This window comes from Mesorhizobium marinum (assembly GCF_040813675.1).
Classification (GTDB): Bacteria; Pseudomonadota; Alphaproteobacteria; order Rhizobiales; family Rhizobiaceae; genus Mesorhizobium_K; species Mesorhizobium_K marinum.
In genome coordinates this window covers 1-54203 of record NZ_JBFOCI010000005.1, presented here as the reverse complement: position 1 = coordinate 54203, position 54203 = coordinate 1, and the positions used below count along the sequence as shown (strand labels likewise).

Annotated in this window: 58 protein-coding genes and 1 pseudogene (1 of these 59 running past the window's edge); 37 read left to right on the top strand and 22 right to left on the bottom strand. The window is 65.4% G+C overall.

Annotation, left to right across the window (positions count from 1 at the left end; all coding sequences use genetic code 11):
* The 4 genes from ABUE31_RS16125 to ABUE31_RS16110 form a co-directional block, all read left to right on the top strand.
* Positions 1-476, top strand: the end of a protein-coding gene (locus ABUE31_RS16125) for a YncE family protein (protein ID WP_367724700.1). Its footprint begins 514 nt before the window's first position; 476 of the gene's 990 nt are visible here — the last part of the coding sequence; its start codon lies off the left edge, out of view; the stop codon is at positions 474-476.
* A gap of 260 nt (positions 477-736) precedes the next feature.
* Positions 737-994, top strand: a complete 258-nt coding sequence (locus ABUE31_RS16120) for a DUF2188 domain-containing protein (RefSeq protein ID WP_367724699.1) — start codon at positions 737-739, stop codon at positions 992-994.
* Between the two features lie 45 nt (positions 995-1039).
* Positions 1040-1228 carry a hypothetical protein gene (locus tag ABUE31_RS16115; RefSeq protein ID WP_367724698.1) on the top strand — a complete coding sequence of 63 codons (189 nt, stop codon included), beginning with the start codon at positions 1040-1042 and terminating at the stop codon, positions 1226-1228.
* Between the two features lie 227 nt (positions 1229-1455).
* Positions 1456-1701, top strand: a complete 246-nt coding sequence (locus tag ABUE31_RS16110; protein WP_367724697.1) for a hypothetical protein — start codon at positions 1456-1458, stop codon at positions 1699-1701.
* 15 nt (positions 1702-1716) lie between these two features.
* On the opposite strand, the gene ABUE31_RS16105 is transcribed toward ABUE31_RS16110, so the two are convergent.
* Positions 1717-2889, bottom strand: coding sequence for a cystathionine beta-lyase (locus ABUE31_RS16105; RefSeq protein WP_367724696.1), 1173 nt, complete (start codon positions 2887-2889; stop codon positions 1717-1719).
* 334 nt (positions 2890-3223) lie between these two features.
* Here ABUE31_RS16105 and ABUE31_RS16100 point away from each other — a divergent pair, with 334 nt between their 5' ends.
* From ABUE31_RS16100 to ABUE31_RS16080, 5 genes are all read left to right on the top strand, one after another.
* Positions 3224-4252 carry an amino acid ABC transporter substrate-binding protein gene (locus ABUE31_RS16100; RefSeq protein ID WP_367724695.1) on the top strand — a complete coding sequence of 343 codons (1029 nt, stop codon included), beginning with the start codon at positions 3224-3226 and terminating at the stop codon, positions 4250-4252.
* A gap of 62 nt (positions 4253-4314) precedes the next feature.
* Positions 4315-5502, top strand: coding sequence for an amino acid ABC transporter permease (locus tag ABUE31_RS16095; RefSeq protein WP_367724694.1), 1188 nt, complete (start codon positions 4315-4317; stop codon positions 5500-5502).
* Positions 5503-5505: 3 nt separating this feature from the next.
* Positions 5506-6663 carry an amino acid ABC transporter permease gene (locus tag ABUE31_RS16090; protein ID WP_367724693.1) on the top strand — a complete coding sequence of 386 codons (1158 nt, stop codon included), beginning with the start codon at positions 5506-5508 and terminating at the stop codon, positions 6661-6663.
* A 71-nt stretch (positions 6664-6734) separates the two neighbouring features.
* A complete protein-coding gene (locus ABUE31_RS16085; protein WP_437344143.1) occupies positions 6735-7484 on the top strand; it encodes an amino acid ABC transporter ATP-binding protein in 750 nt (249 codons plus the stop codon).
* Between the two features lie 23 nt (positions 7485-7507).
* Entirely contained in the window at positions 7508-8170 is a 663-nt protein-coding gene (locus ABUE31_RS16080) for a TIGR02117 family protein (protein WP_367724691.1), read from the top strand.
* A gap of 27 nt (positions 8171-8197) precedes the next feature.
* On the opposite strand, the gene ABUE31_RS16075 is transcribed toward ABUE31_RS16080, so the two are convergent.
* The 4 genes from ABUE31_RS16075 to lptF all read right to left on the bottom strand — a co-directional run bounded on the left by ABUE31_RS16075 (position 8198) and on the right by lptF (position 14125).
* A complete protein-coding gene (locus tag ABUE31_RS16075) occupies positions 8198-9421 on the bottom strand; it encodes an FAD-dependent monooxygenase (RefSeq protein ID WP_367724689.1) in 1224 nt (407 codons plus the stop codon).
* A 17-nt stretch (positions 9422-9438) separates the two neighbouring features.
* Positions 9439-11685, bottom strand: a complete 2247-nt coding sequence (locus ABUE31_RS16070; RefSeq protein ID WP_367725032.1) for an LPS-assembly protein LptD — start codon at positions 11683-11685, stop codon at positions 9439-9441.
* Between the two features lie 158 nt (positions 11686-11843).
* Entirely contained in the window at positions 11844-12932 is a 1089-nt protein-coding gene (gene lptG, locus ABUE31_RS16065; RefSeq protein WP_367725031.1) for an LPS export ABC transporter permease LptG, read from the bottom strand.
* Positions 12929-14125: an LPS export ABC transporter permease LptF gene (gene lptF, locus ABUE31_RS16060; RefSeq protein ID WP_367724688.1), complete on the bottom strand. Its 1197-nt coding sequence runs from the start codon at positions 14123-14125 to the stop codon at positions 12929-12931. Before lptF ends, lptG begins: the two co-directional genes overlap by 4 nt.
* Positions 14126-14439: 314 nt before the next feature.
* Here lptF and ABUE31_RS16055 point away from each other — a divergent pair, with 314 nt between their 5' ends.
* The 9 genes from ABUE31_RS16055 to ABUE31_RS16015 all read left to right on the top strand — a co-directional run bounded on the left by ABUE31_RS16055 (position 14440) and on the right by ABUE31_RS16015 (position 22391).
* Positions 14440-15939, top strand: a complete 1500-nt coding sequence (locus tag ABUE31_RS16055; RefSeq protein WP_367724687.1) for a leucyl aminopeptidase — start codon at positions 14440-14442, stop codon at positions 15937-15939.
* Positions 15940-16084: 145 nt separating this feature from the next.
* Positions 16085-16750 carry a tetratricopeptide repeat protein gene (locus ABUE31_RS16050; RefSeq protein ID WP_367724686.1) on the top strand — a complete coding sequence of 222 codons (666 nt, stop codon included), beginning with the start codon at positions 16085-16087 and terminating at the stop codon, positions 16748-16750.
* A gap of 4 nt (positions 16751-16754) precedes the next feature.
* Positions 16755-18188 (top strand): ribosome biogenesis GTPase Der, encoded by a 1434-nt coding sequence (gene der / locus ABUE31_RS16045; RefSeq protein WP_367724685.1) that lies wholly within the window; start codon positions 16755-16757, stop codon positions 18186-18188.
* A gap of 121 nt (positions 18189-18309) precedes the next feature.
* Positions 18310-19485 (top strand): cell wall hydrolase, encoded by a 1176-nt coding sequence (locus tag ABUE31_RS16040; RefSeq protein WP_367724684.1) that lies wholly within the window; start codon positions 18310-18312, stop codon positions 19483-19485.
* Positions 19486-19714: 229 nt separating this feature from the next.
* The gene (locus ABUE31_RS16035; RefSeq protein WP_367724683.1) at positions 19715-20101 is read left to right on the top strand and encodes an AtpZ/AtpI family protein; all 387 of its coding nucleotides are present in this window, start codon (positions 19715-19717) and stop codon (positions 20099-20101) included.
* A gap of 64 nt (positions 20102-20165) precedes the next feature.
* On the top strand, positions 20166-20927 hold the full coding sequence (locus ABUE31_RS16030) for a F0F1 ATP synthase subunit A (protein ID WP_367724682.1): 762 nt from the start codon (positions 20166-20168) through the stop codon (positions 20925-20927).
* A gap of 66 nt (positions 20928-20993) precedes the next feature.
* Positions 20994-21218, top strand: coding sequence for a F0F1 ATP synthase subunit C (locus ABUE31_RS16025; protein WP_121583194.1), 225 nt, complete (start codon positions 20994-20996; stop codon positions 21216-21218).
* Between the two features lie 62 nt (positions 21219-21280).
* On the top strand, positions 21281-21895 hold the full coding sequence (locus ABUE31_RS16020) for a F0F1 ATP synthase subunit B (RefSeq protein WP_367724681.1): 615 nt from the start codon (positions 21281-21283) through the stop codon (positions 21893-21895).
* A gap of 4 nt (positions 21896-21899) precedes the next feature.
* Positions 21900-22391, top strand: a complete 492-nt coding sequence (locus ABUE31_RS16015) for a F0F1 ATP synthase subunit B (RefSeq protein ID WP_367724680.1) — start codon at positions 21900-21902, stop codon at positions 22389-22391.
* A 33-nt stretch (positions 22392-22424) separates the two neighbouring features.
* Here ABUE31_RS16015 and rnhB read toward each other — a convergent pair whose 3' ends face one another.
* Positions 22425-23147 (bottom strand): ribonuclease HII, encoded by a 723-nt coding sequence (gene rnhB, locus ABUE31_RS16010; protein ID WP_367724679.1) that lies wholly within the window; start codon positions 23145-23147, stop codon positions 22425-22427.
* A gap of 141 nt (positions 23148-23288) precedes the next feature.
* Positions 23289-24443 (bottom strand): PA0069 family radical SAM protein, encoded by a 1155-nt coding sequence (locus tag ABUE31_RS16005; protein WP_367724678.1) that lies wholly within the window; start codon positions 24441-24443, stop codon positions 23289-23291.
* A 148-nt stretch (positions 24444-24591) separates the two neighbouring features.
* Between ABUE31_RS16005 and ABUE31_RS16000 the strand changes: the two genes are divergently transcribed.
* On the top strand, positions 24592-25101 hold the full coding sequence (locus ABUE31_RS16000) for a glycosyltransferase family 2 protein (RefSeq protein ID WP_367725030.1): 510 nt from the start codon (positions 24592-24594) through the stop codon (positions 25099-25101).
* A 25-nt stretch (positions 25102-25126) separates the two neighbouring features.
* On the opposite strand, the gene moaB is transcribed toward ABUE31_RS16000, so the two are convergent.
* The 6 genes from moaB to ABUE31_RS15970 all read right to left on the bottom strand — a co-directional run bounded on the left by moaB (position 25127) and on the right by ABUE31_RS15970 (position 28804).
* On the bottom strand, positions 25127-25678 hold the full coding sequence (moaB, locus tag ABUE31_RS15995) for a molybdenum cofactor biosynthesis protein B (RefSeq protein WP_367724677.1): 552 nt from the start codon (positions 25676-25678) through the stop codon (positions 25127-25129).
* The gene (locus tag ABUE31_RS15990) at positions 25665-26540 is read right to left on the bottom strand and encodes a 4-(cytidine 5'-diphospho)-2-C-methyl-D-erythritol kinase (protein WP_367724676.1); all 876 of its coding nucleotides are present in this window, start codon (positions 26538-26540) and stop codon (positions 25665-25667) included. The genes moaB and ABUE31_RS15990 overlap by 14 nt, the downstream gene beginning before the upstream one ends.
* A gap of 41 nt (positions 26541-26581) precedes the next feature.
* The gene (locus tag ABUE31_RS15985) at positions 26582-26767 is read right to left on the bottom strand and encodes a hypothetical protein (protein ID WP_367724675.1); all 186 of its coding nucleotides are present in this window, start codon (positions 26765-26767) and stop codon (positions 26582-26584) included.
* 87 nt (positions 26768-26854) lie between these two features.
* On the bottom strand, positions 26855-27715 hold the full coding sequence (locus tag ABUE31_RS15980) for a S49 family peptidase (RefSeq protein WP_367724674.1): 861 nt from the start codon (positions 27713-27715) through the stop codon (positions 26855-26857).
* A gap of 73 nt (positions 27716-27788) precedes the next feature.
* Positions 27789-28568, bottom strand: a complete 780-nt coding sequence (locus tag ABUE31_RS15975; protein WP_367724673.1) for a tRNA1(Val) (adenine(37)-N6)-methyltransferase — start codon at positions 28566-28568, stop codon at positions 27789-27791.
* An 11-nt stretch (positions 28569-28579) separates the two neighbouring features.
* Positions 28580-28804, bottom strand: a complete 225-nt coding sequence (locus ABUE31_RS15970) for a putative signal transducing protein (RefSeq protein WP_367724672.1) — start codon at positions 28802-28804, stop codon at positions 28580-28582.
* A gap of 142 nt (positions 28805-28946) precedes the next feature.
* Here ABUE31_RS15970 and ABUE31_RS15965 point away from each other — a divergent pair, with 142 nt between their 5' ends.
* From ABUE31_RS15965 to ABUE31_RS15950, 4 genes and pseudogenes are all read left to right on the top strand, one after another.
* The gene (locus ABUE31_RS15965; protein ID WP_367724671.1) at positions 28947-29963 is read left to right on the top strand and encodes a polyprenyl synthetase family protein; all 1017 of its coding nucleotides are present in this window, start codon (positions 28947-28949) and stop codon (positions 29961-29963) included.
* Positions 29964-30122: 159 nt separating this feature from the next.
* On the top strand, positions 30123-32156 hold the full coding sequence (locus ABUE31_RS15960) for a tetratricopeptide repeat protein (RefSeq protein ID WP_367724670.1): 2034 nt from the start codon (positions 30123-30125) through the stop codon (positions 32154-32156).
* 103 nt (positions 32157-32259) lie between these two features.
* Positions 32260-33180: a glycine--tRNA ligase subunit alpha gene (locus tag ABUE31_RS15955; RefSeq protein ID WP_437344142.1), complete on the top strand. Its 921-nt coding sequence runs from the start codon at positions 32260-32262 to the stop codon at positions 33178-33180.
* Positions 33181-33207: 27 nt separating this feature from the next.
* Positions 33208-33360, top strand: a pseudogene (locus tag ABUE31_RS15950) (IS5/IS1182 family transposase); the annotation flags it as partial.
* Here ABUE31_RS15950 and ABUE31_RS15945 read toward each other — a convergent pair.
* The 3 genes from ABUE31_RS15945 to ABUE31_RS15935 form a co-directional block, all read right to left on the bottom strand.
* Complete coding sequence (locus ABUE31_RS15945) at positions 33357-33542, bottom strand: hypothetical protein (RefSeq protein WP_367724668.1); 186 nt, start codon at positions 33540-33542, stop codon at positions 33357-33359. The pseudogene ABUE31_RS15950 and the gene ABUE31_RS15945 sit on opposite strands and share 4 nt — an antisense overlap.
* A gap of 134 nt (positions 33543-33676) precedes the next feature.
* Positions 33677-34042 carry a type II toxin-antitoxin system VapC family toxin gene (locus tag ABUE31_RS15940; protein ID WP_367724667.1) on the bottom strand — a complete coding sequence of 122 codons (366 nt, stop codon included), beginning with the start codon at positions 34040-34042 and terminating at the stop codon, positions 33677-33679.
* Positions 34036-34251, bottom strand: coding sequence for a ribbon-helix-helix protein, CopG family (locus ABUE31_RS15935; protein WP_367724666.1), 216 nt, complete (start codon positions 34249-34251; stop codon positions 34036-34038). The genes ABUE31_RS15940 and ABUE31_RS15935 overlap by 7 nt, the downstream gene beginning before the upstream one ends.
* 118 nt (positions 34252-34369) lie before the next feature.
* Here ABUE31_RS15935 and glyS point away from each other — a divergent pair, with 118 nt between their 5' ends.
* The gene (glyS, locus tag ABUE31_RS15930; protein WP_367724665.1) at positions 34370-36703 is read left to right on the top strand and encodes a glycine--tRNA ligase subunit beta; all 2334 of its coding nucleotides are present in this window, start codon (positions 34370-34372) and stop codon (positions 36701-36703) included.
* 53 nt (positions 36704-36756) lie between these two features.
* Here the strand turns inward: glyS and ABUE31_RS15925 are convergent, their stop codons facing one another.
* Entirely contained in the window at positions 36757-37284 is a 528-nt protein-coding gene (locus ABUE31_RS15925) for a hypothetical protein (protein ID WP_367724664.1), read from the bottom strand.
* A gap of 159 nt (positions 37285-37443) precedes the next feature.
* Between ABUE31_RS15925 and ABUE31_RS15920 the strand changes: the two genes are divergently transcribed.
* From ABUE31_RS15920 to ABUE31_RS15910, 3 genes are all read left to right on the top strand, one after another.
* Positions 37444-38379, top strand: a complete 936-nt coding sequence (locus ABUE31_RS15920; protein ID WP_437344141.1) for an L-threonylcarbamoyladenylate synthase — start codon at positions 37444-37446, stop codon at positions 38377-38379.
* An 8-nt stretch (positions 38380-38387) separates the two neighbouring features.
* Complete coding sequence (locus ABUE31_RS15915; protein WP_367724661.1) at positions 38388-39812, top strand: FAD-binding oxidoreductase; 1425 nt, start codon at positions 38388-38390, stop codon at positions 39810-39812.
* A 223-nt stretch (positions 39813-40035) separates the two neighbouring features.
* A complete protein-coding gene (locus ABUE31_RS15910; RefSeq protein ID WP_367724660.1) occupies positions 40036-40602 on the top strand; it encodes a DUF6101 family protein in 567 nt (188 codons plus the stop codon).
* Positions 40603-40615: 13 nt separating this feature from the next.
* On the opposite strand, the gene ubiA is transcribed toward ABUE31_RS15910, so the two are convergent.
* The gene (gene ubiA, locus ABUE31_RS15905; RefSeq protein ID WP_367724659.1) at positions 40616-41599 is read right to left on the bottom strand and encodes a 4-hydroxybenzoate octaprenyltransferase; all 984 of its coding nucleotides are present in this window, start codon (positions 41597-41599) and stop codon (positions 40616-40618) included.
* A 172-nt stretch (positions 41600-41771) separates the two neighbouring features.
* Between ubiA and purD the strand changes: the two genes are divergently transcribed.
* A complete protein-coding gene (gene purD, locus ABUE31_RS15900; protein WP_367724658.1) occupies positions 41772-43046 on the top strand; it encodes a phosphoribosylamine--glycine ligase in 1275 nt (424 codons plus the stop codon).
* Positions 43047-43050: 4 nt separating this feature from the next.
* On the opposite strand, the gene ABUE31_RS22825 is transcribed toward purD, so the two are convergent.
* Entirely contained in the window at positions 43051-44520 is a 1470-nt protein-coding gene (locus tag ABUE31_RS22825) for a glycoside hydrolase family 25 protein (RefSeq protein WP_437344136.1), read from the bottom strand.
* A 120-nt stretch (positions 44521-44640) separates the two neighbouring features.
* Entirely contained in the window at positions 44641-44883 is a 243-nt protein-coding gene (locus ABUE31_RS15890; protein ID WP_367724657.1) for a hypothetical protein, read from the bottom strand.
* Positions 44884-45150: 267 nt separating this feature from the next.
* Here ABUE31_RS15890 and ABUE31_RS15885 point away from each other — a divergent pair, with 267 nt between their 5' ends.
* Positions 45151-46392, top strand: coding sequence for a tyrosine-type recombinase/integrase (locus ABUE31_RS15885; protein ID WP_367724656.1), 1242 nt, complete (start codon positions 45151-45153; stop codon positions 46390-46392).
* A complete protein-coding gene (locus ABUE31_RS15880) occupies positions 46389-46757 on the top strand; it encodes a hypothetical protein (protein WP_367724655.1) in 369 nt (122 codons plus the stop codon). The genes ABUE31_RS15885 and ABUE31_RS15880 overlap by 4 nt, the downstream gene beginning before the upstream one ends.
* A 230-nt stretch (positions 46758-46987) precedes the next feature.
* Here the strand turns inward: ABUE31_RS15880 and ABUE31_RS15875 are convergent, their stop codons facing one another.
* Positions 46988-49579 carry a DUF3987 domain-containing protein gene (locus ABUE31_RS15875; protein WP_367724654.1) on the bottom strand — a complete coding sequence of 864 codons (2592 nt, stop codon included), beginning with the start codon at positions 49577-49579 and terminating at the stop codon, positions 46988-46990.
* A gap of 218 nt (positions 49580-49797) precedes the next feature.
* A complete protein-coding gene (locus tag ABUE31_RS15870; RefSeq protein WP_367724652.1) occupies positions 49798-50025 on the bottom strand; it encodes a hypothetical protein in 228 nt (75 codons plus the stop codon).
* A gap of 166 nt (positions 50026-50191) precedes the next feature.
* Here ABUE31_RS15870 and ABUE31_RS15865 point away from each other — a divergent pair, with 166 nt between their 5' ends.
* From ABUE31_RS15865 to ABUE31_RS15835, 7 genes are all read left to right on the top strand, one after another.
* Positions 50192-50503, top strand: a complete 312-nt coding sequence (locus ABUE31_RS15865; protein WP_367724651.1) for a helix-turn-helix domain-containing protein — start codon at positions 50192-50194, stop codon at positions 50501-50503.
* A 28-nt stretch (positions 50504-50531) separates the two neighbouring features.
* Positions 50532-51107 (top strand): hypothetical protein, encoded by a 576-nt coding sequence (locus ABUE31_RS15860; RefSeq protein WP_367724650.1) that lies wholly within the window; start codon positions 50532-50534, stop codon positions 51105-51107.
* A gap of 72 nt (positions 51108-51179) precedes the next feature.
* On the top strand, positions 51180-51845 hold the full coding sequence (locus ABUE31_RS15855) for a hypothetical protein (protein ID WP_367724649.1): 666 nt from the start codon (positions 51180-51182) through the stop codon (positions 51843-51845).
* Positions 51846-51847: 2 nt separating this feature from the next.
* On the top strand, positions 51848-52057 hold the full coding sequence (locus ABUE31_RS15850) for a hypothetical protein (protein WP_367724648.1): 210 nt from the start codon (positions 51848-51850) through the stop codon (positions 52055-52057).
* Positions 52058-52164: 107 nt separating this feature from the next.
* On the top strand, positions 52165-52440 hold the full coding sequence (locus ABUE31_RS15845) for a hypothetical protein (protein ID WP_367724647.1): 276 nt from the start codon (positions 52165-52167) through the stop codon (positions 52438-52440).
* Positions 52441-52609: 169 nt separating this feature from the next.
* Positions 52610-52840 (top strand): hypothetical protein, encoded by a 231-nt coding sequence (locus tag ABUE31_RS15840; RefSeq protein ID WP_367724646.1) that lies wholly within the window; start codon positions 52610-52612, stop codon positions 52838-52840.
* A 168-nt stretch (positions 52841-53008) separates the two neighbouring features.
* Positions 53009-53497: a hypothetical protein gene (locus tag ABUE31_RS15835; RefSeq protein WP_367724645.1), complete on the top strand. Its 489-nt coding sequence runs from the start codon at positions 53009-53011 to the stop codon at positions 53495-53497.
* Positions 53498-54203: the final 706 nt, after the last annotated feature.

The window sequence follows — 54203 nt, the reverse complement described above, 5'->3', positions numbered from 1 at the left end:
ACCTGAACTGGCGCAACGACGTCCTGCTGCGGCAGGGCCTCGACATTCCGGACGGTATCGCGCTGAGCGGGGACGGCCGCTGGATCGCGGTGAGCAGCCACGGCACGCGCGACATCAAGCTCTACGATGCGGCGGCTCGGCTCGGCCCGGACGCCGAACCGGCCGGCGTGCTGCGGCAGGCAAACTACCCGCACGGCCTGCGCTTTACCGCGGACGACCGCCATATCGTGGTGGCAGACGCGGCGAGCCCCAACCTCCACGTCTACGACCGCGGCGACGGCTGGGAAGGGGGGCGCGACCCGGTGCGGTCGGTGGGGGTGCTCGACGAGGCGACTTTCCTGCGCGGCCGGCACAATCCGGAGGAAGGCGGGCCGAAGGGCCTCGACATCGACCGGACGGGCAGGGTGGTGGCGGTCACCTGCGAGGAACAGCAACTTGCCTTCTTCACGCTGTCGTCGGTGCTCGGCAACGCCTGATCCGCGCAGGAGCCGGCCGGCCGCTTGAGTCGGCGAGACGCCGGATATTGTGAGCCGCACGGCGCAAAGACCGCAGACCGGCGAGGGCTGCGCGGCGAGGGAGGAACCCCGGCGATTTCCCCTATGTCGTTAATTTTTGTGCATATTTTTCCACAGGCGGCGCAGCGCGTCCAAAGGCTGCTAGGATGGCTGGCGTAACGGCAACTGGACGGCGGTCTTATCATGTGCAATCTGCGTCGCTGGGACATCGAGGGCGAATGATGCAGCGCATGGCATATGTCGTCATGCCGGACGGGCCGAACTGGAAGGTCAAGTGCAACGGCGTTGACTATCCGTATTATTCCACGCGGGACGAAGCGGTCGGGGCGGCGGTCCAGGCCGCCTATGAGGCCGGAAAGCTCGGCTACGATGCACTGGTTCTCATTCAGGATGCCGAAGGCAGGGTGCAGGTCGAATGGACCTACGGACAGGAACCCAAGGATCTCGCGGTCGACTGGCGCCGCCGGCAGGCCGTCTGAGCGCCACTGAGACGGACTGCGCCTGCGCTTAAGAGGGGATTTCCCGTGCGACGTTTTCTTTTCCTGTCGGTCCTGTTTGTGTTGCCGCAACTGGTGGGCTGCGGCTACGGCCCGGGCTACGGCAATTCCGAGCAGCCGATGATGGCGACCGGCGCGCCCTGCGGATTCCGCGCGGTCGATGCAGGCATCTGCCCCAAGGCGGGCTACAGGGTGCCGCCCGGAGCGCACTACTGATGACCGCGCCGCAGGTGGCTCTTCCCCTTGCCGGGGTAGAGAGTGTTTCAAGCAGACGTGAACTTTATTCCGCGATTCCGGCACCTATATACGTGCGGATTTTCCAACAGCCTCGGTCAACGCCGCGTCGAAACAGGGCGCAGCCGGCCGGGCTTAGACGAAAGCATCCTTTTCAAGCCCGCCCCGAAGGTGGCATTGAAAGGCATGGCTCGGAGCACGAGGCATAGATGACCGAGAAGGCAATCGAGTTTCTCCAGGAGTGGATCAGCGAAAAGGTCCACGCCCCGCAGGAGCCCGCCAAGCTGGAAGAGAAGGCCGAGGTGCTCGCCAAGGAATGCGCGCGCCAGGCCGCGCGCGCGGGCGTGCCGCTCGAGGATATCGAAGAAGAGGTCGGCGATCTCGAGGAACTGATCGCCAGCAAACTCGAGGACGCGGTCGAAGCGCGCAAGGACGCCTCCGACACGCCATCCTGACGCCGTCCGCCTCGGCTACGCGGACTTCCGCGCAGCCTCGAGCCCGGCGGCGATGTCTGCCTTGAGGTCCTCGACCTCCTCCAAACCGATCTGAAGGCGCACCAGGGGACCAGCATAGGTCCGCCGGGCGACGGTCCTGTCCTTGATCGACACCAGCGTCGCCAGGCTCTCGTAGCCGCCCCAGGAATAGCCGATGCCGATGATGCCGAGCGCGTCGAGGAAGGCGTGGGCGGCCTTCGGCGCGCCTTCGAGCACCACCGAGAACAGGCCGCTGGCGCCCGAGAAGTCGCGCTTCCAGATGGCATGGTCGGGATGGCTCTCGAGCCCCGGGTGCAGCACCTGGGCGACGCCGGGCTGCGTTTCCAGCCAGCGGGCGATCGCAAGCGCGCTCTGCTGGTGCCGCTCGAGACGCACGCCCATCGTCCTCAGGCCGCGCAGCACCTGGTAGACGTCGTCGGGGCCGGCGCAGGAGCCCATGGCAAAGAACGTATCGCGCAGCCGCTCCCAGCAGCCCGCGTTTGCCGAAACCGTGCCCGCGAGCACGTCGGAATGGCCGGCCGGGTACTTGGTCGCGGCATGGATGACGACATCGACGCCGAAGTCCAGGGCGCGGAAATAGAGCGGCGTCGCCCAGGTGTTGTCCAGCATGACGATGGCGCCGCCGGCATGCGCCGCCTGCACGATCGCCGGAATGTCCTGGACCTCGAACGTGTTGGAACCCGGCGATTCGGTCAGCACCACCCGGGTGTTCGGCTTCAGCAGCGCCGCGATGCCCGCGCCGACGCCGGGGTCGTAGTATTCGACCTCAATGCCCAGCCGCTTCAGCATGGTGTCGGCGAAGTGGCGGGTCGGGAAATAGACAGAATCGACGATCAGCACATGGTCGCCGGCCGACAGGAAGCCGAGCAGCGGCACGACGACCGCCATCAGGCCGGAAGGCACGACGATCGTGCCGGCCGAACCTTCCAGTTCGTCGATGGCGGCCGCGAGCGCGTCGCTCGTCGGCGTCCCGCGCGTTCCGTAGGTGTATTTCTGCGCGTGCGAGACCATGGTCGCGGCATTCGGGAACAGCACCGTCGAGGCGTGCACGACGGGCGGATTGATGAAACCGTAGTAGTCGTGCGGATCGTTGCCGCCATGCGTGAGTCGCGTGTTGATGCCGGCGTTTTCGGGTATGCGTTTTGCCATGGTGATCTGTCTCCAATGATCCTGCCTTAGGGCGCGGCCGACGCCAGCGCAACAGGATGCCGCCACCCGGGCCGCGCCGGCCCTGGCGTGGATTGGGCGTAGTGACCGCTGCAGCATGACGCAGCGGCACCGGCCGCGCCGCCGGAGCCGGGCCGGCAGCCGAGGTCATTCCGCTTGACCTCGATGGAATAATCGCCTTCGATGCAACCTCTGAGTGGGGCGCGGGCGAATTGCATCGCACGGCAACGACGATCCGGAAATGGGCCGGATTCGGCGTGCATTGCGCTCCGCCGACCGAACTCGGTACCAACGATAGAAAAAGGGTTAGAGGGTTATGAAACAGAACATCATCGGAATTCTTGGCGCGGCGGCACTCGGCATTGCGGCGACGGCCGCGTCGGCCGACACCCTCGATGACGTCAAGGCCAAGGGCTTCATCCAGTGCGGCGTCAACACCGGCCTCGCCGGCTTCTCGGCGCCCGACGACAAGGGCGAGTGGACCGGCCTCGATGTGGACTTCTGCCGCGCCGTGGCGGCCGCCGTCTTCGGCGACGGCTCCAAGGTCAAGTTCACGCCGCTCAGCGCCAAGGACCGCTTCACCGCGCTGCAGTCCGGCGAGATCGACATCCTGTCGCGCAACACGACCTGGACGATCAACCGCGACACCGCGCTCGGCCTGAACTTCGGCGGCGTGACGTATTACGACGGCCAGGGCTTCATGATCAACGCGGCCAAGCTGCCGGGCGTCAACTCGGCGCTGCAGCTGTCCGGCGCGTCGGTCTGCGTGCAGTCGGGCACCACCACCGAGCTGAACCTCGCCGACTACTTCAAGGCCAACAACCTCGAATACAACCCGGTCGTCTTCGAGAAGATCGAGGAGGTCAACGCGGCCTATGATTCGGGCCGTTGCGACGCCTACACGACCGACCAGTCGGGCCTCTACGCGATCCGCCTGACGCTGGCCGCGCCCGGCGACCATGTCGTGCTGCCGGAGATCATCTCCAAGGAGCCGCTCGGCCCGGCCGTGCGCCAGGGCGACGACAAGTGGTTCGACATCGTCAAGTGGACCTACTACGCGCTGCTGAACACCGAAGAGCTCGGCATCACCAAGGCCAATGTCGAGGAGATGAAGGCCTCGGCCAGCCCCGAGATCAAGCGCGTGCTCGGCGTCGAGGCCGAAACCAAGATCGGCACCGACCTCGGCCTGACCAACGACTGGGTCGTCAACATCGTCAAGGCGACCGGCAACTACGGAGAGATCTTCGAGAACAATGTGGGCGCCGGCAGCCCGCTGAAGATCTCGCGCGGCATCAACGCGCTGTGGACCAAGGGCGGCCTGCAATACGGCATGCCCATCCGCTGATCCAAGCTGGGGCCGGAGCGTGATGCGCTCCGGCCCCTTGGCCTTGGAGAAGGGGAACCTCTATGGCTGTCCAGGACGTTACTCGAGCGCAAGAGCCAAAGGCCTCGCTCCTCTATGATCCAACGGCGCGCAGCATCTTCTTCCAGGTGCTGCTCATCCTGCTGCTCGTGCTCGGCATCTGGTGGGTCGTCGACAACACGATCGAGAACCTCAGGCGTTCGAACATCTCGACCGGCTTCGACTTCCTGCGCGGCCGCGCCGGCTTCGACATCTCCAACACGCTGATCCAGTATTCGTCGGACTCGACCTACGGACGCGCGATCCTGGTCGGCTTCTGGAATACGGTCGTGGTGGCCGTCTCCGGCATCGTGACCGCCACAATCCTGGGCTTCCTCATCGGCGTGGCCAGGCTGTCGCGCAACTGGCTGCTGCGCAAGATCGCCATGATCTACGTCGAGGTGTTCCGCAACATCCCGCCGCTGCTGGTCATCTTCTTCTGGTACCTCGGCGTCCTGTCGATCCTGCCGGCGCCGCGCGACAGCATCGTCCTGCCGTTCGGCTCCTACCTCAACAGCCGCGGCTTCTATTTCCCTCGCTTCATCTGGGAGCAGGGCTCCTGGCTTGTTCTCGCCGGCCTTGCGGTCGCCGTGGCGCTGACCTGGTTCGTCGCGCGCCGCGCCAAGGCGCGGCAGATGGCGACCGGCCAGCGGTTCCCGGTCTTCTGGACCGCGCTTGCCCTCATCGTCGGCCTGCCGCTGCTCGGTTTCGTGCTGGCCGGCTTCCCGCTGACGCTGGAGTTTCCGCAGGCCGGAACCTTCAACCTGACCGGCGGCGTGAACATCAAGCCGGAGTTCCTCTCGCTCTATCTCGCGCTGTCGTTCTACACGGCAGCCTTCATCGCCGAGATCGTGCGCGCCGGCATCATGGGCGTCAGCAAGGGGCAGTCGGAAGCGGCGGCCGCGCTCGGCCTCAGACCGGGCACGGCGCTTCGCCTCGTCATCATCCCGCAGGCGCTGCGCATCATCATACCGCCGCTGACCAGCCAGTACCTGAACCTGACCAAGAACTCGTCGCTGGCGGTGGCGATCGGCTATCCCGACCTCTACGCGATCGGCGGCACGATCCTGAACCAGACCGGCCAGGCGATCGAGATCGTCGTCATCTTCATGGTCATCTACCTCAGCATCAGCCTTCTGACCTCGCTGTTCATGAACTGGTTCAACGCCAAGATGGCGTTGAAGGAGAGGTGATCCATGCAGGAACATGACGTTTCCTGGGTCCGCACGGAGATGGCGCTGGCGCAGCCGGCGCCGCGCACGGAGACCGGATTGGGCGCCTGGGTTCGCAAGAACCTCTTCGCCACGCCGGTCGATTCCGCGCTGACCATCCTGTGCCTGCTGGTGGTCGCCTGGGGGCTGCCGCAGATCCTGAGCTGGGCGATCTTCAATGCGCAGTGGACCGGCGTCGACCGCACGGCCTGCCTGACGGTCGACCAGGGCGGCGAACTGCCGGCCGGCTGGTCCGGCGCGTGCTGGGCCTTCGTCTATGCCAAGTTCGGCCAGTTCATGTTCGGCCGCTATCCGATCGACGAGCGCTGGCGCGTGATGCTGACGGCCGCCATCTTCGTGGCGCTGCTCGCACCGCTGCTGATCCCGAGCGCGCCCTTCAAGAAGCTGAACGCGATCCTGTTCTTCGCGGTCTTCCCGTTCGTCGCCTTCTACCTGCTGGTCGGCGGCTTCCTCGGCCTGCCTTATGTCGAGACGTCGCTGTGGGGCGGCCTGCTCGTCACGCTGGTGATCTCCTATGTCGGCATCGTCGTCTCGCTGCCGCTCGGCATCGTGCTGGCGCTCGGGCGCCGCTCCAGGATGCCGATCATCAAGCTGCTCTGCGTCGTCTTCATCGAGGCGGTGCGCGGCGTGCCGCTGGTGACGGTGCTGTTCATGGCGAGCTTCATGCTTCCGCTGTTCGTGCCGCCGGGCATGACCTTCGACAAGTTCCTGCGCGCGCTGATCGGCGTCGCGCTGTTCGCCTCCGCCTACATGGCCGAGGTCATCCGCGGTGGCCTGCAGGCGATTCCCAAGGGGCAGTACGAGGGCGCCGATTCGCTTGGCCTCGGCTACTGGCAGAAGATGGGCCTCATCATCATGCCGCAGGCCCTGAAGCTGGTCATTCCGGGCATCGTCAACACCTTTATCGGCATGTTCAAGGACACCACACTGGTGCTGATCATCTCGATGTTCGACCTGCTCGGCATCGTCAAGCAGCACCTGTCGGACGCCAACTGGGCGACGCCGCAGACGGCCAAGAGCGGGCTGGTCTTCGCGGCGCTCGTTTTCTGGCTTTTCTGCTTCGGGATGTCGCGGTATTCGATCTACATGGAACGCCGGCTCGACACCGGCCACAGACGATAGGACGAAGGGGTAGACTGATGTCCAGGGAAAACGCGGTCAGCGCGGAAGAGATCAAGGTCGACTCGCAGAAGATGCACATTTCCGACACCGACGTCGCGATCGAGATCGTCGGCATGTCGAAGTGGTACGGCGATTTCAACGTGCTGAAGGACATCAACCTGAAGGTTATGCAGGGCGAGCGCATCGTCATCTGCGGACCTTCCGGCTCCGGCAAGTCGACGATGATCCGCTGCATCAACCGGCTGGAGGAGCACCAGAAGGGCAAGATCGTCGTCGACGGCAAGGAACTGACCAACGACCTCAAGAAGATCGACGAGGTGCGCCGCGAGGTCGGCATGGTGTTCCAGCACTTCAACCTGTTCCCGCACCTGACCATCCTGGAGAACTGCACGCTGGCGCCGATCTGGGTGCGCAAGATGCCCAAGAAGGAGGCCGAGGAGGTGGCGATGCACTTCCTGAAGCGCGTGAAGATCCCGGAACAGGCCAACAAGTATCCGGGCCAGCTCTCCGGCGGCCAGCAGCAGCGCGTCGCGATCGCCCGTTCGCTGTGCATGAACCCGCGTATCATGCTCTTCGACGAGCCGACCTCGGCGCTCGACCCCGAGATGATCAAGGAAGTGCTGGAGACCATGGTCAACCTCGCCGAGGAAGGCATGACCATGCTGTGCGTGACGCACGAGATGGGCTTCGCCCGCAAGGTCGCCAACCGCGTGATCTTCATGGATGCCGGCCAGATCGTCGAGGAGAACACGCCCGCCGAGTTCTTCGACCATCCGCGCCACGAACGCACCAAGCTGTTCCTCAGCCAGATCCTTCACTGAGGCCGGTAACGGACTGATCGGCGGTGCCGCGTTGGGCGCGCCGACTGCTCGTGGTCGTGGCCGTCGGCGCGGGCCTTCCGCTGATCGGTGCGCTTGTCCCTCGGCCGTTCCAGGCTGTGCCTGAGACCGGCCCGGCGACGCGCCGGGTCCTGATGATCGCCAACGCCATCCACGCCGACATCGCCATCCCGCTCGACGCCGGGGTGCTCGCGCGCTTCGCGCCGCTGGTCGAGGCCGGGCTGCCGGCCGACCAGGCCGGCGTCCGCCACCTCGTCTTCGGTTGGGGCAGCCGCGCCTTCTATGTCGCGACGCCGACCTGGGCCGACCTGCGGCCCGGACCTTTGCTCGCCGCGCTGACGGTCGACGAGTCGGTCATGCGCGTCGCCGCGGCAGGCGCGATCGACCCCGACTTGCCGGGGATTCGCGAGTTCCTCCTGACGGAGGCAGAGTTCCAGCGCCTGCTCGGCTTCATCGCGGACAGCTTTCGCGACGGTCCGCAAGGCCCGGTTCTGGTGCCCGCGTCCTATGGCGTGTCGGACCGGTTCTTCGAGGGCAAGGGGCGTTTCAACGCGCTGGTCGGCTGCAACAGCTGGGCGGCGGCGGCGCTTCGGTCGGCCGGATTGCGGACCGGCTGGTGGACGCCGCTGCCGCAGACGCTCGACCTGTCGCTCTCATTGCACAACTGAACAGGCAGTTTCCGGCGCTCGGTCAGGTCAGAGCTTGAGCGGCGGCGGGGTCCAGCCATAGAGCCAGTCGAAGCGGGCCGCCAGCTTCTCGGGCCTGCGTGTCCGCAGGAACAGGTTGCGCGCCAGCGCAGCCGGGCCCGCCGCATGCCATGTGAAGCGGTTCAGCCGGCCCTGCCGCGCGACCCTCTCGATCCGCAGCCGTCGCTCCGTCTCCCAGGCCGCGAGCGCCGCCTTCAGGCTGTCCGGGTGGGCCTGGACCTCGCCGGCCAGCATCTCCGCGTCCTCGATGGCCATGGCCGCTCCCTGTGCCGCGTAAGGCGGCATCGCATGGGCAGCGTCGCCGATCAGCGCGATGCCCTGCTCGGTGGTCCAGGGGGCGTTTGCCCGCACCGTGTGGATCGGCCACACCGTCCATTCGGCGATGTCGTCGGCAAGCGACAGAAGGGCCGGCGCGGCCCGCCTCATGGAGCGCTTCAGAATGCCGATATCCAGATTGCCGGCCCAGGTCTCGCCGATCGCCTTGCCCGGCGTGAAGGCAACGATGTTGAGCGCCGCACCCGCCCGCACCGGATAGGTGATGAGATGGAAGCCCGGCGCGAGGAAGGCGGTGACCGAACCGCCCACGCCGGCCTGCGCCAGCGCGCGGCCCGCGGCGCTGTCGGCGCGCACCGTCCGGCGCCAGGCGACCTGTCCCGAGAATCGGCTGGCCGGCTCGGCGCAGGTCAGCCGCCTCAGGCTGGACCACACCCCATCGGCAGCGACGAGCATCATGCCGGAGGCCGTCGTGGTCCGACCTGTCGAGTCGACTACGACGGACACGCCGAGCGGATGCGGGGCGATGTCGCGAACGGTCGCTCCCGTCGTCAGCTCGATGCCCGGCTCTCGCTCGACATGCGCCAGCAGCGCGGCCTGAAGGTCGGCGCGGTGAGCGGTCAGGTAGGGCGCCTTCCAGCGCAGCTCCGCGTACGCGCCGAGCGGCACGCGGCCGAGTTCGGCCAGGCTCGACGCGTCGCGCAGCACCACCGCGTCGGGTCGCACCGCGGTCTGGCGGAGGCTCGACAGAACGCCCAGCCGGTCGAGGATGCGCGTCGCGTTAGGGGAGAGCTGGATGCCCGCGCCGACTTCCTCCAGCCGCGGGGCGCGCTCGAAGATGCGGACCGGATGTCCCCTGACGGCAAAGGACAACGCGGCGGTCAGCCCGGCCACGCCCGCGCCTGCGATGATGATCTGCCGGGCGCGCGCCTCAGCCATGGTTCTCCGGATCAGGTCTAAAGGTCGGAGATCTTGCTAGTGGCCGAGCCGAAGTCGCCGAGCGTCCGGAAGGAGATGTTGAAACCGACGGTCTGCGTCGTATCCCCGTCGTCGCGGTCGCGATTCTGGGAGTAGGTCATCAGGTAGGTGAAGCAGTCGTCGTCATAGGCGAAGCCGAGCGAACTCTTGACCATGATGTTGGTCTCGAAATCATAGGTGCCCGAGCCGAAGACGCGCCAGTATTCGTGGACCCTCGTCGAGGCGCCGAACGACAGTTCGCGGCGGTCCTCGTCGAAGCCGTAGAGTTCCTGCGCCTGGATGAACGAATACTTCGCCGAAACGGCGAAGACGTCGGTGGAGTAACCGGCCTTGAGCTCGCCGCGGCGCAGTTCCAGCGTTTCCTCGTCGAGGCGGGCGCTGGCTGACGCAAGGATGCCGCTCGGTGTGGCGAAGCCGATCAGGCCGACGAAGTCCGACGTATCCGTCTCGAGGCCGGAATTGGCGCCGACATTGGCCAGGTCGGGCGAAGCGAAGGAATTCTCGCCGGCGAGGTGATAGGATTGCCCGACGATCCCGTTCGCGGTCCAGCCGTCGCCGAAGGAGCCGGAATAGCGGAAGCCGACATTGGCGCGCGTGCCGCCTTCGACGCGGTCGTAGCCGGCGAACTTGTCGCGCTCGAACAGGCTGTTGGCGTCGAAGACGAAGCTCTGGGCGTCTTCGTTCGGCATGCCGAGCTTTTCGGCATAGGGCTCGTCGTTGCGCGCAAACACCTGCGCCATCGGCTCGATCACGTGGCTGGAGCCCGGCGAGGCGAACAGCAGAGGGAAACGAAACTCGAGGCCGGCCGTAGCCAGCAGGCGATGATAGGCGTTGCGGATGTCGGCCATCACGCCGATATCCGGGTTCGCAGCCATCGAGTTGATTGCGGCGATCGAGTCCGGCGAATAATCGACGCTCGTGGTGTCGGCCTGGAAGGCGAGCAGCGGCGTCATCACCAGGCCGCCATCCGATACGAAGGACCGCTTCCACTCGGCTTCGGCCGTCAGTCGGCTCGACGAGTTCTCGATGCCGTTGACGTCTTCGACGTTGGGCCAGGTCTCGGAGTAGGTCACGTCAAGCTTGTCACGGACGATGACGCGGGCGTTGAGATCAAGATTGAGCTCGCCGCCGAAAATCGACTCGTCCGGCGTGAACGAATAGTCGAAGCTCGGCAGCACCCAGGGCTGTTCCTGGTCGCGCGAGTCGGGGTCACTGTTCAGCGTCTTTTCCTGCACGTCGAAATGCATGCCGCGCAGGTCGAAATAGTTGCGGTCGTCGAGCCCGGTCAGGAACACCTCGGACCGGTAGACGAAATTTCCGTACTCGCCGATGTCGTAGGTGCGCGAAAAATTCTTGTCGGTCTGGGTCATTACGTCCCAGCCGAAGTCCCAGCGCGAATTGATGGCGAACCGGCCCGATGTTCCCATCATGGCGCGCAATTCGTTCGGATCGCCGTCGGGACCCGAATCGACCGTGTTATGGTCGAACTTGTCCGGATTGAGCTGATTGATCGCGGCGAGGGTGACCGAATACTCGCCGTTGTTGAAGCGCTGGCGCCATTCGGCCTGGCCGAGGAAGCCCTGCTCGGTATAGCCGGTGACGGTCGCCGTCAGGTCGTAGGTCGGCGACAGCGCGAAATAGTAGGGCACCGACACGCCGACGCCGAGGTCGCTGGTGAAGCTGAGGCCGGGGATCAGGAAGCCCGACTTGCGCTTCACGGTCGGGTCGGCCATCTCGAAGGAGGAGGGCAGGCGGAACGGCAGGCCGAAGAACTCGAACGCCGGCTCCTCGAAGCGGACGGTCTTGGCGTTGCTGTTCCAGATGATCTTCTTGGCCTTGATGCGCCACGGCGGCGCCTTGTCGGGCCGGTCCTCGCAGGGCTTGCAGGCCGTGTAGACGCCGTTGTTGAAGGTCGTCAGGAAGCCGCCGCGCCGTTCGCCGCTTTCGGCGGCGAAATAGGTCTCGTCGACCGTCTCTACGCGCAGCGCATTGACGAAGCCGTCGCCGAAGTCGTCGGTCACGTCGATCGTGTCGGAATAGATCTTGGTGCCGTCCGGATTGACCACCTCGACATTACCGCTGGCGACGAGGCGTCGGCTGTTGCGGTTGTAGGTGACCTGATTCGCGACCAGCTTGTGGCCGCCATAGTCGATGCGCACGCCGCCTGCGGCGGTCACGCTGTCATCGTTGTTGTCATAGATGAGCGTGTCGGCCTCGAGCAGCATCTGCGTGCCGTCCGGCAGGTCCGGGGCGATGTCGCTGATGGTCTGGGAGAAGGCGATCTGGGGCACAACGGCCGGGGCGAGCAGGCACGACAGCGCCGTCGCGCCCAGCAAGCGCGCCAGCCTAGCCGATCTGCGGTCCAACGATGCCGCGACCCCCACTAACCATCCTCCTTGTACAGCAGGAACGTTACCCCGAAAAACATCGCCACGACAACCGGAATCCATGCCACGACGAAAGGCGGCACGAATCCCGCATTTCCAAACGCTTTAACTAGAACCGACACGACATAAAGCAGAAAGCCGGCCAGGACGCCACCCAGAATCATCGTCGCCGACTGCCCCATTCTCTGGAAGCGCATCGAGACCGTCGCGGCGATCAGCGTCATCGCCACCAAAAGCAGCGGCAAAGCCATAAGTGTATGGAATTGCGTGGCGAAAGTGTTCGCCCTCACGCCGAACGACTGGGCCACCTCGATTTTCCTCGGCAGCTCGTAGAACGGTATGGTTTCGGGCCGCGCCAGCCGCTCCTGCACGAACTCCGGCTTGAGGTTGGACGGTACCCGGTCGGTCTCGGCCGGCGGCAGCTGGGCGCCGTCGCGAATGGTGCGCACATTGTGCAGTTCCCAGTAGCCGTCGCGCAGGTAGGCGCGGTCGGCATCGCGCCGCTCGACGATGGCGCCGTCCGCGTCGAGCGAGAAGAACGTGACGTCGGAAAGCTCGAGCCCCTTGTTGAGAACCGCCCGCGCGCCGATGATCGTGTCGCTGTCGGCGGTCTTCTGTCGCAGCCATGGCGCTGCGAAGGCGCTGACCTCGTTTGACTTGCCAGAGCGCAGCTTCGTCTCGATCACCTCGGAGCGCGAGACGGCGTAGGCTGCAAGCGGGTTGAGAATGCCGACGGTGAGCGCCCCGAACAGCAACGCGCCGAAACAGAAGGGCATCAGGAACTGCCAGGCCGAGATGCCGGCCGAGCGGGCGATCACCAGCTCGTATTTGCGGTTCAGAGATACCAGCGTGGTGATGGCGGCGATCAGCGCGACGAAGGGCACGGCCTGCTGCATGATCAGCGGTACGCGCAGCGCCGATACCGAGAGCGCAAGCTGCACCGTGAAGCCGGGCAGGCCGACGGTGCGGCTGGAAAGTTCGGTGAAATCGACCAGGGTGACCAGCGCGTAGACGCCGAGGAAATACCACGTGGTGATCGCGGCGTAGCGGAAGAAGAAGTAGCGGTTGAGGGTCCAGCCCATCAGGATGCCCCCCCGGGTTCGGTGTCGCGCCTGATTCGCATGAACATCATGCGGTCGCCGAGCCGTCGCATGCCGGCGATGAGCCTGTCGGCCATGGCGACGGGCAGTTCCATCGTCCGGTTGGTGGCGATGAACCAGATGCAGATCGCCGAGACGACGAGCGGGATTGCATAGACGACCGGCCAGAGCGCTGCGGCGACCTGGACCTGGTTTGCCGCGAAGTAGCCCATCCAGCGGACCACCAGAGCGATGATGATGGCCGTTACCATCGGGTTGATGCGGCTTTCCCGGTGCGACCTGGCGTTGCCGACGACGGCGAGCGCGATCAGCGCGAACACGATGGTGTAGGCCCATTCGGTGAAGCGGCGGTGCAGTTCGGCCCGGAACGACTGCGGATTCCTCTGGAAGATCGGGTCGTCGTGGTCGGGCTCGAACAGGTAGCCGAGCGTGCGGTCCTTCGGGCGCAGCGTCGGCTTGCCCGAGGAGGCGGTGAAGGCCGACAGGTCGAACGCGTAGGACTGGAAGCGGATCACCGAAATCTCGCCGTCCGCGAGCTTCCGGTGGATTTCACCATCCTGCATGACGAGGATGGTCTCGCCGTTCTCCTCCTCGCGCACCGTGCCGTGCCGGGCGTAGTAGACGAGGTCGGTTCCCTCGGTGCGCGAATCGGCGACGAAGATCCCGGCCAGACGCCCGTCGGACAGTCGTTCCCCGATCTGGATGAACAGCCCGTCCTCGATCTTGCGGAAGGTGCCTTCCTGGATGACCAGCGACAGGAAGTCGGCGCGCGCAGCGGCGACCAGTTCGCGTCCGCGCTGGCGCGCATAGGGGTCGGCGCCGTTGTCGATCGCGAAGGAGGCGACGCTGGCCAGCACCGCGAAGAGCATTACGGGACGGATCAGCGTCGACTGCGAGCCGCCGGCGGCGGCGATCACGACCAGTTCCGAATCGTTGTTCATCGCCGTCAGCGTCTGGGCGATCGCGATGATCGCGGCGAAGGGGATGACCACCGGCAGCACCGACGGCAGGATCAGCGCCGCGATCTCGAAGAAGGCAAGCGCCGACTGGCCGCTGTCGGTCACCAGGTTGATTCGCGTGAGGATCTGAGTCGTCCAGACAATCGCCAGCGTCCACGCGAGCGATGCGCCGAACAGCATCAGTACGCGCCGGAATATGTAGCGTTCGATGACTTTCATGGAGACGAGATGTCCTCGGGACGATCGGGCAAAAGTATGGCCCGCTACCTCCGGCGCGGGAAGAAACGCCAAAACTATCCGCCCGATGCTGTCAGCACAACCACGCCGGCGTTGTCGGCGGGAAGCGTCGCCTTTCGCGGACTGTGCGCGCGAACGGCTAACGAAGCGCGAACGAAGTCGGTTAACGACAGGTTGACGCGCCGTCCAACCCCGAAAGCCTTGCCAAAGGGCCGAAAACCGCCAAATGTCCCCAGCCGACGCCGTCTTCCGACATTTCCACCGACCGCTCCGGTCGACAATCCGCGCAGGACACCATGACCCCCAGGCCCACGATCAGCTTCGCAAGACACTCGGTTCCGAAGAAGGGCAGCGTCGTCCTGCTCTCGGCCGAAGGCGGGGACCTCGGCGAGGCGGCCCGCGCCTGCGACGCCGGAGGGGTGCTGAAGCGCGCCTTCGCCGCTGCCGATTTCGCGGGCAAGCCAGGCTCGGCGCTGGAGGTCATCGCGCCCGCCGGCTCGGCCCTCGACCGCCTCGTGGTGCTCGGCGCCGGCAAGCCGTCCGGGCTTGCCGACACCGACTGGGTGAAGCTTGGCGGCCAGGCCGCCGGACAGTTCCGCAAGGCAGCCGACGTCTCGGTCGTGCTCGACCTGCCGGGCGTGACGGTCGGGGCCGGCGACGCGGCGTCGGTGGCGCTGGGCATCATGCTGCGCGCCTACGCCTTCGACCGCTACAAGACCAGGAAGGACGACGGCGACGGCAAGGCCGCATCGGCAACGAAGCCGTCGAAATTCACGATACAATGCGACAATCCGGCAGCCGCCAAGAAGGCGTTCGTCGCGGCCCAGGCTGTCGGCGACGGCGTCATGCTGGCCCGCGACCTCGTCAACGAACCCGCCAACAAGCTCGGCCCCGTCGAGTTCGCCGCCACCGCCAGGGAACTCCACAAGCTCGGCGTCGAGGTCACCGTCCTGGCCGAGAAGGAAATGGAGAAGCTCGGCATGGGCGCGCTGCTCGGCGTCGCCCAGGGATCGCCGCGCGGCGCGCGCCTCGTCGTGATGCAGTGGAAGGGCGGCAAGGCGAAGGAAAAGCCGATCGCCTTCGTCGGCAAGGGCGTCACCTTCGACACCGGCGGCAATTCCATGAAGCCGGCCGCGGGCATGGAGGACATGAAGGGCGACATGGGCGGCGCGGCGGCCGTCACCGGCCTGATGCACGCGCTCGCCGCCCGCGGCGCGAAGGTCAACGCGGTCGGCATCGTCGGCCTCGTCGAAAACGCAGTCGACGGCAATGCGCAGCGTCCGGGCGACATCGTCACGTCGATGTCGGGACAGACGATCGAGGTGCTCAACACCGACGCCGAAGGCCGCCTCGTGCTGGCAGACGCGCTCTGGTACTGCGTCCAGCGCTTCGAGCCGAGGTTCATGGTGGACCTGGCGACGCTGACCGGCGCCATCATGGTCGCGCTCGGCCAGAGCCACGCGGGCCTGTTCTCCAACAACGACGAACTGGCGGCGCGCCTGACCGAGGCGGGGCTTGCCACGCAGGAGAAGCTGTGGCGCATGCCGCTCGGCGCCGAATACGACAAGCTGATCGATTCCAAGAACGCCGACATGAAGAACATCGGCGGCCGCTACGGCGGTTCGATCACCGCCGCGCAGTTCCTGCAGCGCTTCGTGAAGGATACGCCCTGGGCGCATCTCGACATTGCCGGCACGGCGATGGGGTCGCCGTCGAGCGAGATCAGCCAGTCCTGGGCTTCGGGTTTCGGCGTGCGCCTGCTCGACCGCCTGGTGAAGGATCACTACGAGGGATGAAGGGTGACCGCCCGACGGGGCGGAAGCGTCGCGCGGGCGGGGGCATGGGCCAAATGAGCACATCCCCCTTCCATGCCGGCAAAATTCCGCTAAAACGCACGCCACAAAGGGAGCCGGCCGAAATGGGCCGGCAGGTTCAGTAAAAATGTCCGACGACAGCTTCTTCCGCGAAGTCAACGAGGAAATCCGCCAGGATCAGGCGCGCCTGATGTGGGACCGCTATGGCCCGTTCGTGCTGGGGCTGGCGGTGCTCGTGGTGCTCGCCACCGGAGCCTACGTCGCCTGGAACTACTGGACCGAAACCCGCGCCAACCGGTCGGGCGACGCCTTCTCCCAGGCGCTGACGCTCGCCAACGACGGCAAGAACGACGAAGCGCTCGGCGCGCTCGAGCAACTCGAGAAGGACGGATACGGCGCCTATCCTCTGCTCGCCCGCATGCGCGCGGCCACCGTGCTGGCGGCGAAGGGCGATGCCGCCGGGGCGGTGGCGAGTTTCGACGCGGTCGCGGCCGACACCTCCATCCCCGGCGCGATCCGCGACATGGCCAACCTGCGCGCCGCGCTGATCCTGGTCGACACCGGCTCCTATGCCGACGTGTCGGCGCGCGCCGAGGCGCTCACCGCCGACACCAACCCGCTGCGCCATTCGGCGCGCGAGGCGCTCGGCCTCTCGGCATGGAAGGAGAGCCGCTTCGCCGACGCGCTGACGCTGTTCGAGCAGGTGGCGGCCGACAACGAGGCCCCGCGCAACGTGCGTGAGCGCGCCACCCTGCTCGCGGAGTTGATCCGCGGCCAGGGCGCGGCGTCGTGACGGGATGGGCTTCAAGGTCGCCATCATAGGCCGGCCCAACGTCGGCAAATCCACGCTGTTCAACCGTCTGGCCGGCCGCAGGCTGGCGCTCGTCGACGATACGCCGGGCGTGACCCGCGACCGCCGCGTGCATCCGGCAAAACTCTACGACCTCCAGTTCGACGTGATCGACACCGCCGGCTTCGAAGTCGCGGCCGCCGGCACGCTTCAGGCGCGCATGCGCGAGCAGACCGAGATCGCGATCACCGAAGCCGATCTCATCTTCTTCATGATCGACGCCAAGGCCGGACTGGTTCCCGACGACCGCACCTTTGCCGAGATCGTGCGCAAGTCGGGCAAGCCGGTCGTGCTGGTCGCCAACAAGGCGGAGGCGCGCGGCGCCCAGGGCGGCCTGCTCGAGGGATACGAACTCGGCCTCGGCGAACCGGTGCCGGTGTCGGCCGAACACGGTCAGGGGCTGCCGGACCTGCGCGACGCGGTGGTCGAACTGCTCGGCGAGGCGCGCGCCTTCGAGGACGACGAGGAGGAGGACGACGACGTTCCGGCGATCAGCGAGACGCTGATCGGCGAGGACGTGGCCGATCCCGACGCCGAGCCGGACTATGACGAGACGAAGCCGATGCGCATCGCCGTCATCGGCCGCCCCAACGCCGGCAAGTCGACGCTGATCAACGCGCTGATCGGCGAGGAGCGCCTGCTGACCGGGCCGGAAGCCGGCATCACCCGCGATTCCATCTCGGTCGACTGGGAATGGCGCGGACGGGCGATGAAGCTCTTCGACACCGCCGGCATGCGCCGCAAGGCCAAGGTGCAGGAGAAGCTCGAAAAGCTGTCCGTTGCCGACGGGCTGCGCGCCATCCGCTTCGCCGAGGTGGTGATCGTCGTGCTCGATTCGACGATCCCCTTCGAGAAGCAGGACCTGCAGCTTGCCGACCTGATCATCCGCGAGGGCAGGGCGCTCGTCATCGCCTTCAACAAATGGGACCTGATCGAGCATCCCCAGGAAGCGCTGGCCGACCTCAGGGAAAAGACGGCCAGGCTCTTGCCTCAGGTGCGCGGCGTGCTCGCCGTTCCGGTGTCGGCCGAAACGGGACGCGGCCTCGACAAACTGATGGACGCCGTCTTGAAGGCGCATCGCGTGTGGAACACGCGCGTCTCGACGGCGCGGCTGAACCGCTGGCTGGAGCGCACCGTCGCGCATCATCCGCCGCCGGCCGTCGCCGGCCGCCGCCTGAAAATCAAGTACATCACCCAGGTCAAGGCGCGCCCGCCCGGCTTCGTCCTGTCCTGCACGCGGCCCGACGAAGTGCCGCAGTCCTACGTCCGCTATCTGGTTAACGGATTGCGTGAAACTTTCGACATTCCCGGCGTGCCGATCCGCATGTCGATCCACGCGTCGGAGAATCCCTACGCGTCGAAGGCCAAGAAGCGCAGATAGTGCGGCGCGCTGTCGCGTCGGCGACCACATTGTGGCCGCAAGCCGGCCGTTAACCGTACATCAAGGTTAATGCCGCAGTCTGCCCTCCAGTGGGTAAGTCGCGTCCCTGGAGAGTGGTTCTGTGCATCGACGACTAGTGACGCGGCTTGTTGCCGCCACCAGCCGAGACAAGCGTTCCTTCCTGTCTCCCTTCATCATCGGCCTTGGCATCTGGATCGCCTTCCCGACGGTGGCGGCGTACCAGGACATGGCGAGCCTCGTTTCGGGCGTCGAGGGCGAGAGCGCCCGCTGGAACGCATTCGTCGAGAAGGCCGCGGCCGGTTCCGTGCACGCCGCCGAGATGCCGTTCGTCGATGCCGATTTCACCACAGCCTCGATCGCCGGCTCGGGCGTCAGCGCCCCCGGCATCGGAAAGGTGTCGCTGCGCGCCAAGGTCGCCAACCCGATTCCCGACGAGGACCGCGTCGCGCGGGCGAGCAAGAAGGGGCGTATCGTGCAGATCGCCCCGGTCGCGCCGCCGAAGACCTTCGATGCCGGCTCGATGTTCAAGCGCACCAGCCTGCTCGTCGGACCGAAGGCGGGCGAGGTGAAGATGGCGTTCCAGGTGCCGGACATCCGCGGCAAGGAGGTCGAGATCGCGACGGCCTTCTACATGAAGGACAAGAAGCAGCGCGATCCCGGCGTTCCGGCGATCCTGGCGAGCCTCGTCAACAACGACAAGCCGGACATCCTGGCGACCGCCTACGCGCCGGCGAAGCCGGACTACTACAAGGCGTCTCCCTTCGAGAGCCTGATGAAGGATCCCGACGACACCGGCCGCTTCATCCCGCCGGTGGCCAGCGGCGACCATCCGTGGATGCGCGAGCCTCTGCCTGCCGCCGTCTTCTCGGCCAAGGAACAGAAGTGCCTTGCCACCGCCATCTACTTCGAGGCGCGCGGCGAGAGCCTGCGCGGCCAGGCGGCGGTCGCCCAGGTGGTGCTCAACCGGGTCCGCAATCCGGCATACCCGAACACGGTCTGCGGCGTCGTCTACCAGAACGAGCATCTCAAGAACCGCTGCCAGTTCTCCTTCGCCTGCGACGGCAAGAAGGACCGCATCACGTCCCCGGCGAGCTACAAGATCGCCGGCGAGGTGGCGATGGCGGTGACGGCAGGCAAGATCTTCCTGCCAGAGGTCGCCTCCTCGACCCACTACTACGCCCAGTATGTGAGTCCGCGCTGGGCGCGCTCGATGGAGAAGATGAAGAAGATCGGCCTGCACATTTTCTACCGCACCTACGGCGGCGGCTGGAGCTGAGGGCCGTCCCGGGCGCGGTTTTGGCGGCGGACGGCCCGGATTCGCGGGCGCCGGCGCCGCCAAACCGCCGGGCACTATGTCGCACTTCGACAACCAACTGATTTTGCAGGGAAAATTAGTCCGGTTGGATGACCGCTGCCCGGCTTGACGGGTGAAGCCCCCCTAACTATGTTGCGCGCGACTTGGAGCGGACGGGAAGCAGCCCGCTGGCCGAGGCTAGGAGGTTGCGATGGCCGCATCGAAAAGGCCAGACGAAACCGGAAGATCCGGGCTTGGCAGGCAGGGCGGCGACCACCGCGACGACGACCTCGAACGCCGCCGTCGAAATCTCGAAGCATCCCTTGCCACGAGACAGTCGGACCGGCAGGAGAGGGCGGAAGGCGCCGTCGGCGCCACCGGCTACGGCCAGGCAATGAAGCTGTCCAGCGAGTTCATCGCGGGGGTGGCGGTCGGCGCCGGGCTGGGCTGGATGATCGACAGGTTCGCGGGCACGTCGCCGTGGGGTCTCGTCGTCTTCCTGTTGCTCGGTTTCGCCGCAGGCGTGCTCAACGTGCTGCGTTCGGTCGGGAAAGTCGCAGAATTCGGCCAGGGGTCAGACTCCGGGCGCAAGGATTGAACGTTCCGGCCGCGGCCGGGTGAATTGAAGCGAACGGGGCCAGCTCGGCCTTGGGGGATGGCAAGTGGCAGCACCGGACAAGGTCGATCCGATCCATCAGTTCCACATCAACAAGATCGTCGACTTCCATGTCGGCGGGCTTGATCTGTCCTTCACCAACTCGTCGCTGTTCATGGTCGTGACGGTGGTGGTGGCCAGCGCCTTCCTCTATTTCGCCACGTCGAGTCGTGCGGTGGTGCCGTCGCGCCTCCAGTCGATGGCGGAAATGTCCTACGAATTCGTGGCCAACATGCTGCGCGACGCCGCCGGCAAGCAGGGGCTGCAGTTCTTCCCGCTGGTGTTCTCCCTGTTCATGTTCGTGCTGGTCGCCAACCTGCTCGGCCTGTTCCCGTACTTCTTCACGGTCACCAGCCACATCATCGTGACCTTCTTCCTGGCGATGGTGGTGATCCTGACCGTCGTGCTCTACGGTTTCTACAAGCACGGCCTCCACTTCTTCAACCTGTTCGTCCCGAGCGGCGTTCCCGCGATCCTGCTGCCGCTGGTCGTCGGCATCGAGGTCATCTCGTTCCTGTCGCGCCCGATCAGCCTGTCGGTTCGTCTGTTCGCCAACATGCTCGCAGGCCACATCACGCTGAAGGTGTTCGCCGGCTTCGTGGTCTCGCTCTCGGCCATGGGCGGCGTCGGCATCGCCGGCGCGATCCTTCCCTTCGGCATGACCGTGGCGATCACGGCGCTGGAAGTGCTGGTCGCCCTGCTGCAGGCCTACGTCTTCGCGGTCCTGACCTGCATGTACCTCAACGACGCATTGCATCCGGGACACTGACGATCACTCGAATACCGGCATGGTGCCGGTTCAACGGAAATTCCAGATCCACCAAGGAGTAGTAAAATGGAAGCTGAAGCAGCACGGTACATCGGCGCTGGCATTGCGTGCCTGGGCATGGGCGGAGCCGGTATCGGCCTGGGCTCGATCTTCGGAAACTACCTGGCGGGCGCGCTGCGCAACCCGTCGGCAGCCGACGGCCAGTTCGGCCGCCTGATCTTCGGCTTCGCCGTGACGGAAGCTCTGGGCATCTTCTCGCTGCTCATCGCGCTGCTCGCGCTGTTCGGCTGATTGTTGCCTGTCCGCTTTGAGCCGCGCCACTCCGGTGGCGGGCTCCGCTACGAGGACGTGAGATGTTCGTGACGGATGCCTACGGGCAAGAAACCGCTCCCCAGCCGGACGGCGGACACGGCGCCGAGGCGCCGGCGGATGCCGGCCACCAGGCTGGCACCGAGGTGGCGCATGACGGCGGGCACGGGGAGGCGGGCTTCCCGCCCTTCGATTCCTCCACCTTCCCGTCTCAGATCCTCTGGGTCGCGATCACCTTCGGACTGTTCTACCTGTTCCTGAAGAAGGTCATCATGCCGCGCCTGAGCAGCATCCTCGAGGTGCGCGAGACGCGCATCGCCGAAGATCTCGCCCAGGCGAACACGATGAAGGCGGAGGCCGACGCCGCCGCTGCCGCCTATGAGCAGGAACTGGCGGAGGCGCGCGCCAACGCCAACGTCATCGGCCAGCAGGCGCGCGACGGCGCCAAGGTCGAGGCCGAGACCGCCCGCAAGTCGATCGAGCAGAGCCTCGAGGCAAAGCTCGCCGAAGCGGAAGACCGCGTCGCCAAGATCAAGGACGCGGCCATGCAGGATGTCGGCGCGATCGCCGAGGAGACTGCATCGGCCATCGTTTCGGCGCTTGGCGGCAAGGCGGCGAAGGCGGACGTGTCGGCCGCCGTGAAGTCGGTCAGGAGCTAGCACCATGGACGCAACCTCACAGGCGACAGTCTGGGCGACCCTGGCGCTGCTCGTCTTCGTCGGCATCGTCATCTACCTGAAGGTTCCGGGCATGATCGCGAAGGCGCTCGACGCGCGCGCGCTCAAGATCCGGGCCGACCTCGACGAGGCAAGCCGCCTGCGCGAGGAAGCCAAGGCGTTGCTCGCCGACTTCCAGAAGAAGCGCAAGGAAGCCGAGCAGGAAGCCGCCGACATCGTCAGCGCGGCCAAGCGCGAGGCCGAGTTGCTGCTCGGCGAGGCGCACAAGAAGACCGAGGACTACGTGACGCGGCGCACCGCGATGGCCGAGCAGAAGATCGCCCAGGCCGAGCGCGAGGCGGTCAACGAAGTGCGCTCGAATGCGGTGGACATCGCCGTCGAGGCCGCGCGCAAGCTGCTTGCCGACAATCCAGAGATCAAGGCCGGCGAAGACCTCTTCAAGTCGTCGCTTGCGGAACTCAAGTCCCGCCTGAACTGAGGACAGCCTGTTCCGATAGAATGAAGCCGCCGCTCAGGCGGCTTTTTCGTTTTCGGGGATCGCGGCGTCGAGGAGGTCCGCCTCGGCTTCTTCACCGGGGATCGCGCCGAGCCTGAAGGGCGAGAACGACATGCGGTGCAGGCGCTGCGCCGGCCCGTGCGCCTCGATCGCCGCCCGATGCCGTTCGGTGGCGTAACCCATGTGGATTTCCAGGCCGTAGCGCTGGTCGGCCTGCCCGCAGCCCAGCATCATGCGGTCGCGCGTCACCTTGGCCACGATGGAGGCCGCGGCGATCGACTGCGAGCGCTGGTCGCCCTTGATCAGCGCCTTGCAGTCGCAGCCGAGCCCGGGCGGCACGTCGCGGCCGTCTGCGAGCGCAAGCCGCGCCGTGACCGGCAGCGCGGCAAGCGCACGGCGCATCGCCTCGAGGCTCGCCTTGCGGATGTCGCTGCGATCGATGCCTTCAGCGCAGACGGACGACACGCCGACCCCGAGCGCGCTCTTCAGGATCGCCGCGAACAGCGCCTCGCGCTGCGTCATCGTCAGCCGTTTGGAATCGTCGAGCCCCTTGGGAATGCGCCGGGGATCGAGCACCACGGCGGCGGCCACGACCGGTCCGGCCAGCGGCCCGCGCCCGGCCTCGTCGAGCCCGGCGACAGGCCACAGCCCGTCCTTGATGGCCTTCTTCTCGAACGCGAAGTCCGGCTTCAGGCCGAGGTCGAAGAGGAGCGGAGAATCGGGACGCGCGCGAGCCATGGTGCGGCGATGCTCGCATCGGTCCCGATTCTCCGCAAGGCCTGCCCGGCCGTTGGGGTGGCGGCCGGGCGGCGCCGTCCTTGGCCGGGGCGGGCTCGGACGGATCACATGCGCCGCCCCAGGGGCGGCGGGCTGGTCAGGTCAGAGCAGGACCAGCTGCTCGTTCTTGCGTTCCGCGGGGACGAACAGGTCGGTCCTGAGCGGCGTGCGCTTGGCATTGAGGCCGAGCCGGCGCGCCGCGATCTCGAAGCGTCGGCCGATCTGCCAGGCATAGGGGCCGGCGCCGCGCATGCGCTTGCCCCATTCCGAATCATAGTCCTTGCCGTCGCGCATCGAGCGCACCAGCGACATCACGTGGCGGTAGCGGTCCGGATAGTGGCGCAACAGCCAGTCCTTGAAGATCGGGCTCACCTCCAGGGGCAGCCGCAGCAGGACGTAGCCGGCGTCGAGCGCACCCGCGGCACGCGCCGCGTCGAGGATTCTCTCGATCTCCTGGTCGGTCAGGCCGGGCACGATCGGCGCCACCATCACCGAGGTGGGGATGCCGGCGTCGCTGAGCTGCCGGATCGCCTCCAGCCGCCTGGTCGGCGTCGACGCGCGCGGCTCCATGGTCCGTGCCAGCATGCGGTCGAGCGTGGTCACCGACAGGGCGACCTTGGCCAGGCCGCGCTCGGCCATGCGCGACAGGATGTCGATGTCGCGCGTCACCAGCGACGATTTCGTGACGATGCCGACGGGATGGTTGCGCTGCTCCAGCACCTCGAGGATCTCGCGCATGATGCGCCAGCGCTTCTCGATGGGCTGGTAGGGGTCGGTGTTGGTGCCGATGGCGATGGTGCGCGGCTGGTAGCCTTCCCTGGACAACTCCCTGTCGAGCAGCTTCGCGGCATCGGGCTTGGCGAACAGCTTCGCCTCGAAATCAAGGCCGGGCGACAGGCCCATATAGGCATGAGTCGGACGGGCGAAGCAGTAGACGCAGCCATGCTCGCATCCCCGATAGGGATTGATCGACCTGTCGAAGGAAATGTCGGGCGACGTGTTGCGGGTGATGATGGTGCGCGGCTTCTCGACCTGAACTTCGGTCTTGAAGGGAGGCAGGTCCTCGAGCGTTTCCCAGCCGTCGTCGAAAACATGGCGCGTGACGGGCTCGAAACGGCCGGTCGGGTTGATGCCGGCCGAGCGGCCACGATTGCGATCGGGGCGAACCCGCATGCCGCTCTGCTCGATCATGGCATTGGCCATTTCCGCTCTCCCGGCTGTGAAAGCAGCAATGTCGGCACGCAGGATCGGTTCCATTCTGGCGCGTTCCCATGGTGTTTCGCGGGGGCGAATCGTTGTTCCCATGAAACTATTCCTATTTCGGAAGCGAGAACAAAGCAAGAACTTTTGCCGAAGCCGGGCACGGAACTGGCACGCGGGCGGGCTTTCCGCTATGCGGCTAACAATGCTGACGGTGGTGATCGAGACGAAAGACGACGAAGAGGGGCTGGCGCGCACGCTGGCGTCGCTGGTCCCGGGCGCCGTCGAAGGCGTGGTGCGCGAGGTGATCGTCTGCGATGTCGGCTCGACCGACCAGACCCATTATGTCGCGGAACATGCCGGCTGCAACTACGTCGCGGGCGGTGCGGCGGACGGGATCGCCAAGGCCAGGGGCGAATGGCTGCTGCTGCTCGAACCCGGTGCGCGGCTGCTGGAAGGCTGGGCCGATTCGGTGATCGCGCATGCGGCGCGCATGACCATGCCGGCGCGGTTTTCCCGCTCGCGCGCCAGCCGCCAGCCATTCCTGTCGCGCGCCTTTTCCAGGCCGACCGCGCTCGCCGAGGGCCTCGTCATTACCCGGCGCCAGGCCACGGCGCTCTGCAAGAGCGCGAAAACGGCGGAAGCCATCGCCCGCGGGCTCGCGACGAAAAGGCTCGACGGCGAGATCGTCGTCGCGCCGACGGGCAAGGCTTAGGCGCTCACCCCGGAGACGCGCCGGGTCAGCCCTTGGCGCCGCGCCTCAGGTGTTCGTCCAGCCGCGGCATGATCTCGACGAAGTTGCAGGGCATGTGCCGGTAGTCGAGCTGCGCTTTCAAGATGCCGTCCCAGGCGTCCTTGCAGGCGCCCGGCGAACCCGGCAACACGAAGACGAAGGTGGCGTTGACGACGCCGCCGGCGGCTCTCGACTGGATCGTGGAGACCCCGATCTTGTCGTAGGAGATGCGGTGAAAGACGGCCGAAAACCCGTCCATGCGCTTCTCGAAGATAGGCTCCAGCGCGTCGGGCGTCACGTCTCGCCCTGTGAAGCCGGTTCCGCCGGTTGTGATCACCACGTCGATCCCGTCGTCGCGCGACCAGCCGAGCACCTTCTCCCGGATCAGGTCGACATCGTCGGTGACGATGGCGCGGTCGACCAGCTGGTGGCCGGCCTCGGCGATGCGGTCGGCCAGCACCTGGCCGGACCTGTCGTCGGCGAGGCTTCGCGTATCGGAGACGGTGAGAACCGCGATGCCGACCGGGATGAACGGACGCGTCTCGTCAGGCTTGCCCATGCGCGTCCCCGGAAGGCGTGCTGCGCGTCGCCGCGACGAACCAGCCCGGATGGCGGCTGCGGATGGCAGCGGCGGCGCGCTTGGCGACGTTGCCGGTCTCGAACAGGCCGAAACAGGTGGCGCCGGAGCCGGACATGCGCGCAAAGCCGGCGCCAGCCCGTTCGAGCGCGGCGCGCGCCGCGCCGACGGACGGCTCGATCGACTGCGCCGGACCCTCTAGGTCGTTGCGTGTCGTCTCCAGCCAGTTGCGGATGGTGTGGAAATCGAAATGCCGGGGCAGCGGCGGCAAGCTGGCGTTCTCCCGCTGCGACAGCGCCGCAAAGACCGCGGGCGTGGCGATGCCGACGCCGGGGTTGACCAGCACCAGTCCGAGCGGCGGAAAGCCGTCGACGGTCGACAGGTCTTCGCCGGCGCCCCGGGCGACCAGCGGCCTGGCCGCGAGGCACATCGGCAGGTCGGCGCCGAGCGCAGCGCCGATGCGCAGGAGCGCGTCGTGCCCGATATCGAGGTTCCAGAACCTGACGAGGGCGCGCAGCGTCGCCGCAGCGTCGCTCGAGCCGCCGCCGATGCCCGAGGCCATCGGCAGGTTTTTCTCCAGCCGGATGGCGACAGGCGGCGTCGCCATGCCGGGCGCAGCGGCACGCAGCGCGTCGCGGGCTTTCAGGACGAGGTTGGTCTCGTCCGCCGGGACGCCGGGCGCATAGGGGCCGGAAACCGTCAGGGAATCCTGTTGGTCAGCCCGCAGTTCGATGCGGTCGCCGAACCGCGTGAAGACAGCCAGGCTTTCGAGCAGGTGATAGCCGTCGGCGCGCCGCCCCGTGATGTGGAGCGCGAGATTGATCTTGGCGGGCGCAAATTCCACGCACGCCGCGGTATCCTGCAGCACGTCCGAAAGGATAGGGGTCAGTCCTTCGCCAGGCGGTATTCGCCGGTGTTCGGATCCTTGACCAGCGTGCCGTTTGCCCCGGTCGCTGCCTGTTTTTCGGCGCGGCGGACCTTGGCGGTCACGCGCTCGGCCTCGCGCACGAAGTGCCGGTAACCGAAATAGGCGGTGAGGCCGACAAGGGCGAAAAAGATGATCTGCGGCATGTGCTCACTCCGTCCCCAGAAGGCGGCGCTTTTAAGGCGCTTGCCGGGCAGGGCAGGACCGCATGATAGCCGCCCCCGGCCGAAAACTCAAAGGCCGAAACGCGACCACAGCGCGCGTTCCTCGGCCGCGTCGAAGAGCCCGCCGGCGGCGTCTGCCGCGAGATCGGACGGCGCGCGGCCGCCGAGGAAGCCGAGGCGGCGGGCGAAGAAGCCGCGCGGCGGCGAAACCACCTGGAGCCGGGTCTTCGGGCCGAAGCGATCCTTGAGCACCTGGCGCATGTCGCCGAGCGCATCGACGAGCCCGAGTTCAAGCCCCTTCTTGCCGGTCCAGAACAGGCCGGTGAACAGGTCCGGATCGTCCTTGAGGCGGCTCCCGCGCCGGTCCTTGACGAGATCGATGAAGGTCTCGTGCACCTCGAGTTGCAGCGCCTTCAGCCGCTCCACGTCCTCCTTCTTCTCGGGGCGGAACGGGTCGAGCACGGCCTTGTTCTTGCCGGCGGTGTAGATGCGCCGCTCGACGCCCACTTTCTTCAAGAGGTCGGTGAAACCGAAGGAAGCCGAGACGACGCCGATCGAGCCGACGATCGACGAGGGGTCGGCGATGATCTCGTCGCCGGCCACCGCGATCATGTAGCCGCCGGAGGCGGCGACGTCCTCGACGAAGACCAGCACCGTCTTGTTCTTCTCGGCTGCCAGGTCTCGGATGCGCTTGTAGATAAGCCGCGACTGCACCGGCGAGCCGCCGGGCGAATTGATGGAGATGGCGACCGCCGGCGCGTCGGCATGGCTGAACGCCTTCTCGATGACGCCGGCCGTGGCGGCGAGCGACAGCGTGGGCCTGAACTGGGAGCCGCCTGCCATGATCGCGCCGTGCAGGCGGATGACCGGGATCGTGACCGCCTCCGAACGCATCGATTTCGGCAGCAGGCGGTTCAGGAATCGTCTCACTGAATGGATTCTCCCGGAGTGGTGTCGCAATCCATGTAGGCATTCGCGCACCGCGTGCAATGCCGTGCCCGCCTCAATCGCCGAAAAGCGACGCCCGGCCGTTGTTGATGGCGTCCGCGCGCGCCGAAAAGCCGTCGCCGGGGCCGTCGTGCAGCACGAGCGGCGGAACGAGAGACAGCGCGCCGCGCGAGGCGCGCCGCGCGCGCACCACGACGCGGATCGCCGCCGAGCCGGCGCGTGCGTGGACGGGCAGGATTTCCGCCGAGCCGAAGCGGCCTGCAAGCGCGGCGAGGATCGGCGGCAGCGAGGGCGGTCGCGCGATGACGGCCAGCCAGCCGCGCGGGCGCACCACCGCCGCGGCGCTCCTGATCCACTTTTCGAAGAGCCCGTCCTCCATGACATGCGCCATCTGCTTCAGCGCATCGGGGGAGGGGCGGTCGCGGGCGGCGTTGAAGGGCGGGTTCATGATGACGAAGTCAAAGGCGCCATCGGCGAGCCCGGCCTTCGCGCGGGCACGCCCGGCCAGCGTCACGTCGGCGACGAGCAGCGACGCGCGCCCCGCGAGATGGGCGTTGGTCGGGTGATCGAGGGTCAGCCTGGCGAAATGCGCCATCTGCGGCGCCGCTTCGACCAGCAGGACTTCCGCCCGCGGGCAGCGCGACGCCACCGCCAGGCCGGCCGCGCCCGCCCCGGCGCCGAAGTCGGCGAGCCGGCCGGCGAAGGCTGAGGGCACGGAAGCGGCCAGCATCATCGCGTCGACGCCGGCGCGGTGGCCGGCACCCTTCGGCTGGACCAGGTGAAAATCGCCGCGATGGAACGCGTCGAGCGTCTGGGCGGAGACAGCCTCGGCCATCGGGCGGACCGTCAGCCTTCGCGGATTTCGTTGGCGATGCCGGCGTCGGCGAGGATGCGGCGGGCCTCCTCGAGGTCTTCGTCGAGCACCAGCACGCGCCGCGGCAGGATGCCGATCGACCCGTCGAGCACGCTCATGTTCTGGTCGGCGACGAGCGACTCGATGCCGGCGTCCTTCAAGAGCGACTCGACGAACGAGATGACGACGGCGTCGTTGGTGCGGATCAGTTCTTTCATCGCGTGAAATTCGCAGCTTGCCGGGCGGATGTAAACGCGCGGCCGCCAGCCGCGCCAATTCGCCTCTTGCCGCTTATGGCCATGGCCCCCTAGATTCGCTAAAGCTTTCCGCACAATGGCGGAATTTCGGACGGAGAAACCGGTGGGCGTTGTTCTCAACCTCGAAGGCGGCAAGCGTGAGCAGGCGTCGATCGCCGAGCTGATCGCGTTGACCTCGGCCGATCTCGGCCGCGTCAACGAGCTGATCCTTTCGAAGGCCGGTTCCGACGTCGAGATGATCCCGGAAGTCGCCAACCACCTGATCTCGTCCGGCGGCAAGCGCCTGCGGCCGATGGTGACGCTCGCCGCGGCGCAGATGTTCGGCTATGCCGGCGACGGACACGTCAAGCTGGCGACCAGCGTCGAGTTCATGCACACGGCGACGCTGCTGCACGACGACGTGGTCGATGAGAGCGACATGCGCCGCGGACGCAAGACGGCGCGCATGATCTGGGGCAACCAGGCGAGCGTGCTGGTCGGCGACTTCCTGCTCGGCCAGGCGTTCCGGATGATGGTGGAAGTGGGCTCGCTCGACGCCCTCGACATCCTGTCGACCGCCGCCTCGATCATCGCCGAAGGCGAGGTGATGCAGCTTGCCGCGGCGAAGAACCTGGAGACCACCGAGGACGAGCACTTCGCCGTCATCAAGGCGAAGACGGCGGCGCTGTTCTCGGCGGCTGCCGAGGTCGGGCCGGTCATCGCCGGCGCGTCGCGCAACGACCGCGCGGCACTGCGCTCCTACGGCATGAATCTCGGCCTCGCCTTCCAGCTGATCGACGACGCGCTCGACTACGGCGGATCGAGCAAGGACCTCGGCAAGAACGTCGGCGACGACTTCCGCGAGGGCAAGGTGACGCTGCCCGTGATCCTCGCCTACCGGCGCGGCACCCAGGCCGAGCGCAAGTTCTGGAAGGCGGCCATCGAGGACAACCGCACCGACGACGAATCGCTGGAAAAGGCGATCGGCCTGATGGCCAGGCACGGCGCGATCTCCGACACGATCGGGCGCGCGGGCCATTTCGGCGGCATCGCCCGCGACGCGCTGGCCCCGCTGGACGAGACGCCGCAGAAGGCGGCGCTGCTCGACGTGATCGACTTCTGCATCAGCCGCGTGGTCTGACTGCAGGGCCCGTGCGGGTGACCGCAACGTGAAGGGCAGCGGATTGAACGCCGACCCGAAAAAGGCCATGCTTTGGGCGAAGATCGCCGGGATGCCGGTGCGAATCCAGACGCGGCCCTCTCGCCCATGCGCCGGGCCGCGACCGTGGAAAGGAAGACGATGCAGCTAAGAGCGGGACGCTGGCTTGTCGGGCTGGCCGCGACGACCGGACTAGTGCTTTCGATGTCCGGCGCGGCGGCGATCGCCTCGCAAAAGTCCGCTCCGGTGGAGGTCAATTCCTTCTCCGGCGCCTATCTGGCGGCGCGCATCGCGGAAATCGACAACAATCTCGAAGACGCCATCGTTTTCTACAAGCGGGCGCTGACCTTCGATCCCGACAACCAGCCGCTGCAGCAGAGCCTGATGCTGGCGCTGGTCGCGGAAGGGCGCTTCGCCGAATCGCTGCCCTACGCGCAGAAGCTGAAGTCGGTTCCGGATGTAGAGCGGCTCGCCCGGCTCGCGCTCGCCATCGACGCCTTCCGCAAGCGCGACTACCGCGCGGCCGAGAACCAGCTCACCTTCACCGAGGAATCCGATCTCGACGGGCTGATCGCCAAGGTGATGATCGCCTGGGCCAAGCTCGGCGAGGGCGACAAGGCCGGCGCCATGGCGACGCTCGACGACCTCTCCGGGCCGGACTGGTACGGGCTCTTCGTTTCCTACGCCAAGGGCCTGGTCGCGGAGCAGGCCGGCCGCCGGGAAGAGGCGGACGCCGCCTACCGGTCCGCTGTGGACGGCGTCGCCGCGGGCGGCGCGGCGCCCGACACCTGGCTTCGCGCCGCCGAGGCCTATGCCGGCTTCCTGGCGCGCGGAGGCAAGAAGGACGCCGCCCTCGCAGTGCTCGACAAGGCCGAAGAGTTTGCGTCCGGCCGGCTGCCGCTGATCGACCTTCGTGACCGCATCATGAAGGGACAAGCCGTGACGCCGATCGTGGCGACGCCGGCGCAGGGCGCCAGCGAGCACCTTCTTGCGCTCGCCAGCGCGCTCAACCGTGGCGGCGGCGAGGCGTTCGTGCGGCTTTACCTGCAGTTCGCGCTGGCGCTGCGGCCCGACAGCGACCAGGTGCTGGTCCAGCTCGCCGGCGTCGCCGAGCAGCAACAGGACGCCGCCCGCGCCATCGAACTCTACCGGAGCGTTCCCCCGAAGTCGCCGCTGCGGCGGATATCGCAGCTGCAGCTCGGCCTGAATCTCGCCGACATGGACCGCCGCGACGAGGCCATCCGCCAGCTGCAGGCGCTGGTCGACGAGAATCCCGACGACATGCGCGGCTACCTGGCGCTCGGCGGCGTCTACGCGTCCAAGGAAGACTTTGCCGGCGCGGCCAAGGTCTTCGACAGGGCGGTCAAGCGCATCGAATCGAAGGTGATCGCGATCCCCAACGATCCGCGCGCCGCCGCCAACTGGAACATCTACTACCAGCGCGGCATCGCCTATGAGCGGCTGAAGCAATGGCCCAAGGCGGAGCCGAACTTCCGCAAGGCGCTGGAACTCTTCCCCAACCAGCCCCAGGTGCTCAACTATCTCGGCTATTCGTGGATCGACATGAACATGAACCTCGAAGAGGGCATGGACATGATCCGCAAGGCGGTCGAGCTGCGCCCGAGCGACGGCTACATCGTCGATTCGCTCGGCTGGGCGCACTACCGGCTCGGCGAGTTCGAGGAGGCCGTGCGCGAACTCGAGCGCGCCGTTTCGCTGAAGCCTGACGATCCGGTCTTGAACGACCATCTCGGCGACGCCTACTGGCGCGTCGGCCGCCGGCTGGAGGCCACATTCCAGTGGAGCCATGCGCGCGACATGGAGCCGGAACCCAACGTTCTGGCCGAAGTCGAGAAGAAGCTGAAGGAAGGCCTGCCGCCGCTGGACGACAAGTCGGTCGCCGGCCCGACGCCCGCTACGCCGGCGCCGGCCGTCCAACCGGAGCCAGAACAGGCGCCGGCGGAGCAGCGTTCCGAGGCCGCGCCGGATGCCGCCGCGCCGAAGCCGGCCGTCTACAGGGTCGCGCCCGGGCAGTCGCTGTGGTCGATCGCCGTCGACAAGCTCGGCAACGGCAACCGGTACATCGAGATCCTCGACCTCAATCCCCATCTGCTCGGCGATCCCGGCAGGCTGATGCCCGGCCAGGAACTGACGCTGCCGCCCGCCGGCCACTGACGTACCGTCGCCAACTTGACGCTCTACCGGTCGCGGACTAGGACGTGCGGCACGTCCGCGACCCGCGCCCGAGGTTCCCTTGCCAGTTGAACTTGCCGCCCACATGCGCCCCGAACGGTCCTTCCAGGGGCTGATCCTGACGCTGCACAACTATTGGGCCGACAAGGGCTGCGTCATCCTGCAGCCCTACGACATGGAGGTCGGCGCCGGCACTTTCCATCCGGCGACCACGCTGCGCGCGCTCGGGCCGAGGCGCTGGAACGCGGCCTATGTCCAGCCTTCGCGCCGGCCCAAGGACGGCCGCTACGGCGAGAACCCCAACCGCCTGCAGCACTATTACCAGTACCAGGTGATCCTGAAGCCCAACCCGCCGAACCTGCAGGAGCTCTATCTCGGCTCGCTCGAGGCGATCGGCGTCGATCCGCTGCTGCACGATATCCGCTTCGTCGAGGACGACTGGGAAAGCCCGACGCTGGGCGCCTGGGGGCTCGGCTGGGAATGCTGGTGCGACGGCATGGAAGTCTCGCAGTTCACCTATTTCCAGCAGGTCTGCGGCATCGAATGCGCGCCGGTGTCGGGCGAACTGACCTACGGTCTGGAGCGCCTCGCCATGTACGTCCAGGGCGTCGACAATGTCTACGACCTGAACTTCAACGGGCTGGAAGGCGCCGACAAGGTCACTTATGGCGAGGTCTTCCTGCAAGCCGAGCAGGAATATTCGCGCCACAACTTCGAGCATGCCGATACGGCGATGCTGCTTCGCCATTTCGACGATGCGGAGAAGGAATGCAAGGCGCTGCTCGCCGCCGGCGCCCCGGCCGAGGGCGGCGATCCCGCCCGCCACAAGATGGTGCTGCCGGCCTATGACCAGGCGATCAAGGCGAGCCACGTCTTCAACCTGCTCGACGCGCGCGGCGTGATCTCGGTGACGGAGCGCCAGAGCTACATCCTACGCGTTCGCAACCTAGCGAAAGCCTGCGGCGAAGCCTTCCTGTTGACGGAAGCCGGCGGGCTCGCAGCCTGAGCGGAGCCCGCGGCGGGGTCGGGCCANAGACGCCGCAACCTGGTCGAGCGCTTCTTCTGCAAGATCAAGCAGTTCCGGCGCATCGCCACTCGCTTCGAAAAGCACGCCACGAACTTCCTCGCCGCTGTCGCACTCGCTTCGGCTAGACTCTGGATGCGTTCAGTTGAGTCCACGCCCTAGCGCGGGTCCGACCAGGCCAGGGTCTGCGTGGCGGACCGGTTCTCGACCTGGTTGGTGAAGACTTCAAGCGTCTGCAGCGCCTTGCGGGTGCCGGGCATGCCGGTGACGGAAGCCGGGTGGAACTGCGCCGCGAAACAGGCAGCCAGCGCGGCGATCTGGACATAGGTGGATATCGTTTTCATGGCCGTAGGCCTTCCTTTCGATATCCCTTGGTCGCGCCGACAGCCGATTTGGTTCACGCAGGAATTGCGCCTTGCTAGGCGCCGACCGATCGTTCCGGAATGGAGGCGGCGGCCTCGGCGCCGCATGAACCGGGCTACAGCGCGTACGGCACCCTGATCCCGGGTGAATCGTGGCCGAAATTCTTGGGGTTGCGGGTGACCAGAAGCGCGGAGTGCATCTCCGCGGAAGCCCAGACGATGGCGTCGGGCAGGCGAACGCCATGCTCGCGCCGGAGTCTTACGGCGCGGTCGGCGACCTTGTCGTCAAGCGGGATGACCTCAAACGAGTTGAGATAGTCGCGCGTGCTTGTTTCGACATCCGCGTCCGCGCCGACCATAACCTCCATCCAAGTGACAATACTGATCGATTTGCCGCCATACCGCGCGATCTCGTCACGGGCCTGCGGGATGCCATTCAGGAAGTCGATCAGGATGTTGGTGTCGAAGAGGGCTTTCACCATTCGCTTCTGACGCGCTCCTGATATTCCAGGCCGTCGACGGCGCGCGCGCGCCAGAGGCCGAACGCGCCATCGGCGTTTTCCGCGTTGCGGGCATCGAGGTATTCGCGCACGGCGTGACGGATGAGCGCGGCGCGCGACTTCTTCTGCCGCCGCGCCAGTTCATCGAGCCGTTCGATCTGCTGTTCTTCGATGTCGATCAGGGCGCGCATCGTTCAATCCATATGTGATATCGATATCATATATCAATGACTTCGACCCTGCACAAGCATGCGGGGCGTGACAATGAGGGCGAGGCTTGATAGGGCGGGCGCGCATCAGGAAATAGCCATGCCCGACCTTCTGCTCGAACTCCGCTCCGAGGAAATCCCTGCGCGAATGCAGAGGAAAGCCGCCAGCGACCTGAAGAAGATGGTGACCGACGGCCTCGTCGAGGCCGGGCTGACCTACGAAGCCGCGCGCGAATACTGGTCACCGCGCCGCCTGACGCTGGACCTGCGCGGCGTCACCGCCCGCTCGAAGGACGTCCGCGAGGAGATCAAGGGACCCTCGACCAAGGCGCCGCCTCAGGCGGTCGAGGGCTTTTTGCGCAAGGCCGGCCTGTCGGACACAAGCCAGGCCCATGTCCATTCCGATCCCAAGAAGGGCGATTTCTACGTCGCCCACATCGCGAAGCCGGGCAGGGCGGCCGAGGAGATCATCGCCGACCTCGTGCCCGGCATCATCCGCGCCTTCCCCTGGCCGAAATCGATGCGCTGGGGGCCGGCTTCAGGACCGAAGGGCCTGCGCTATGGCGCGACCGAGGGACGTGGTGGCGAGACCCTGCGCTGGGTGCGCCCGCTGCAATCCATCGTCTGCACCTTCGGCCCCGAGACCGAGGAGCCCGTCGTCGTCGATTTTGAGGTCGACGGCATCCGCTCGGGCAACGTCACCTATGGCCATCGTTTTCATGCGCCAGGCGCGATCACGGTTCGGCGCTTCGACGACTATGCGGCGAAGCTCGAGGCAGCCAGGGTGATCGTCGATGCCGACCGGCGCAAGGAAATCATCCTCGCCGACGCGAAGAACCTCGCCTTCGCCAACGGGCTCGACCTGGTCGAGGACGAGGGACTGCTGGAAGAGGTCTCGGGCCTGGTCGAATGGCCGGTCGTTCTGCTCGGCACCTTCGAGGAGGATTTTCTGTCCATTCCGGCCGAGGTCATCCGGCTGACTATCCGCGCCAACCAGAAGTGTTTCGTCACGCGGCCGCAGGGCGCGGCTGATGCGCTCTCCAACCGCTTTGTCGTCACCGCCAACATCGAGGCGAAGGACGGCGGCAAGGAGATCGCCCACGGTAACGGCAAGGTGGTGCGCGCGCGCCTCTCCGACGCGCTCTATTTCTGGAAGACCGACCAGGCCGACCTGCCCGACCTCGACACGCTCAAGGCGTCGGCGGAGAAGTTCGGGCTCGACCTGAAGAAGCCGCTCGACCAGCGCATGGCGCGCCTCGACAGGCTCGGCGTCACCTTCCATGCCAAGCTCGGCACGCAGGGCGAGCGCGTGACGCGCTTCGCGCAGCTGGCCGAGGATCTCGCGCCGCTCGTCGGCGCCGACCCGGCGCTGGCGCGCCGCGCCGCCGTTCTCGCCAAGGCCGACCTGCAGACCGAAGTGGTTGGCGAGTTTCCCGAACTGCAGGGCGCTATGGGACGGAAATACGCGGCCCTGCAGGGTGAGCATCCGTCTGTCGCGGCGGCGCTCGAGGAACATTACAAGCCGCAGGGACCGTCCGACCGCGTGCCGACCGACCCGGTTTCGGTCGCCGTCGCGCTGGCCGACAAGCTCGATACGCTGACCGGCTTCTGGGCGATTGATGAAAAGCCGACCGGCTCCAAGGATCCCTACGCCTTGCGCCGCGCGGCGCTTGGCCTCGTCCGCATCGTGCTGGAGAACGAACTCAATTTCTCCATCGATCCGCTCAACGACGTTCAGGTGCTGCGCCACCAGGTCGGGCCGTCGGCGGCCGCGCCGCAGAAGCTGAACGCGATCCTCTCGGCGGCCGCCAAGGGCGGCTTGTTCGGCGACGGCGCCCGTGCTCTGGTCGCCGACACGAAGGCGGACGCCCCGGACTGGCTGCCGCTGGTCGAGAACCACGATCCGGCGATCAGCGACGACCTGCGCGCCTTCCTGCAGGATCGCCTCAAGGTCTATCTGCGCGACAGCGGCAAGCGCCACGACATCATCGATGCCGTCATGACGCCGGAGGCCTGCAACCTGCTCGCCATTGTGCGCCGGGTCGAGGCGTTGGGCTCCTTCCTCGACAGCGAGGACGGCAAGAACCTGCTCGCCGGCACGAAGCGTGCGGCGAACATTCTCGCGGCCGAAGAGAAGAAGGGCACGGTGGTCGCCGATGCTGTCGATCCGGCACTCTTCCGCACCGATGAAGAGAGGGCGCTCGACGCCGCGGTGAATCAAGCCGAGAGGGAAGCCGGCCAAGCGATTCAGAACGAAGACTTTTCCGGTGCCATGAAGGCGCTTAGCGCGTTGCGTGAACCGGTTGATTCATTCTTTGAAGGCGTTCTCGTGAATGATGAGGACGCTGGCGTGCGCGCCAACCGGCTGGCGCTGCTCGCCCGCATCCGCGCGGCCACGTCGCAGGTCGCCGACTTCTCGAAGATCGCCGGTTAGGGGCTCTCCCGGACGGGCCTTTTCGGGAAGGACTGCGCCCGGCTCTAGGAACGCTATTGGCCGAGCGGCACCGCGTGATCGGAGGGGTCGGGGTTCTGCCCGCTCGCCGGGGCCTGCGCCTTTTGCTGCGCAAGCCGTTCGGCCTGACGCTTCAGCGCCTTGCGCTTGGCCGGCGTGCCCCGGTCGTTGGGATCGAGCAGCGGCGGCTGGCCATCGGGCGCGGTCGCCTGCGCCGGGGCCGGAGCCGGGCGTGCCGAGATCTGGCCGGTTTCACCGCCGCGGATGACCAGCGGCATCGTCATCCTATCAGCATCGCCGGCTGCGGCTTCGCCTGGGAGCGCGGGATCGCCGAGCGACAGGATGTCCGTCGTCTCGCCTGTGGGCGTGTCGGCCAGCGCGAGGATCGACGGCGCGGGGCCGACGAGCGGCCCGGCATCGACGATGGAGGGGTCGGCCGCGGTGTCGGCGAGCGCGACGATCGACGGCGTGCCGGCGCTCGGGTCGAGCGACTGGATCGACGAGGCCGAAGCCCCGGTCGCCGCAAGGGTCGAGACGATGAAAGCAACGCTACTGGCACGCATGGCCGGAGCCCCCGGAAAGACCGGTGGAGTGTGGCAGGTCGTGGTTTACGGAGGCTTACCGGGAAACCGGTTGTTGCCGGCCGCCGAGCCGCGCTATAGCAACGCCATGCGAGATCGGGGCCGGAAGCATTGGCGGAAATCCTGAAGACCGAGGCGGCCATGGAGCGCGCCGTGGCGCTGCTCGAGGCCGGCGAGGTCGTGGCGATCCCGACCGAAACGGTCTACGGGCTCGCCGGCGACGCCACCAACGGCGAGGCTGTGGCCCGTATCTTCGAGGCGAAGGGAAGGCCGCGCCTCAATCCGCTGATCGCGCATGTGTCGGGCATGGTCATGGCGTCCGGCATCGCCCGGCTCGATCCGCTGTCCGAAAAACTCGCACAGGCGTTCTGGCCGGGGCCGCTGACGCTCGTGCTTCCGCTGCGCCAAGATGCGTCGATCCACCCGCTGGTGACGGCTGGGCTCGACACCGTCGCCGTCAGGATGCCGCAGGGATTCGGTTCCGCTCTCATCGCAAGGCTCGGCCGCCCGCTGGCGGCCCCGAGCGCCAACTCGTCCGGCCGCATCACGGCGACGACGGCAGAGGCTGTCGAGGCCGACCTCGGAAGCAGGATCCCGCTGATCGTCGACGGCGGCCCGACCACGGTCGGGCTGGAATCCACCATCGTCAAGGTCGAGGACGGGAAGGTGCGCCTGCTGCGCCCCGGCGGGGTCGCGGCGGAGGTCATCGAAGCTGCGGCCGGCCAGACCGTCGTGCGCGGCGCGGGCGGCGGCGAGCGCGTCGAGGCGCCCGGCATGCTTGCCTCCCACTATGCGCCGAAGGCATCGGTCCGCGTCGGGGCGGCCAGCGTATTGCCGGGCGAGGCGCTGCTCGCCTTCGGCCAGGTACGCGCCGAGAACGCCGATCGGGCGGTGGCAATGCTCAACCTGTCGCCGTCGGGCAATCTGCGGGAGGCCGCGGCCAACCTGTTCTCCCACATGCAGGCGCTCGACCGCTCGGGCGCGCCGACCATCGCGGTCGAATCCATCCCGGCGACCGGCCTCGGCGAAGCGATCAACGACCGGCTGCGCCGCGCCGCGGCCCCCAGGGACCAGTGAGTTCGTCGATGACGCCTCTTCCGCCCGATCCGACCCTGCTCGAGCGGTTTGCAGCGATCGTCGGCGACGCGCATGCGCTGCGCGCCGAAGCCGACATGGCGCCTTTCCTGCGCGAGCCGCGCGGCCTCTTCCCCGGGCGTACGCCGCTGGTGCTGCGGCCCGGCTCGGTGGAGGAAGTGAGCCGCATCCTGAAGCTCGCCAGCGAGACGCGCACCCCGATCGTTCCGCAGGGCGGCAATACCGGCCTCGTCGGCGGCCAGATGCCGGGCAGGGAAGGCAACGAGATCGTCGTTTCACTGTCGCGGCTGAACCGCGTGCGCGAGATCGACACGCTGTCCAACACGGTGACGGCCGAGGCGGGCGTGGTGCTCGAGGCGCTGCACCGCGCCGTCGACGCCGCCGACCGAATGTTCCCGCTGTCGCTGGCGTCGCAGGGCTCGTGCGAGATCGGCGGCAACCTCTCGTCCAATGCGGGCGGCACCGCGGTGCTCGCCTATGGCAATGCGCGCGAGCTCTGCCTCGGCGTCGAGGTGGTGCTGCCGACCGGCGAGGTGCTCGACGACCTCAGGAAGCTGAAGAAGGACAACACCGGCTACGACCTGAAGAACCTGTTCGTCGGCGCCGAGGGTACGCTCGGCATCATCACCGCGGCGGTGCTGAAGATCTTCCCGAAGCCGAAGGGACGCGAGGTCGGCTGGGCCGGGGTCGCCTCGCCGGAGGCGGCGCTCGGCCTGTTCGGCCTCGCCGGCGAGCGCGCCGGCGGCAGCCTGACGGCGTTCGAACTCATCGGCGGCACGCCGCTCGACTTCTCGCTGCGCTTTACGCCGAACGCCGTGCGCCCGCTTGCCGGCGACTGGCCATGGCACGTCCTGCTGGAGGTCTCGTCCGGGCGCTCGCAGGAGGACGCCCGCGCGTTGATCGAGACAATCCTCGCCGAAGGCATGGAACGCGGCTTCGCCGGCGATGCGACGCTGGCCGACAGCATTGCGCATGGCGATGCGCTGTGGGCGCTGCGCGAAAACATCTCGGAAGCGCAGAAGCCTGAGGGCGCATCGATCAAGCACGACATCTCGGTTCCGATCGCGTCGATACCGGAGTTCATCGGCCGCGCGGCGGCGGCGGTCGAAGGCGTCTGCCCGGGCGCCCGCGTCGTCTGCTTCGGCCACATGGGCGACGGCAACCTGCACTACAACGTCTCGCAGCCGGCGGGCGCCGATCCCGAAGTATTCCTCGACCTCTATCGGTCGATGAACAAGGCGGTGCACGACATCGTGCGGGCGCTCGGCGGCTCGATCTCGGCCGAGCACGGCATCGGCCGGCTGAAGCGCGACGAGCTCTTGGCGACGGCGCCGCCGGTCGGCATCGACCTGATGCGGCGGGTCAAGGCGGCGTTCGACCCTGCCGGCATCATGAACCCCGGCAAGGTCATCTGAGCGCTCGCGCAAAGTCCCGCAACCCCTTGTAAACGAAGCCTGACGGATCGTTACAGCAGGTCGGATTCCGATAACCATCCCCGATATCAGCAAAATTTAACCGACTTTTTTAAGCGGGCAGGTAAGGGTCCCGCGCTACTGTCGACCCACAACAGAGACCGGGAAAACCGGTCCCGGAGAACCGGTACGAACCGGCTCTCAGGAGAGACAGGAAGGCACAACAATGAGCACCGGACTGAAGCCAGTCTGGGCGGGACGCAACATGCGGCTCGACCCTTTCCATTTGCCGCAGGTCGTCAGCTACGCGACCCGTGACGATTTCGGCGACGTCACCTTCACCATCGACCAGCGTGGGGCGATCGTCCGCAGGGTCCTGCAGATGAGCGGGCTTCCCGCAACGGTGGTGCTGCCAGCCAACGCGTTCCGCGGCATCGCCGCGCGGGCCATGGAGGACGCGGACGGCAACGTCACGGTGACCCTCGAACTGCTGCATGCCGACCCGATGCTGTCGGTGCCGCTCCTGGTCGCCGACAATCTCGAGGATGTCGCAGCCGACTGGCGCGCCTGGGCCGATGCATTCCGCCTGCCGATGCTGCTGATCGAGGCAGACGGCGTGGCGCGCACGCTTGAAGAATCGCTCGGCGCGGCGATCAAGGCGCTGCCGGTGCAGGAGCGCCGCAAGCGCCGCGTGACGCCGCTGCGCCGTCCGCGCTTCCTGATGCGCCGCAAGCCCGGCAATCTCGGCCTGCGCCTTGTCGTCGACGGCCACGAGATCATCGCGCCCGAATAGCGCGGACGCAGGCTCAGAGCAGCGGTTTCAGGGCAACCCAGGCGCCGCCGCCGATCAGGCCGAGGAAGATCAGCCAGCCGACGACGTTGTTCGAGCGGAACAGCCGCAGGCACTGCTCGGGATCGTCGATGTCTAGCACGACGATCTGGCGCGCCATGTGCGCGCCGGCGGCGAGCAGGCCAGCCATCGCCGGCACCGGCACCTGCGCCGCGGAGAAGGCGCTGGCCATCAGGATCAGCGCGCCGCCGTAGAGCCCGATCAGCCAGGACTTCGTGCTGTCGCCGAAAAGGCGCGCGGTCGACCGGACGCCGACCAGCGCGTCGTCCTCCTTGTCCTGGTGCGCGTAGATGGTGTCGTAGCCGACCACCCAGAAGATCGACCCGAGATAGAGCAGCACTGCCGGTTGGGCGAGGTCGCCGAACTCGGCCGCCCAGCCCATCAGCGCGCCCCAGGAGAAGGCAAGGCCGAGCACGAGCTGCGGCCAGTTGGTAAAGCGCTTCATGAACGGATAGATGGCGACGACGACCAGCGAGGCGATGCCGAGCAGGATCGCGAAGCTGTTGAACTGGACGAGGACGACCAGCCCGGCGAACGCCTGCAGGACCAGGAACGCCCAGGCCTGGCGGCGCGTCACCTGTCCGGAGGGAAGCGGGCGCGAGCGCGTGCGCTCGACCTTTTCGTCGATGCCGGCGTCGACGATGTCGTTGTAGGTGCAGCCGGCCCCGCGCATCGCGATGGCGCCGACAAGAAACAGGGCGAGGTGCCAGGGCGAGGGAATGAGCGAAGCGAAGCTGTCGCCCGGCCGCGCATAGGCGCACGCCGCCAGCGCCGCCGACCACCAACAGGGCCAGAGCAGAAGCTGCCAGCCGATCGGCCGGTCCCAGCGCGCGAGCTGCGCATAGGGCCAGAGCCGGCGCGGCAGCGCGCGGTAGACCCAATGCCCGCTCGGGGCGTCGGCGACGCGGCCCTGGGCCGCCCTTGTCTGAACGTCTTCCATGCGCGTGGAGTGGCAGCCGGGCGGCCGGGCGTCAAGACGGGCGGCTCGCGCCGATTTGAGACCGTCGGCCGACGGGTTCGGTGGAAAGCGGCGCGGCGCGGCCATTACGGCTTGACCTCGCCTGCCATCGCCAATAGCGGAACCCTTTGAACCCGGCACGCGAGGTCTGTCCATGAACGTTCTGCTCATCGGGTCCGGCGGTCGCGAACACGCGCTGGCCTGGAAGCTCGCGGCCTCGCCGCTGCTCACCAGGCTCTACGCCGCGCCGGGCAATCCGGGCATAGCCGGCGAGGCCGAACTCGTGGCGCTCGACGTTTCCGATCATGCCGCCGTCGGCCGCTTCTGCCGCGACAAGGCGATCGGCCTCGTGGTGGTCGGCCCGGAGGCGCCGCTGGTCGCCGGCATCGCCGATGACCTGCGCGCGCAAGGCATCCGGGTGTTCGGCCCGTCGGCGAGCGCCGCCAGGCTCGAGGGCTCGAAGGGTTTCACCAAGGACCTTTGCGCGCGATACGGCATCCCGACAGCCGCCTACGGCCGTTTCGAGACGGCGGCCGACGCGCGCGCCTATGTCGAAAAGATGGGCGCGCCGATCGTCATCAAGGCCGACGGCCTTGCCGCCGGCAAGGGCGTGACCGTGGCGATGACGCTGGACGAGGCGCTTGCGGCGGTCGACGCCTGCTTCGAGGGCGCCTTCGGCGGTGCCGGCGCATCGGTGGTCGTGGAGGAATTCATGACCGGCGAGGAAGTCAGCTTCTTCTGCCTCTGCGACGGCTTCACGGCGCTGCCGTTCGGAACCGCCCAGGACCACAAGCGCGTCGGCGACGGCGATGTCGGCCCCAACACCGGCGGCATGGGCGCCTATTCCCCGGCACCGGCCATGGACTCGGCGATGATCGAGCGCACGATGCGCGAGATCGTGGAGCCGACGATGCGCGGCATGGCCGAGAAGGGCGCGCCCTTTTCCGGCGTGCTGTTCGCCGGCCTGATGCTGACGGAGAGCGGCCCGAAGCTGATCGAATACAACACCCGCTTCGGCGACCCCGAATGCCAGGTGCTGATGATGCGGCTGAAGGAAGACCTTCTGGTGCTGTTGAACGCCGCCGTCGACGGCCAGCTCGAACACGTCTCTGCGCGTTGGCGCGACGAAGCCGCGCTGACGGTCGTGATGGCGGCGAGGGGATACCCCGGCACGCCGGAGAAGGGGTCGGCGATCGGCGGTCTCGACAAGGCCACGGCAACCGGCGCAGAGGTTTTCCACGCCGGGACCGCCCTGTCCGACGGCAGGATCGTCGCCAATGGCGGGCGCGTGCTCAACGTCACCGCGACCGGCCGAACCGTCAGCGAGGCGCAGGCGAAAGCCTATGCGGCGATCGACGCCATCGAATGGCCCGAAGGGTTCTGCCGCCGCGACATCGGCTGGCGCGCGGTCGAACGGGAAAACGCCTAGCCCGTCAGGGCATCACCTCGTCGGGGCCGTCGAGCTTGCGCAGCAGAAAGACCGGCAATTCGCGGCGCGACAGATATGAGTCGGCCGCGCCGGGAACGATCGGCGGCGGGTCGTCGAGCGCGGCGGCCGAAATCTCGCCGCTCGGCTGGCCCTTCGGCGCGGGGTCGGCTGCCGGGCGGGGCATCGGCGGCCTCGCCCTTTGGGCGACCTCGGCGTAGCCGGCCAGTTCGACCGGCACGCGCTCTTCGGACGACAGGCCGAGCAGCGCATGGAAAGGCGGTGGCAGGCCGCGGGTCGCAGCAGAGCCGGGCAGCACCTCGACGACGGCGACGAACTTCAGGGTCGTGTCGCCGCGCTTCTTGCGCGCTTCCTCGCGCCGGATCGGCAGCGGGATCGTCTCGCCGGTCGGCACGGTGATGTCGGCAATCTCTTCGGTGACCGCCTCCGCCGACTGAGGCGCGGCGAAGGCGATCGGGACCAGTTCCGGAAACGATCCGGCGGCAAGCGCTTCGCGGATCGGCGCATCCGACGGTTCGTCGGTCAGCGTGACCTCCGCGAATTTCACGGTGATGTCGCCGCCCGCCAGCGCCGTGCGGCGCGGCACCGGCAGCGGCACGGTTTCGGACGAGGTTTGCGCGACGACGTCTTCATCGGTCGGCTCGCTCTTGTCGACGAGGCCGCCGAACGGCCACGCCGCGCGCAACTCGGCCGGGCTCATCGAGGCGACGTTCACGTCGATGTCCAGCGGCGTTCCCGGCACGCGGTAGGGGCAGGAGCGCGTATCGCAGTTGACGCCGGCGGCGAACTGCCAGAGCGCGTAGGTCTGCCAGTAGCCCTTCGGGAAGTGCAGCCCGATCGCCGGCTTGTAACGCGCATACCAGAGCGGCAGGCGCGAGAGCACGGTGTAGCGCTCCCGGTTCTCGGCGATGAACAGCGCCGTGCTGCCGTTGGTATAGAGCACCGGCCAGCGGCCGAGCCTCGTATGGATGTGGCGCGCGAAGATCTCGGCGTCCTTCAGCGACATCCACTTCTCGGGATCGTTGTCCTCGATGTCGAGCGCGATCAGGTCGTCGGGGCCGGGTTCGGCGAAGTCGATGAAGTTGTTGGCCTGGTCGATCGGGTTGCCCGGCCGCCCGAGATGGTAGGCGCCCCATTTGAGGCCGAGCGCCTTGGCGACGGTCCGGCGCGTGTGGAACAACTCGCGCGCCACGGCATGGCGCTTCCACAGCGCCTTGCAGAGCCGCTCCTCGGTCCGGTTGCCCGAGCACTTGTAGGGCGGCGACAGTCCGTCGGACGCCTTGTTGATAAAGCCGGTGATCCGCTTGTCGCCGACCAGTTTCTGCCAGTCGATGGGATTGTATTCATAGGCGTCGATCACCAGCGCCCGGTCCGACCGCTTCCACGGCTCGGAGAAATCGGAGGCGCCCGCCGCCACCGCGCCCGCAAGCGCGCCGACTGCGACAAGGAAAAGCATGCGTGCGAAGCGATCAAATGAATGAATCAATGTTCCGGCATTCCCTGCTGCTTTGCGCCGCCCCCGGCAGGGGGAGGCGTCAGCGTCTCTGCAACAAACTTGATCCCGCCGGCCGGCAAGTTATCGCCTGCCGCGGGAGGGTTTATCAAGCAGAAAAGGATCGGGCGCCGGCGCTTGGGGAAATGTGCCTTCCGCCTCGCGGAGGCGAAAGTGCACGAGGGAGCATGCCGGCGAGCACAAAATCCCCCGGTCCGACCAGTAGGCCGGCCCGTTGGAGACAATACCCTCGTGGCTCCAGAAGCCGATGGACCCGTAGGGTCTTCCGCATTCGATGCAGCGGCGGGTTTCCGGTCTTGAAAGCATGGATCGATTCCCTCCGCCGAGGAGGTTAGCGTTCCGGAAAGACGGGTCAACCGCGCACTATTTGACGCTTACGTAAACAGCGATTGCAGCTACCTTGGATTGTGTATGAGTATGCATATGTGTGCAGGAATGGGTCCTTTAATCCGTTGATTGGTATAGTGTTTTTGCCTATGTGTGAAGTGTCGCGCGCAAAATGTGCGCATAACCGTGCATCGCTGTGCAACCAAAAATTGCAGGGGCGAGTGCGGGGGCGAAAGGAAAAGCACGATGGCAAAAGAGCAACTGACCAAGTTCGAAATCGACGGGTGGCTTGCAAAGAACCCGCGGCGCGGCGCGCGCCTATACGACGGGGGCAACCTCTGCATCGAGGTCGGGACCACAGGCAAGGCGTCATGGATGTTGGCGTTCACCTCGCCCGTCACCGGCAAGCGCCGTCAGATGGGGCTAGGTGCCTATGACGGCACACTGAAAGACGCACGGGCACGCGCTGAACGTTGTCGCCGCCAGTTAGACGACGGGCTTGATCCGATTCTGGCTCGCAATGATTCTCGGCGTTCCGAACGTGCCGAGCGCCAGAAGGAGGTGACTTTCAAGCAGGTGGCTGACGATACGCTCGCCGTTATCAGTGAGCGCTGGACCGCGCCGGATGCAGTTGATCGTTGGGACAAAGCGATCGCCGAATGTTCCAAGCTGCACAGTTTGCCCGTGCGCGACCTCACGGCTTCCGACGTTGCCGATGTTCTGAAGCGCATCACCGCATCGACAACTCGCCGTTTCGTTCAGCTTCAAATGCGTCGCGTCTTTGACACCGCCATTGCCAAGGGGCTGAGTCAGGCGAACCCTGCCGACGCGCGCATCGTTGGCAAGCTCGTTTCATTGAAACACAAAACGACCCACCAGCCCGCCCTGCATTGGCGCGATGTGCCCGCCTACGTAGCGAGCGTGCGGGCGAAACAGGGTGACGCCGCGCGTTGCATGGAAATGCTCGTCCGCTGTGGCGTCCGGCGACGTGAGGCGACCGAAATGCGCTTCGATGAAATCGACTTCGCGAACAAGGTTTGGAACATCCCTGCTGATCGCACCAAGCAGCGCCGCGCGCATTCTGTGCCGCTACCCGAGCCCGCGTTTCAGATCGTTCTCGAACAGCGCATCCGCCACCCAAATGCCTCGCATACCTTCCCCGGAGGCCTTCGCGGCAAACGTGGACCGGGGCATCTGTCACATGCCGCTCTGCAACACCTGACGCCAGAGGGCGCGACGGTGCATGGCTTTCGCTCGGCCCTGCGCTCGTTCCTCGGCGACATGACAACGGTCAGCTACGAAACGGCAGAGGGCGTACTGGGCCACTTGGTGGGCGATGCGACGGTGCGCGCGTATCGTCGCGAGTCCGATCTCGAACGTCGCCGCGAAGCCCTGGAGCTTTGGAATTCGCACCTCGACGGTTCGATTGAAAGCGCCAAACAAACCTCGAACGTGGTTGCTTTCCAGCAGGTTAGGGTGGCGTCATGAAAAGGAGATTCAAGGCGCACCCGCAGCGACCCCCGCGCGGTGCCACAAAAGCGAGTGCAGACGGCGCTGCCATGTCGCCGGTCGATCATACGGCGCTGGGCGATTACGCTCGTCATGGGAACCGCACGGCACCGACAGGGGCGTTATTGTCGGCGACCAGCGCTGCAATGCTGCTCGGCGTTTCCCGCCGTCACTTCTACAATCTCAAAGAGCGCTTCGACCTCTGGCCGTGTTCAGCGGGAACGAAGGCGCGGCCTTTGTATCGGCGTGACGACATTCTGCGGCTGGCGAACCGCGTCGAGGCCATGCCTGAGCATGAATGGGTTCGACACCATGCGCACCTGCCCGAGGTGCCTGACAGGTAAGCACTGCCTGCCACAGCGAAGCACCGTAGGCGGCCTTTGGTGCCAGTGTGTCGATTGCGTCGGGTGTGTCGATACGCGTAACGACACACCTCTCTGCCGACTTCGAGGGTGGTAGTTGTGTCGCCAATGTCGATATACGCGCGGGACATATAAACGTCCCCTTTCCTCACATATTATATAAAAGGAGGCCCCCCCTTTTTTCATCGACACACGCGACACAACTCCCGCCTTCACACTCGCCCCTTGTACTTGATACCACTCGTCAGCCGATAGATTTCGTCGCGGCGAACGCGTTCTTCCTCGGCCTTTCTGGCGAACGTCACATGGACTGCCTCGTTCACTATTCCCTGCGGAGGCGAAACCCTTTTCGGCCCGTCTTCCACCTCGACCAACCAGCCATCCGCGTAGAGCCGATCCAGTGTCCTCTGATAGTCGCGCCTCTCCATTTCGCGACACGCCGCGACGTTTCGCTGAAGCAGGCGTAGTGTCACACGCTCGACGTTGTGCGTTAGAATGTAGCCGGCGATCCCGCGGATTACCTCGTCCTGACCCGAACCAAGAATCTCGATGTGGAATGCCATCGCGTGGTTCAGGAGGAAGTCGAACAGCAACTGCTCGGCTCTACGTATCGTGCCCGCCGCGATCTCGTTGGGTATCCAATGCTGCTGCGCGTCGGTCAATTGTGGCAACGATGCGTAGTCGATCAAATGCAGCCCAAGCGATAGGCGGGCCAACATGCCATCGTACTTCTTCAGATGCATGTGCAGGCTCGGATATATCTCGGCGAAGTGTTCGAGCAGCGCTTTCGTGCTTCGTTGCCGCTCGATGAAAATTCCCTGCGCCTCATGGCTAAACGAAAGCAGAGCGCCGTCTTGGTGCGTTCCGCCAACCACGTCCCGACCCGATAGCGTGTGGAGTCGTTTTACCAGCGCATCATATCGATCGAGGACGCTCTGAATGTTGGCGTCAGTGCCGATACCCCGATCTGTAAGTAGGACAGGCGTAATGCGCTGCATCATGCCATCATCGAGGCCGCCAGCGCTGATCTTCTTGATAGGGTCAGGCTGTATGCACCCGACGATGCTCATGGCGATGTTGTCGATGTAGATCTTCCCTCGACCGATGCGGCGAACGGTATCGCCGATCCCGTCATATGACTTCAGCCAGAATGCGCGGTTCGGTGATACGTCGCCTTTGCCGCCGTTCATGTATCGGTCGATGCCGGCGAAGAACTGCGTCACTTCTTCGTCCAGTATGCCGACGCCATCGACCTTACTGAGCATCGCGTCCTGCGCAGCCTCGGTTGTCGTGTCACCGAGGATAAGATCGGGGCAAGGAGGGAGATCGTTGTTCGACAGCTTCTTGCCTTCCGCCGCCGCCTGCGCCCGCAGGGTTTCGCAACGCTTGGTCCAGTTGTCTCGGATTTCCTTGTCGATGTCCTTGATGGGTTTCCCGACTATGTTGATCAGCGGCGACTTTCCTGCTCCGCTCGCTCCAACGCCGATCCCCCACATGCCGAACCGCTCTTTCCACCTATCACTGGATCGAACGGGTCGAATTCGAATCTTGTCCGTCGTTGCCATTGCACAAGCGCTCAAAGACAGAACGCACAGTGCCGACTTGTCGAGCCCGGTTGAGTCGCCGACCTCCTGGACCATCTCGTCTAGAATTCCTGGGAGCACACCTTGCGGTACGGCTGCGGGCGTTGCTGGCGCCCAGTAGTCAATTGGCTCCCGATTCTCATACGCGGCCTTAGGAGCGCTTGCCCCCTGTACGGGGGGAACATTCTCTCGGTTGATTTCCCTTTGATAGGCGAGTGTCGTAGCCATGATCGAGTCGAGCCGGGGCTTCTCGGCCCGGATACGCGCACGCTCGGCCTCGCGTTCGGCATGGAGACGATCATTGTTGGGACGCGCCTTGGTGAGTTCCTTGGCTATGCGACGCCAAACTTTATGCTCGCGAGCCTCGCCGTTCGCTGCGGGAGCCGACTGCGTGACATACGGCAGGGACAACACGATCCGGAGAATCTGATCTGGCGAGCCGGTGACTTTATCGAGGTCACCAATGACCTGCACATTGACGTCCGACCAGACGCCCGGAGGCCACGTTCCATATGCCCAATCTTGGAACTTCCTGTTGGCGGTGCAGGCGCGTTCAAGCACTTGGGCGTCTGACAGGTCGAGGCGGCGGCCATTCGATTCGTACTCGCCAACATGGTCGAAATCGCCGCCACAAACGGTGCCCGTCGCCTTCTCGATTTCGCTAACCAGCTCGTTGATTGCGAGCTGGCAGTCCGCAAAGTCATCAGTCGAGTTGGGTAGCCGATTCCCTGTGGTGGTGAGGTAGCGGCGGGCGCTGTAAATCTCGATGCCGTATTTCAGTTTGAGTGCGTTGTAGGCTGTTGCGTTGTTCGGCAGGATGCCACGACAGATCAGGTGCACCCCTTTCTGCGACGGCGACAATTCGGCATAGGACGGGATCGCTGCGAGTATGTACTTGCGCCACTCCTCGCTGATTGCGCGATGCTCTGGCGCGACGTGGTCGAGGTCGTCCATATCGAAACCGATCAGACGGTCATCGTTGCGCCCGCCGAGGATCAGTCCGAGGCCATACTCTGGATTGGCAAGAATGAAGTCGCGGCACAGCCCGAACTCGGACCATGTGGCTGGCGACATAGAGGACGCATATGTGGGTGGGGTCGTCGGCTGGTATGGTGGCTTCGTCGCCTTGCCGTCGCTCGTCTCGTACTTCCAAAGTACGCATGGATGATCGGCTATAGATTTCGGAAGGGTGTCGAAGTTTACTAGAGTATGCGAATTCATCCGTAATCTCCTTGCAGTCATAGGTCGGGATATGCGATTGCAAGGGCGTATCTCTTTTGTACCCCTGAAATCGTTGCATTGCCCTCGGACGAAAGTCCGGGGGCTTTTTCTTGTTGACCTATTGCAGGAGCGTCCAACTGCCGACCCAGCATGTGAGTCGGATTACGTCGGGCGATCACGATGCCGCAGGGGCGATCGAATCCGACGCGAGCTGAATTTTAAGCGGCTTCCCGCTCAGCGACAACTTTAAATCCGTAGAAGGCCATCAGCTTCGCCGTTGTTTCAGGCGCAGGAGCCGACTTCGGGTTGCGCACGAAGTAGGTCAGTCGCTGATAGTCAACATCAAGCTTGCGAGCCAAATCGGTGATCCTTCCGCACTCGGCGATACGCTGCCTGAGTGTTTCGAGAACGGCCACAAAATCCATTGGTTCTTGGCGTGTGCTCATGATCGTTTTTCGTCCATCGACAGTTGATATTGAAAATCGTTTCGCACGTTACTTTCGATTCCGTCAATAAACAAACAGATTGATTGATCTTTTGTGTCTAATCGCGCCCTATGCATGTTGTTAAACGAACAATACATTTAACGAAATGAATTCACGGAGCGACGATATGTCTGGACTAACCCCAGCAGGCTCTAGTTTACCAATCGACCTCTGGCTTCTTCTCGAAGGCGTGCGCAAGAAAATATCGGCCAGCAACATTCAAGAGCTTTCCGATACCACCGGAGTCACTCGCCCGACGCTTTACGACATCGCAGCCGGTCGGCGGGTCCCGACCATCGAGACGTTTCAGCGACTTCTGAACCATTTCCAATTTGCCGCCGACGCCGCGACTCACAAGCACGTGCTCCCGCCTGTCGTTCGCGGCGAGCAGTCAGTGACGCCGAGAGCCGCGACTACGGGCACGAAGTCCACCGCGTAGCGAGCAACGACGAGCAAGGAGAAGCGATATGGGCAAGATCGACCACGGTTCCTTCCGTACCCATTCTGGCTATCCGCCATATGATTGTTCATTGGCCGAGCAGCTACTTCACATCTGCCAAGGGCTGGTGAACCGCCACTGCGACGCTTTCGGCGCGGAGGCATCGCTTGAGTACCAGCGAGGATTGACCGTTCACGCGGGCGTCGATGGCGACCTTCTGACCGTTGGTGTCGGTTTCTGCGAGGACACCCGGCTGCGTTGCAGCGAGTGTCCGACCCCTTGGCTTGGCAGCGAATACGCCTTCATCCCAGAATATGTCGTTGCACGACTCGATGTCGCACAGGCCCGTCGCCGGGCCGTACTGGATCGGATCGTTGGCCATCGGCGCGAGTATGCCGAAATGCTGAAACGTCTCGGTCGCGTCACTTGGGCGGTGGAGAATTTCCCTGTCGAGTTCACGCTATACCCGAGCCAGTTGGTCGTCACGCATCCTGACCGAGGCTTTGTCGAATATCTGCACCAGAAAGTAGCCGCTCCAATCAGCATCGACTGTGTGGCTGTTGGGTTCAGCGACAACGAAACGCCCGGCTGGTTCGGCGCGTAGCGCACTGCCTGTCCGTAGCAACATCGATCAACGCCGACGACTGGCACCCAACCAGTCCTTGGAGAAGAAACCATGCGCTTGAGAGCAATGAAGCACGGGGGAGCAGCCGCGATCATCCAGATGCTAAATTTGCTAAACCTGGCCGACCTCGCGACACAGACCGGACTCCGCAAGGCCCGCTTGGCGGAACTCGCTAGCGGCAACGAAAAGGTCAAACCAGCGACGAGTGATGAACTCACCACGCTATGCGGCTCGATGAGCAGCGTCCTTCGGTATATTGTCGATGGAGATGCCATCGCGACCGACGCCGCTATGGCAATCCGCATGGCGCTGTTCGGCAGAGACCTTGCGCGGGTTAGCGATGCCGGCTCCATCGCGGCCGATTTCCTCGAGCGCTATCGTGATGGTGCCGACTGCCTTAGTGCCGACGATCTCGACCTACTCGCGACTATCCTTTTTGACGGCCGCTTGAAGATCGACCGCGAAACAGGCGAACTGGTCGCGATCGGGCGTGTCGCGGTGCCGACGATCGCTCGTAAGGTTCGCCCGGTCTCGTATCCGACACAGCCCACCGACAACTACCACGTCAACCGTGCGATCAGCCTCGATCCGAATGGGCTTGCTCCGGTGGCGACGGGTTCGGAAGTTCCGGGCATGGCCATCCTCAAACCCGAACCGCCCCGCGCTGGATACGCAAGGTTCGAGGCCAGGCTCAGGGCGATTGCCGAGGGGCGCTGACGATGGCTTGGATCAAACTCACCCAGCCCAATGGCGAACCCACTACAATCGGGTCAAGCTCGATTCTCGATGTGTCGAAGGCGAGGTTTGGCGGAACCTATGTCACGTTCGTACCTTCCGGTCGGCACACCGGCCATGGTGAGTTCAGCGCAGGCGTCATTGTTCGGGAAGCGCCGGACGATGTTCGAGAAGCCTTGGATCAAGCGAAGTGAACCATAGGTCCTGACGTTCAAAATTAGTGCTCACCTGCTCCGTTGCGGCTTTCGAGCGAGGCGACCTAGACGTTGGTCATCGCAACCGCAACACAAGGAGAAAGCACATGACGACGACCAAGCAAACCATGCGCGCTACCAAGGCTAAGGCTACGAAGATTAAGGCGTCCGTGCGGACGAAGTTCGCCCAGGCACCGAATGGTCCGCGCGTCGCCAAGAAGGCGCAAGTCGCTGAAATGCTCAAAGAGGGCACGACTGTGGAGGCGATAGTCGCGAAGTTTGAATGCTCGCCTGTTGCGGCTCGCGCGCTGATCGGCGACGTCAAGCGGATGGGCGTCAAGGTCGATTTCGACCACGGCACCGCCGTCTATAAAGTCGCCTGATCGACCCCCGCCAAGTGTTGCAATTTGCGCGCCCTTAGGGCGCGCATTTTTGTTGCCTCCACGACGGGAATCCGGCATAGCTGCCCTACCGTTGGTCTCCCCGGTTAATGACCCTCCCTGCCAATGTCTGGAGGGGGTCAAATCTAGCAACCGAACCAGGAGCCAACGAATGTTTTTCGCTTCCGAGAATATTTTGATATCCGTCACCCTCGCGCCGAAGCTCACAAAGAAGCGGCGCGTCGGCTTGATGCTCAAGCGACCTGGTGGGGTCAAGGTCGCAACAATCATGTCCGAGTTGGACGTTACCGAACCTGCGGCTAAGGCCTTGATTGGCGACGTGCGCAGGGAAGGGAACAAGGTCACGCTTGATCGAAAGACGGCAGTATACAAGGCCACCTAACCACAGGTCGCCCACCCGCCACAGAAAGAGGCGCGCCAACGTGCGGGCCTTTTTCGTTTGGGCGATCCGCTATTGTAGTAGACGGGCCACAAAACATGAGCCATTGGGCCGGACTGGCGCAGGTGGTTCCCTCTCGGTAGGATGAGAAGCAGCTGCGGAGGGAAACGCATGCGGAGTTTCGCGCTCATTGTTGCGGCGCTAATCTCAACACAAGCTTTGTCCGAGGACGGACGCACCTTCACACTGAATGGGCGCCAGTATGCATTTCATTTTCCTGAAGAGTACAAATTTGTTGAACGAAGAAATACGTCAAGTGCCAATGGTGAGCTCGTTGAATTTTCAATAAATGAAACTCATTATGCGATTATATTTAGCGCTCAAGATCAATCTATTGATGAACTTTACAATCAATTTTCATCCGACAAAACGAAAGAACAAATAGAAAAATTCTATTCGAGAGATGGTGACAATTATTTTGAGGTTCACATAGCCGAGTACGACGAGAAAAGAAGTTTGTATGGCTTTTCTATTCATATATCATGCTATTCGAAATGTAATTTTTCGGCAGCTATTTTGGCTCCATTGGACGACCCGCGATTGGGAATAGATGTGGTAAACAGTCTTCGCGCTCAAGTGAAGGGCCTTAATACACACTAAGTGTATTCAGTTGTGATCTCTGGCACTCAGTCTGCAAGGGACACCGCCGCCCCTACACGCGCGTCCCGCACAGCGCCGCCCGATTTGACGGTCGTTTGTGGCACCCGCATTGTACCGGCAGTTGCGGGAACCCCTGCCGTCCGATGACCGAACCCGACTTCGACCCCCTCCGCGAAGGCGGGCGGGGCTGCCTAATCGGGGCCGTTGTCGCACTGGTCGTCATCATTGGGCTGGTCTGGCTTTTGAGGTAGCGACTCTCGGCCTCTACGTTCGACTTCACTGTGCCATTGCACTTCGCCGGGTGACATATGCCCGTTGTGCCGGAAGTAGTCGGGTGGCCGATTGCCCAAGACGTTGACCGCTTCTCTCAAATCCGTGCGGAGCCTCATCATCGCTTCGCCGTGAGGCGTGTAGTGGTTCATGCCGATGCCTGCGTGGCCAAGAGCGCGGACGAGTTGGTCAGCTAGGTGCTCGATTTTGTCGAAGTCCGTTCTATAGATTTCCGTGCGGAGTTTCCTGCGTCCTGGCATTGGCGTTGCTCCTCAGGTCCCGAGTTTCAGCTACGCCCCATAAGAATAGGAATTATGTCCTAATTATATACATGACAAAAGCGAACGATTCGGTTAAAGCACACGGCGACAGGCCGGCACTAGAGACTGAGGTTACTCCTGACGCTCTTCAGGCGTTTGAGGACTTGTGGATTCAG

What these genes read in the sequence shown, in the direction of transcription:
- ABUE31_RS16120 (WP_367724699.1), top strand. Translation starts at nt 737, where the DNA reads ATGCAGCGCATGGCATATGTCGTCATGCCGGACGGGCCGAACTGGAAG.
- ABUE31_RS16110 (WP_367724697.1), top strand. Translation starts at nt 1,456, where the DNA reads ATGACCGAGAAGGCAATCGAGTTTCTCCAGGAGTGGATCAGCGAAAAG.
- ABUE31_RS16105 (WP_367724696.1), bottom strand. Translation starts at nt 2,889, where the DNA reads ATGGCAAAACGCATACCCGAAAACGCCGGCATCAACACGCGACTCACG.
- ABUE31_RS16100 (WP_367724695.1), top strand. Translation starts at nt 3,224, where the DNA reads ATGAAACAGAACATCATCGGAATTCTTGGCGCGGCGGCACTCGGCATT.
- ABUE31_RS16095 (WP_367724694.1), top strand. Translation starts at nt 4,315, where the DNA reads ATGGCTGTCCAGGACGTTACTCGAGCGCAAGAGCCAAAGGCCTCGCTC.
- ABUE31_RS16090 (WP_367724693.1), top strand. Translation starts at nt 5,506, where the DNA reads ATGCAGGAACATGACGTTTCCTGGGTCCGCACGGAGATGGCGCTGGCG.
- ABUE31_RS16085 (WP_437344143.1), top strand. Translation starts at nt 6,735, where the DNA reads ATGCACATTTCCGACACCGACGTCGCGATCGAGATCGTCGGCATGTCG.
- ABUE31_RS16075 (WP_367724689.1), bottom strand. Translation starts at nt 9,421, where the DNA reads ATGGCTGAGGCGCGCGCCCGGCAGATCATCATCGCAGGCGCGGGCGTG.
- ABUE31_RS16070 (WP_367725032.1), bottom strand. Translation starts at nt 11,685, where the DNA reads ATGCTGCTCGAGGCCGACACGCTCATCTATGACAACAACGATGACAGC.
- lptF (WP_367724688.1), bottom strand. Translation starts at nt 14,125, where the DNA reads ATGAAAGTCATCGAACGCTACATATTCCGGCGCGTACTGATGCTGTTC.
- ABUE31_RS16055 (WP_367724687.1), top strand. Translation starts at nt 14,440, where the DNA reads ATGACCCCCAGGCCCACGATCAGCTTCGCAAGACACTCGGTTCCGAAG.
- ABUE31_RS16050 (WP_367724686.1), top strand. Translation starts at nt 16,085, where the DNA reads ATGTCCGACGACAGCTTCTTCCGCGAAGTCAACGAGGAAATCCGCCAG.
- der (WP_367724685.1), top strand. Translation starts at nt 16,755, where the DNA reads ATGGGCTTCAAGGTCGCCATCATAGGCCGGCCCAACGTCGGCAAATCC.
- ABUE31_RS16035 (WP_367724683.1), top strand. Translation starts at nt 19,715, where the DNA reads ATGGCCGCATCGAAAAGGCCAGACGAAACCGGAAGATCCGGGCTTGGC.
- ABUE31_RS16025 (WP_121583194.1), top strand. Translation starts at nt 20,994, where the DNA reads ATGGAAGCTGAAGCAGCACGGTACATCGGCGCTGGCATTGCGTGCCTG.
- ABUE31_RS16020 (WP_367724681.1), top strand. Translation starts at nt 21,281, where the DNA reads ATGTTCGTGACGGATGCCTACGGGCAAGAAACCGCTCCCCAGCCGGAC.
- ABUE31_RS16015 (WP_367724680.1), top strand. Translation starts at nt 21,900, where the DNA reads ATGGACGCAACCTCACAGGCGACAGTCTGGGCGACCCTGGCGCTGCTC.
- rnhB (WP_367724679.1), bottom strand. Translation starts at nt 23,147, where the DNA reads ATGGCTCGCGCGCGTCCCGATTCTCCGCTCCTCTTCGACCTCGGCCTG.
- ABUE31_RS16005 (WP_367724678.1), bottom strand. Translation starts at nt 24,443, where the DNA reads ATGGAACCGATCCTGCGTGCCGACATTGCTGCTTTCACAGCCGGGAGA.
- ABUE31_RS16000 (WP_367725030.1), top strand. Translation starts at nt 24,592, where the DNA reads ATGCTGACGGTGGTGATCGAGACGAAAGACGACGAAGAGGGGCTGGCG.
- moaB (WP_367724677.1), bottom strand. Translation starts at nt 25,678, where the DNA reads ATGGGCAAGCCTGACGAGACGCGTCCGTTCATCCCGGTCGGCATCGCG.
- ABUE31_RS15985 (WP_367724675.1), bottom strand. Translation starts at nt 26,767, where the DNA reads ATGCCGCAGATCATCTTTTTCGCCCTTGTCGGCCTCACCGCCTATTTC.
- ABUE31_RS15975 (WP_367724673.1), bottom strand. Translation starts at nt 28,568, where the DNA reads ATGGCCGAGGCTGTCTCCGCCCAGACGCTCGACGCGTTCCATCGCGGC.
- ABUE31_RS15970 (WP_367724672.1), bottom strand. Translation starts at nt 28,804, where the DNA reads ATGAAAGAACTGATCCGCACCAACGACGCCGTCGTCATCTCGTTCGTC.
- ABUE31_RS15960 (WP_367724670.1), top strand. Translation starts at nt 30,123, where the DNA reads ATGCAGCTAAGAGCGGGACGCTGGCTTGTCGGGCTGGCCGCGACGACC.
- ABUE31_RS15955 (WP_437344142.1), top strand. Translation starts at nt 32,260, where the DNA reads ATGCGCCCCGAACGGTCCTTCCAGGGGCTGATCCTGACGCTGCACAAC.
- ABUE31_RS15945 (WP_367724668.1), bottom strand. Translation starts at nt 33,542, where the DNA reads ATGAAAACGATATCCACCTATGTCCAGATCGCCGCGCTGGCTGCCTGT.
- ABUE31_RS15940 (WP_367724667.1), bottom strand. Translation starts at nt 34,042, where the DNA reads ATGGTGAAAGCCCTCTTCGACACCAACATCCTGATCGACTTCCTGAAT.
- ABUE31_RS15935 (WP_367724666.1), bottom strand. Translation starts at nt 34,251, where the DNA reads ATGCGCGCCCTGATCGACATCGAAGAACAGCAGATCGAACGGCTCGAT.
- glyS (WP_367724665.1), top strand. Translation starts at nt 34,370, where the DNA reads ATGCCCGACCTTCTGCTCGAACTCCGCTCCGAGGAAATCCCTGCGCGA.
- ABUE31_RS15925 (WP_367724664.1), bottom strand. Translation starts at nt 37,284, where the DNA reads ATGCGTGCCAGTAGCGTTGCTTTCATCGTCTCGACCCTTGCGGCGACC.
- ABUE31_RS15920 (WP_437344141.1), top strand. Translation starts at nt 37,444, where the DNA reads ATGGAGCGCGCCGTGGCGCTGCTCGAGGCCGGCGAGGTCGTGGCGATC.
- ABUE31_RS15915 (WP_367724661.1), top strand. Translation starts at nt 38,388, where the DNA reads ATGACGCCTCTTCCGCCCGATCCGACCCTGCTCGAGCGGTTTGCAGCG.
- ABUE31_RS15910 (WP_367724660.1), top strand. Translation starts at nt 40,036, where the DNA reads ATGAGCACCGGACTGAAGCCAGTCTGGGCGGGACGCAACATGCGGCTC.
- ubiA (WP_367724659.1), bottom strand. Translation starts at nt 41,599, where the DNA reads ATGGAAGACGTTCAGACAAGGGCGGCCCAGGGCCGCGTCGCCGACGCC.
- purD (WP_367724658.1), top strand. Translation starts at nt 41,772, where the DNA reads ATGAACGTTCTGCTCATCGGGTCCGGCGGTCGCGAACACGCGCTGGCC.
- ABUE31_RS22825 (WP_437344136.1), bottom strand. Translation starts at nt 44,520, where the DNA reads ATGCTTTTCCTTGTCGCAGTCGGCGCGCTTGCGGGCGCGGTGGCGGCG.
- ABUE31_RS15890 (WP_367724657.1), bottom strand. Translation starts at nt 44,883, where the DNA reads ATGCTTTCAAGACCGGAAACCCGCCGCTGCATCGAATGCGGAAGACCC.
- ABUE31_RS15885 (WP_367724656.1), top strand. Translation starts at nt 45,151, where the DNA reads ATGGCAAAAGAGCAACTGACCAAGTTCGAAATCGACGGGTGGCTTGCA.
- ABUE31_RS15880 (WP_367724655.1), top strand. Translation starts at nt 46,389, where the DNA reads ATGAAAAGGAGATTCAAGGCGCACCCGCAGCGACCCCCGCGCGGTGCC.
- ABUE31_RS15875 (WP_367724654.1), bottom strand. Translation starts at nt 49,579, where the DNA reads ATGAATTCGCATACTCTAGTAAACTTCGACACCCTTCCGAAATCTATA.
- ABUE31_RS15870 (WP_367724652.1), bottom strand. Translation starts at nt 50,025, where the DNA reads ATGAGCACACGCCAAGAACCAATGGATTTTGTGGCCGTTCTCGAAACA.
- ABUE31_RS15865 (WP_367724651.1), top strand. Translation starts at nt 50,192, where the DNA reads ATGTCTGGACTAACCCCAGCAGGCTCTAGTTTACCAATCGACCTCTGG.
- ABUE31_RS15860 (WP_367724650.1), top strand. Translation starts at nt 50,532, where the DNA reads ATGGGCAAGATCGACCACGGTTCCTTCCGTACCCATTCTGGCTATCCG.
- ABUE31_RS15855 (WP_367724649.1), top strand. Translation starts at nt 51,180, where the DNA reads ATGCGCTTGAGAGCAATGAAGCACGGGGGAGCAGCCGCGATCATCCAG.
- ABUE31_RS15850 (WP_367724648.1), top strand. Translation starts at nt 51,848, where the DNA reads ATGGCTTGGATCAAACTCACCCAGCCCAATGGCGAACCCACTACAATC.
- ABUE31_RS15845 (WP_367724647.1), top strand. Translation starts at nt 52,165, where the DNA reads ATGACGACGACCAAGCAAACCATGCGCGCTACCAAGGCTAAGGCTACG.
- ABUE31_RS15840 (WP_367724646.1), top strand. Translation starts at nt 52,610, where the DNA reads ATGTTTTTCGCTTCCGAGAATATTTTGATATCCGTCACCCTCGCGCCG.
- ABUE31_RS15835 (WP_367724645.1), top strand. Translation starts at nt 53,009, where the DNA reads ATGCGGAGTTTCGCGCTCATTGTTGCGGCGCTAATCTCAACACAAGCT.